The sequence below is a fragment of the Chitinophaga sp. CF118 genome (assembly GCF_900112615.1).
In the GTDB taxonomy this organism is placed as follows: Bacteria; Bacteroidota; Bacteroidia; order Chitinophagales; family Chitinophagaceae; genus Chitinophaga.
Genome location: NZ_FOMK01000004.1, coordinates 403,700 through 461,370, shown reverse-complemented (window position 1 = coordinate 461,370; position 57,671 = coordinate 403,700). Strand labels below are relative to the sequence as shown.

The following is a 57,671-nucleotide window of genomic DNA, read 5'->3' as shown; positions in this document are numbered from 1 at the left end:
ACCGGTGATGAATGGCGCCCGCTGGAACCACTGAAAGAAATCAATAATTCAGGTAGTTCTACCGGACAGGTTGCACTCAGCCGTGACGGACAAACCATGTATTTCGCGTCCAACAGAAATGGCGGACAAGGTAAAATGGATATTTGGTATAGTGAGAAATCAAAGAATGGAAGATGGGGTAAACCCAAAAACTGTGGTCCCTTTATCAATACACCTTTTGACGAAGCATTCCCTACCTACAACGAAAATGGAGTTCTGTATTTCTCAAGTAAAGGTCATCCTGGTATGGGAGGATTTGATCTCTTCCGCGCTACTGGTGAAAAGACAGACTGGACCATCCTGCAAAATCTCCGCGCACCGTTTAACTCCGGTGGAGATGACCTGGGCTTCATCATGAAAGCAAATATGTACGAAGGATATTTCGCATCTAACCGCCCCGGTGGTGGTGGTAGTGATGATGTCTACCGTTTCATGGATACACATTTCGCAGAAAGATTTAACGGTGCTGGTGGTATACAACCTTATACAGATCCTTCACCGGTGCCAGACAAGGAAATCTTAGCGAGCAAAGAACCTGCTAAACCTGCAGAGATCATTCCTGACAGACCAATACCGGAAAAGCCTGTAAAAGAATCTGTTATCGTAGCCAGCAACAAACCTCCGGTTGTGATACCTGTAGCTGCGCCAGTTGTTCCGGTTGCTGCACCATTAGTGGCTGCTCCGGTTTCAGAGCCTGTAGCTAAATCAAAAAAGAAAAAAGCATCTGTTCTTACAGGGGCTACTACAGCTGCTGAACCAGAAGCAGACCCGGTAGTAACCTCTCCATATAAATCACCGGTATCAGCTCCTATCACAGCTCCAGTTATAGTATCTACGGGTACACCACCAGTGTTAACAGGCAGACATCAGACTGGTAAACCAGAACCGCTTATCGATTCTGTTACTGTTCCTGCTGTGGCAGCAAAAACTCCGGTAGCCAAACCAGTTGCTGCGCCAAAGGCAGAGTCACAGCCTTTATCTGATATGGATAATGCTATTCTGGATAAGATGGAGCATCTGAAGTTCTACTATGACTTTAACAGTGCTACACTTACTACTGCTTCAAGAGAAATGCTGGATAGAGTAGCCGTGGTTCTGGGTCAGTATCCTGACTGGAAACTAATGGTTCGTTCTTATACGGATGCCCGCGGTTCAGATGCTTATAATAAAGATCTCTCCGCATTACGTTGTTATGCTGTAATTGACTACCTGATTAAAAAAGGAATCCCTTCCAACAAACTGTACTATCAAAATATCGGTAAAGATCCTGAAGATCCTTGCGGTAAAGGAGTACCATGTACAGAACGTCAATATCAGGCCAGCAGACGTACAATGTTGAGTATCATACATTAATAATAAAGTCAATAGTTTTATAAAGAAGCCCTCCCGGTATTTCCGGGAGGGCTTCCTGTTTAGTGGGGAAAAAAAATACTTTTTAGATAGTACCATACCATATTACACACGACATCTTTATCGTGAGAGCTTGATAGAGTGTTTAAAAGACATGACATATTCTTAACCATATACGTTTAATAAACGTCATTATTCTATGAAACCCGGTCTTATCCTCTGCACACAACCTATGTGGCGATCAGTCTGAAAAGCCTTTAGAACCCGGCTGATCCTTTATTTGCAGTGATAACCGTTAGAGAGCAATGTAGGTCCATATCGTCTAAACAAAACCAGTGATAATGAATGTAAATGTTACCATTCGTAATGTCCTGTCGTGCACCTATGCAAGGCGGTTCTTTTCCCTCATTTTGCTATTATGTGGTTATGGGTCATTGCTGGCCCAGGTAAACCCGACAGTTCCGGCTACTACCAAAAACCACAAGAAACAGGTGATCGGCTACATCACCCAATGGGATGCCTGGAAAAACGTTGACGGCATCGTACCTAAAGGTGGGTACAACCAGTTAAACGTAGACTACTCCCAGTACACAATCCTGAACTTCTCTTTCTTTGGCGTAGCTAAAGACGGATCACTGCACAGTGGTGATTACCGTAATAAGAGCATCTACATGGTAGGTGCAGTACAGGAACCCGCTGCCCTTGTAAATGAAGACATTTACAGCAGCTGGGATATGTACCTGTTGTACGGAGAACTGGATGCTCCTCTGTATTATATCTCAGATGGTAGTTATGCCTACTCTCTGGGATACCGTAATGCAGGAAGCGGCTGGAGCAACGTAAATACTGGTGCTACCGGCGTTTTCCCGTTATCAGTGCCTAAACAGGGCGGTGCTCCGGGTGTAATTGACCTGGCCCACCAGAAAGGTGTAAAAGTAATGGCTTCCATCGGCGGCTGGAGCATGTGTAAACACTATCCGGAAATGGCTGCTGATGCTACTAAACGTGCAACTTTCGTAGCTGGTTGTAAAAAACTGATCAGCATGGGTTTTGATGGTATTGACTTCGACTGGGAATATCCAGGTAATGCTGGTATGAACATCGAACATTACAGCGCTGCTGATTATACCAACTTTGCTATTATGGTAGAAGCTGTAAGAGCTGCAATCGGTTCAGACAAACTGATCACAGCTGCGTTTTCTGCCGTTCCTTCCAAGCTGTCTGGATTCGACTGGGCACGCCTGAACAATTCAATGAACTACTTTAACATGATGACCTACGATTATAACGGTGGTTGGTCAAATAAAGCAGGTCATAATGCTCCCCTTTACGATTATCCGGGTGCTGAATACACAGGTTTCTCTATCGATGCTACTGTGAAAGGTCTGAAAACATTGAACGTGAACATGGCAAAGGTAAACATCGGTGCACCTTTCTATGGCCGTGGTGTGGTTACCAGTGGTACAGCTGCCTTAAATGCAGCAACTGTAAAAACTTCCGTAACATTACAGCCTGATGGTCCGGTATCTACATGTGCCGACTTCACAAACTGGGCTCTGGATCTGTGGGATGGTACGCCTAACTACAGCGCCATCCTGAAAACTACAGCTTCCGGTTGGACTGAATACTGGGATGATGTAGCGAAAGTGCCTTACAAAACTAATGGCAAGTATTTCCTCAGCTATGACAACGAACGTTCTATAGGTGAGAAAGCCAAGTACATTAAAGACAACTCTTTAGCTGGTGTGATCGTTTGGCAGGTATACGGTGATATGTTGAATATGACCAGCAACCAGGTTGCTAGAGGTAAACTGATCTATTGCCCATCTACCACTTCTCCACTGGTAAATAAGCTGAATGCTGTATTTGCTGATGGTACTACTCCCACCAACGTAGCGCCTGTAGTTAATCTTACGGCTCCTACCGCAGGTACATCTTATACTGCTCCCGGAAGCATCACTATCAAAGCAACTGCTACAGACAGCGATGGTTCTGTTGCTAAAGTGGAATTCTATAACGGAACCACTAAATTGGGAGAGTCAACTACTTCTCCTTATAGCTATACCTGGAGTAATGTTGCTGTGGGTACTTATGCACTGAAAGCTATTGCTACTGATAACTTAGGAGCTACTACTACTTCTTCTTCAGTTTCAGTAACTGTTAGTACCACTACTAATAATCCAACCAGTGGTGTAGTTGTTGGTTACTGGCAGAACTGGAATCTGGCTTCTGCTCCATATATCCGCTTAAAAGATGTGGACTCAAGATACAATGTGATCGAAGTTGCTTTTGGTATAACAGCCAGCGACTATGCTACTGTATCTTTCACTCCGGATGGTGCTACTGTTGCCGATTTCAAAGCTGATATCGCAACATTACAGTCACAGGGTAGAAAAGTATTATTATCTATTGGTGGAGAAACCGGTATCGTAGTATTAGATACCGATACCAAGAAACAGGCATTCATTTCCAGTATGAAATCTGTAATGGATGCTTACAACTTCGATGGTTTTGATCTTGATATCGAAGGGGGTACTTCTTTAGTACTGAACAATGGTGATAATAACTTCATGTCGCCAACTACACCTAAAGTTGTGAACCTGATCGCTGCGGTAAAAGATGTAATTGCTTACCGTAAAGCACAGGGTAAAAACGCCCTTCTCACAATGGCTCCTGAAACGTACTACGTTCAGACAGCCTACGGTGCTACTTACTCTCCGTTGGTAGGTGCTTACCTGCCTATTATCTACGGTCTGCGTAATGAACTGTCATGGATTCAGCCACAACTGTACAATACTGGTTCTGTAAACGGACTGGATAATAAAACTTACAGTTCTGCTACTGCAGACTTTATCGTTGCTATGACTGATATGCTGTTACAGGGTTTCCCTGTATCAGGTACCTCTCAAACTTTCCCTGCATTGCGTGAAGATCAGGTAGCATTCGGTTTACCTGCTGCTCCTGCAGCTGCTGGTAGCGGATATACTGCTGTAGCAGAAGTGAAGAAAGCCCTGAATTACCTGCTGAAAGGTACTTCTTACGGTGGATCTTATACCCTGCGTAAAGCTGGTGGTTACCCTGCAATGCGTGGTATTATGACATGGTCCGTTAACTGGGACGCTGTTAATAATAAAGAATTTGCAACCAACTATGCTCCCTTTTTCACTAATACTACTAACCCAGGTAATCAGTCACCTGTAGTAAGTATTACTTCTCCCGCTGCAAGTGCTTCATTTAATGCACCAGCTTCAATTACAATCACTGCTTCTGCTTCAGACGCAGATGGGTCTGTCTCTAAAGTTGAATTCTACAACGGGTCAACTAAACTCGGTGAGTCTTCTACTAGTCCCTATACCTATTCATGGACTAATGTAGCAGCAGGCAGCTATAGTCTTACAGCCAAAGCTACTGATAACGCAGGCGCTGTTACAACATCAGCAACTGTTGCTATCACAGTGAACGGCACAGGTGGTGGTACTTGCGACGGTATCGCCGCCTGGACTGCTGCCAATGTTTACACCAGCGGTATGCAGGTTGTTTACAACAGTAAAGTTTACACTGCACAATGGTGGACGCAGAATGAGCAGCCAGATACACACACAGGTAGTGGTCAGGTATGGTTATATGTAAAAGATTGTGGTGGTACTAACCCCAATAACCAATCTCCTGCAGTAAGCATCACTTCTCCTGCTGCAAGTGCAACATTCACTGCTCCTGCTTCAGTAACCATCACAGCTTCTGCTTCAGATGCTGACGGTTCTATTGCTAAAGTTGAATTCTATAGCGCCAGCGCTAAAATTGGTGAAGCTACTGCATCTCCTTACTCTTATACATGGGGTAGTGTAGCTGCGGGTACTTACTCCCTGACAGCTAAGGCTACAGATAACAACGGTGCAACTACTACCAGCAGTGCAGTAAGTATCACTGTAACAAGTAATACAGGTGGTACCGGTAACTGTGCTGGTGTACCTGCTTACGCAGTATATCCGGCTATCTACAACATAGGTGATAAAGTAGTGTACAATGGCTATCTCTATCAGAGCCTTGCCAATTCGTTGTACAATGTTACTCCAGGTACAGCTGACTGGTGGTGGCAGCCACTGGGCGCCTGCACAAGCAGCGCGATGGTAGCAACTACTGCTAACAACCTGGTTAATCCATCTACAGAGTTACAGACACTGGTTGTATATCCTAACCCGGTTACAGGTTCAACCCTGCAATTACAGGTGAATGCAACTGCTGCTGAAAAGATCTATGTTGAAATCTGGAGCGTAAACGGTAACAGTCCTGTATTACACAAGGAATATGTTGCTGGTGCAAAAGGTCAGCAGGTGATCAGTCTTGATATCAGCCGCGTACCACAGGGTACATGGATTATCAAAACAAGCAATGCAAGAGGCACCCGTAAAGGTAGTGCTAAGATGATTCGCATGTAAAACGTAAGCAATAAACACAATCAATTGCGGACTACGGATTAGAGCAGGTAAAAACGCTTCAATACGTAGTTCGCATTTGATCTTTTATAATTTTCCAGTCTATTAACCACTCTTTATGCAAAAAAACTTTACTCAAACTCTCTTTCTCTCTCAAAAGGTATCTCATCCAGCTATTGCAGGGTATAAGACTGCCATGCTAAATCCAACATTTCCGGGTATAATTCTCTTATGCTAAAAGCAATATTCCGTTCGGATGTACGCATCCAAACGGAATATAAAAAAGAGAACGCTGCCGTGTTTAATGTTTGATATGCAGAGCAGATCTTTTACGCCTTCAAGCCCAAGATCAATGAGAGCCTTTAATTACTTATGCATGCTATTGTTATCTGCAACCGTATCGCGTGTAACCGCACAAATCGCCATTCCTGTTGGATCACACAGGTACGCTAAGATGCCAGAGGGAAAAAAGTATACTCAACTTATACGAATCCATCCCGTATTAGCGTATCTGCTTTACATGCAGGGTCTACTGGCCGGAATGTAGAGGGCGAAAAGCATAATGTGAAATCATTTATTAAATAATAATTTTTACTTGATGATTAGAACTTTAAATCTTAAATCCCTCAAACAAACAAAAATGCAAACAAAAAAATGGATAAGAGCATGCATGCTGTTCGGTGCATTCCTTATCGCGTCACTTTCCTCTTTTGCCCAGTTTAGGGTAATCGGCTATGTGCCTTCCTGGTCAGGTTCACTGGATCAGGTACAATACAGTAAACTGACCCACATCAATTACGCGTTCCTGTTGCCTACCGCTAGCGGTGGTTTGCAGAGCATTGAAAATCCTTCCAAATTACAAAGCCTGGTATCTTCTGCTCATGCAAATGGCGTAAAGGTGCTGATCTCTGTAGGTGGCTGGAATAATGGTGATGACAGCGGATTTGAATCACTGGCGGGTAACAGTACTTATCGTACCAATTTCACTACCAATATCATGAACTTTGTAAGCCAGTACAACCTGGATGGTGCTGATATTGACTGGGAATATCCTGACGCAGGTACTTCCTCCAGCAACTACACCGCATTGATGACACAGCTGGCTACTGCTCTACATGCACAGGGCAAGCTGTTAACAGCAGCGGTAGTAGGTACCGGTGGTGATGGTGTTTCAAGTAGTGTATTCTCTCAGGTAGATTTCCTGAACCTGATGGCATATGATTATAACAACTATGATCACTCTACTTACACATATGCTTCTCAGTCTATCAGCTACTGGAAAAACAAAGGTCTGCCTGCTTCTAAAACAGTATTAGGTGTTCCTTTTTATGGCCGTCCAAGCTGGGAGTCTTATGCAACAATCGTTAACAATGGAGGAAGCCCTTATGCTGATACTTACAACGGTGTAGGCTATAATGGTATCACTACCATGAAAAGCAAAGTTGACCTGGCATACGATCAGGCAGGTGGTATCATGATCTGGGAACTGTCACAGGATCTTCCTAAAGACAATCAGTATTCTTTGCTGTCTGCTATCCATGACGAAGTGGTTGTTAAAGGCGGTGGTACAGGCAATAAACCACCTGTAGTGAACATTACCTCCCCTGCAGCAAATGCTTCATTTAATGCACCCGCTTCTGTTACTATCACTGCTTCTGCTTCAGATCCTGATGGATCTGTTTCTAAAGTTGAATTCTATTATGGGTCAACTAAAATTGGTCAGGCTACTGCAAGTCCTTATTCTTATTCATGGACAAATGTAGCAGCAGGTACTTATAACCTGACTGCTAAGGCTACTGATAATGCTGGTGCTACTACCACATCATCTATCATTGCTATCGTAGTGAATGGCACCGGTGGTGGTACTTGCGACGGTATCGCTGCATGGGCTGCAGCCAATGTTTACACCAGCGGTATGCAGGTTGTTTACAACAGTAAAGTTTACACTGCACAATGGTGGACGCAGAATGAGCAGCCAGATACACACACAGGTAGTGGTCAGGTATGGTTATATGTAAAAGATTGCGGTGGTACTAACCCCAATAACCAATCTCCTGCAGTAAGCATCACTTCTCCTGCTGCAAGTGCAACATTCACTGCACCTGCTTCAGTTACTATCGCTGCTTCTGCTTCAGATGCTGATGGTTCTATTGCTAAAGTAGAATTCTACAATGGTAGCACTAAACTAGGTGAAGCTACTGCATCTCCTTACTCTTATACATGGGGTAGTGTAGCTGCGGGTACTTACTCCCTCACAGCTAAGGCTACAGATAACGGCGGTGCAACTACTACCAGCGGTACAGTAAGCATCACTGTAACAAGTGGTACAGGTGGTACAGGTAACTGTGCTGGTGTACCTGCTTATGCAGTATATCCGGCTATCTACAACATAGGTGATAAAGTAGTGTACAATGGCTACCTCTATCAGAGCCTTGCCAATTCATTGTACAATGTTACTCCAGGTACAGCTGACTGGTGGTGGCAGCCACTGGGCGCCTGCACAAGCAGCGCGATGGTAGCTACTACTGCTAACAACCTGGTTAATCCATCTACAGAGTTACAGACACTGGTTGTATATCCTAACCCGGTTACAGGTTCAACCCTGCAATTACAGGTGAATGCAACTGCTGCTGAAAAAGTATATGTTGAAATCTGGAGCGTGAACGGAACAAGTCCTGTATTACACAAAGAATATACTGCCGGTTCAAAAGGTCAGCAGTTAATAAGTCTTGATATCAGCCGCGTACCACAGGGTACATGGATTATCAAAACAAGTAATGCAAGAGGCACCCGTAAGGGCAGTGCGAAGATTGTACGTATGTAATTTTTATACCTGCCGGGTAGCAATACCTGGCAGGTTTTTCCCTCAAAATAACTATATTTAAAATGCTGCTATGAGTAACCTATACACGCTGCTTTTGTATTGATTATACCATATTTAATATCAACCCTGTCAACCGGCATCTCTTTTTTTCACGTTATTAAAACTTAAAAACGTTAAACTATGAACACAAGAAAAATAATCTTTTTAAAGCTGTTCTTTTTATCACAAAGAGATTTGTGAAAAACTAATTGTCTGCAGCATCTTCTTCCGGCAGGTGAAGCATTGGAAACATTATTTTACCGGAGAAGATCAACAGGCAACATTATACATCCCTCAAAATAATCATGAAATGACAACAAAAAAATGGATAAGCGCATGCATGTTGTTCGGCGCATCTCTTATCGCATCCTCACAATCATTCGCACAGTTCAAAGTGGTAGGCTATATGCCCTCCTGGTCTGGTGATGTAAATACGGTACAATACAGTAAACTCACTCATATCAACTATGCGTTCCTGTTACCAACTGCTAGCGGTGGTTTGCAGAGTATTGAAAATCCAGCTAAGCTGAAAAGCCTCGTTTCGCTGGCTCACGCAAAAGGTGTAAAGGTGATGATATCTGTAGGTGGCTGGAATAATGGTGATGATGGCGCTTTTGAATCACTGGCAGCTAACAGTTCTTACCGCAGTGCATTCACGACTAACATCGTCAACTTTGTAAACCAGTATGGTCTGGATGGTGCTGATATCGACTGGGAATATCCTGATGCAGGTGCATCTGCCAACAACTACGTAACATTGATGACACAGTTATCTTCTGCCTTACATGCGAAGGGTAAACTGTTAACTGCTGCCGTAGTTGGTACCGGTGGAGCTAGTATTCTCAGCTCCGTGTTTTCCCAGGTAGATTTCCTTACGCTGATGGCTTATGATTATAATAATTATGACCATTCCACTTACACGTATGCATCTCAGTCAGTTAATTACTGGAAGGGTAGGGGCTTACCTGCTGCCAAAGCAATATTAGGTGTTCCCTTCTATGGCCGCCCAAGCTGGAGCTCGTATGCAACATTGGTAAACAGTGGCGCAAGTCCTTATGCAGATACGTTTAATGGTAATGGTTACAATGGTATTACTACCATTAAAAAGAAAGTGGATCTGGCATACGATCAGGCAGGTGGTATCATGATATGGGAACTGTCACAGGATCTTCCTTCCAGCAGTCCCTACTCTTTACTTTCTGCTATCCACGAAGAAAAAATTGTCAAAGGCGGCGGTGGAGGTGGTACTTCTAAGCTGATCCAGGCAGAAAGTTATACCTCAATGTCTGGTGTGAAGACAGAAGCCACTACCGATGCAAATGGTGGTTCCAATGTAGGAAGTATAGACACCGGAGACTGGATGGCATACAGTAATGTGAATTTCCCAACAACCGGTAGCTATAAAGTAGAATATCGTGTAGCCAGTTTAAGGGGCGGTGGCAAATTGTCCCTCGACCTGAATGCTGGTACGATTGTACTTGGTTCTCTGAATGTTCCTTCTACAGCTGGCTGGCAAACATGGACCACAATTTCTCATACTGTAACTGTTAATGCAGGTACATATGCACTTGGTATTTATGGACAGACTGGTGGTTTCAACCTGAACTGGATCCGGATCACAAAGGTGGCATCTGCGGCGAGAATGGCAGATAGTAGTGTAACAACGCCTGAACTTATGAGCAAGCCAGAGGATGCTACACCTCACTTGCTCGTTTATCCTAACCCGGTTACTTCTACATTATATATCAAAGGCGATTACGACGTTGAAGGTGCACTCATCAGCATTTACGACTTCAATGGCAACCAGGTATTAAATGTAAAAGGCAGTACGAATAAGATCAGCGTGGAAGCGTTACCAGCAGGTGCTTATGTGCTGGTGTACACAAAAGGAATGAAGAAGATCGCGCAGAAATTTATTAAACAATAACATGAATTTCACCTTACATCTCCCTGGTAAAAATATGTTTCCCGATGCTTCAGCTGCCGGAGATGTGTAAGGTGAAATTTATATGATAAGATGTAACCCAAACCTGAAACCATATTTTTTTTAACCATTTCAAATACAATCCTTATGATGAAAACACTAAAATTGCCTCTATTGTTAACCGCTATGCTAGCCCTCACAGGCAGTGCTGCATCGGCTCAGAACTGGCAGCTGGTCTGGCAGGATGAATTCAACTCCAGCATTGGCCCTGACTGGGTTTTTGAAACCGGCACCGGTTCCGGTGGCTGGGGTAACAATGAACTGCAATACTACCGCCAGGAAAATGCTACTGTCGAAAACGGCCAGTTGGTCATTACCGCTAAAAAAGAAAACTATGGCGGTATGGCTTACACTTCTACAAGAATGAAAACACAGGGCAGAAAATCATGGACGTACGGCAAAATAGAAGCCCGTATAGCCATCCCTGCTTTCTCAGGTTCTTGGCCTGCTTTCTGGATGCTGGGAAGTAATATCAGCTCTGTTGGATGGCCATCCTGCGGAGAGATTGATATCATGGAACACGTAAACAACAATGCAGATGTAAACGGTACGGTACATTGGACTGGCACAGATAATGGCCATGCTTCTTATGGTAGTGCAACACCTGTATCAGTTACAGCGTATCACACTTATTCCATTGAATGGACATCTGCTTATATCAGATGGTTTGTAGATGGTAACCAGTACAATGAAATCAACATCCTGAATAATGTTGGTAGCACAGAAGAATTCCAGAAGGATTTCTTCATCCTGCTGAATTTCGCTATTGGTGGTAACTGGCCTGGGTTCAACATTGACCAGAATGCTTTCCCTGCTAAAATGTACGTAGACTATGTACGTGTTTACCAAGGTGGCGGTGGTACTAACCCTGGTTTTACTAAAACTGTAGAAGCTGAAACTTACAGCTCAAGCGCTGGTGTACAGTTGGAAGGTACTACAGATACCAATGGTGGCCAGAATGTTGGTTACATTGATACAGGCGACTGGATGGCTTATAATTCCATCACAATCCCAACCACTGGAACTTATAAAGTAGAATATCGCGTAGCCAGTCTTAGTGGTGGTGGCAGATTGTCACTCGACTTAAATGCAGGTTCAATTTTACTGGGTTATATGGACATTCCTTCTACCGGTGGCTGGCAGAACTGGACCACTGTTTCTCATACAGTGACCATCAATGCAGGTACCTACAACTTTGGTATCTATGCCCAGGCAGGTGGTTTTAACCTCAACTGGTTCCGTATCACTAAATTATAACCATTAATCATTTAATAGTTTACCCTATGAACACAATGCTAAAATATATTTCAGGTACTACCTTATTACTGATGGCTGCCGTTATCACAAATGGTCAGCAAAAGCAACCTTATCGTTTAGGTTCTACAGCAGGTGTACTGCAGGATATCAGATCACAGGCTAAAGCAGGTGCTAATACCCGTCTGGCCAGTGCAGCTGACCTGAAGATCGCGGAAGGAACTATTCTTACCGGAAAAGTAAATAGCCGTCGTACGGATGGTAAAGGCGAAGAATTGGTAGCAGGTGAAATTGATAATGTACCAGGATCTTCTTTCGTTCTGGAAGTGAAAAATGGTGTGCTGAATGGTAATATCATCATGCGCAAAACTAAGAAGGCTTATAAATACTACTCAGAGAATGGTACTGCCTTTGTAAAAGAAGTGCCTGTTGATTCTCTCATTTGTATAGATTATTCACCAGCACCACCACAGGAGTCTGCCAGAACAGCTTCATCTGCCGCTATTACTGCAGCAGCAGTTACTGACCTGCAGAGTTTGCCGGGTGCTAATGGCGTGGTACTTCTTGACTTTGATGGTCAGTATGTAACCAGTGCTTACTGGAATAACGGTACACCGATTAATGCTGCTGCTTCTACCCTTACTGATGCACAGAAACAGGAAGTATGGGAACTGGTAAGTGAAGACTACCGTCCTTTTGTTCTGAATATCACTACCAGTGAAGCTGTATACAACACCTATCCTGCAAACAGGAGAATGCGTTGCATCTTCACACCAACCAACACTGCAGCTCCCGGATCCGGTGGCGTTGCTTATATCGGTTCTTTCAACTGGGGTAATGAAACACCTTGCTGGGTATTTAACGGTGGTGTAAAAGGTGCAGGTGATGCTGCTTCTCATGAAATTGGCCATACTTTCAGCCTTGGACACGACGGCAGAATCAGCCCATCTGAAGGTTACTATTTGGGTAATGGTCTCTGGGCTCCTATCATGGGTGCAGGTTACTATGTACCTGTTGTACATTGGAGCAAAGGCGAATATGCAAGTGCCAATAACACAGAAGATGACCTGGCAAAGATTGCCGGTTCTAATTTTGGAATTGGTTACAGAACTGATGATTATGGTAACACAATTGCTGCCGCTGCTACATTAAATGTAAGTGTTGCAGGTGCTGTAAGCAGCACAGGTGTAATAGAACGTACCGGTGATGTGGATGTATTCAGGTTTACTACCGGTGGTGGTGCTGTTTCTCTGAATTTTGCCACATCTACCCGTCAGCCCAACCTGGATATTCTGGCTACCTTGTATAACAGCAGCGGTGGAGTAGTAACATCTGCTAATCCTTCCGGATTACCAGCTTCTCTCAGTGCTACGCTGGCAGCAGGTACCTATTATGTAGCTATCACTGGCACCGGTTACGGTAGCCCGGCTACTGATGGTTATTCCAACTACGGATCACTGGGTAGCTATGCTATTACCGGTACTATTGCAGCTTCATCTTCAGGTGTTGCTACCTTTTACAAAGATTGTAACTATGGTGGCTATGCTGTTACCCTGCCTGTAGGTGACTACAATTATGCAGATCTGATTGCACGTGGTATCTCAAATGACGATATTTCTTCCCTTAAGGTTGCAAGTGGTTATCAGGTATACATGTATAAGGATGCCAACTTCTCAGGTGATGCATACGCATTTGGTGGTGATTTCTCCTGCCTGGTTACAGTATATGTAAATAATGAGCCAATTAACCTGAACGATTGGACTTCTTCATTAAAAATACTTCCGGCTTCTTCTGCTGCCCGTACTTCAAATGCGGGTAACACCGTAGAGAAGTTAAATACTGGTGTAAGCACAACTGAAGTGGAAAAATCATCAACTGTACTTTCAGTTGCACCAAATCCTTTTGTAAACGAGGTATTTGTAAAAGGTACCAGCACTGCGAAGGGAGGTTACCTGTATGTGAGCATATATTCCCTGGATGGTAAAACTGTATTACCTGCTAAACGTATCAGCAACGGTGATAAAGTAAACCTGTCGAACCTGGATAAGGGTGTTTATTTAATGAAGATCTTTAATGGCTCAACCACAGAAACTAAGAAAATAGTTAAATACTAATTGTTAAGTTACAAATTACAAAGTGGAGGTCATCCCGGGTTTAGTCCTGGGATGACCTTCTTGCTTTAGGGGCATTATTGCCAACGGCAATATATCAGCATTAAATACATTTCAAATAGTTTTAATTTAATTTTTTATTATAAAATAGTGCACAATAAAAAGAAATGTTACTATTTTATCTGTCGGAAAGATGGAGATTTTGTTTGGAAACCCAGACCCATTAAACTGCAATATAATTTGTATTATAAAAATACAAATTATATAAATGTCGTGATATGAATACACAAGATGCCGAGTTAGTAGTTAGGTTACAACAGGACGAAGTAAGTGCTTTTGATACACTGTATTGGAAATACCACCAGGCGGTGTACCGGAATATTTTCAAGTTTGTAAAGGAACAGATTGTAACAGAAGATATTCTGCAGGAGGTTTTTGCAAAACTGTGGGAAAAAAGGAAGGAAATAAACCCTAGCCAGTCAGTGGCCGGCTGGCTCTTTGTAATCAGTTTTAACCTTTCTGTAGACTATGTACGTAAAAGGCTGCGTGAACAAACCATTCACAAAGAACTGCTGAATCTCGATGTTGATGATAACTACTCACTGGATCGTAAAAATCTCTATGAAGAACAATACCAGTTGTTAGAAAAAGCCATTGCCCAACTCTCTCCCAAAAAGCGGAAAATAGTAACCCTATGTAAACTGGAAGGTAAAACCTATGATGAGGTAGCAGAAGAATTGAAAATATCCCGTAATACTGTAAAGGAACACCTTTCCATAGCTATGGTCAAACTAAATGACTATATTCAAAAAAACAAAGAGCAGAATAAATATATAGTATTATTTCTCCTCTTCCTGAACTATCACGATTAGGACTTGTGATGAAATATGTTCAGGATAAGGAAATTGACACAAGCAAACATCTAATTCATCTATAATACGTCTAGAGTCATCCTTCGTTCATCCTTCGTTTTTAAACGAAGGATGAACGAAGGATGACTCTAGACGTACCCTGAACTGCTTTTACCTGTACTTTACCTCCCGGCAATTTATCCTCCTTTATTGAGTTACTAGTATTAAATCCCCAGTTTTAACCCTTATTTAATATTATATTTAAAAATATATCAATTTTTCTTTTATTACACCCACCCTCTTTTAATATACCCCCGTATTTAGTTTAAATAATCAATCAAAATAGTGCAGAACAGAAAGGAATACCTCAAACATCTGTTGCATAATAGAAATTGGAATCAAGAGGACAGAGATTGGCTGCTGCAATATTTGAATGAAAATGATCTTACAGAATTAAGGGAAATAGCAGGAGATGCCTATAGTGCAGACCTGTTTACAGAGGAGCCGCTTTTGGAAAGAGAGGTATCGGAGCGGCTACTGAAAAGTATTCATGATCGAATAGCCGGCCGCCGGTTATCTGTTGTGAAAACGAACAAGTGGTTACGCCCGTGGAGAGCAGCTGCAGCCGCAGCAGTCATCATACTGGCAGCCGGAATAGGATATATAAGCGTGATAAAGAAACCCGTGAGGCAGTTGGTGGTTGTAGCCGAAAAACATCGAAAAACATTAAAGTTACCAGATGGGTCGCTGGTATACCTGGAGCCTGGATCAACATTGAAGTATTCAGGTAACTACGGAAAACAAGAACGTACTGTGGCGCTTACAGGAGAGGCGTTTTTTGAAGTACAGCATAATGCCGTATATCCTTTCATCGTAGCATCTTCATTGATTAATACTACTGTATTGGGCACTTCCTTCAATATGGAAGCAAGAGGTGCAGGCGAAGCGAAGGTAGTAGTATTAACAGGAATGGTACAGGTACAGGCAAATGATAATGGTAATAAAGAAGGAGAGGAGGTGATCCTGACAGCCAATAAAAGGGTGGTATATAATAGCGTTACACACCAGTTACAAATGTCAGATGCACCCGATGATGCAAAGTTTTACATGCAAAAACAGCAGGGCCGGTTTGTATATGATGGAGCCGACCTCTTAAAAGTAGTAAACGACCTGCAAAGGTATTATAATATTAATGTTACAGTAGACGAAAGGTTACAACATTGTGCTTTTTACGGAGATGTTAATACCATGGATGATCTGGAAAAAGCACTTACACTGATAGCTGTTTCATTGAACGCCAAAATCAGTAAAGACAGTAGTGGAACCGGATATTTAATAAGTGGAGGGAACTGTCAATAAAGTATGAAAACCCAGTAGTAAACCTGGACAAAGTTAGCCAAAATTGATCGCCTAATGAGATGTACTGAATCGCCATGGGTAGTGTGATGATTATGTTTAATCGTCAACCACCTCAGCAGGTTAACCATTTGCTGTAAACTCAATATTGCACACAACCAAACTAAATCAAATGATGATGTATTCTAAACCGATGCCATCTGGTTAACCATTATTCTATTCGGTTAATCCAATAAAAACTATGCCCCGCACCGCGGATGGTGCGCTATTGCCCTGGTTTCAAAAAAACCGGGAACGGATCTCTATTTCCTGAAATGTACAAAACAATTCAAAATCACATGCATAAAAAGGTGACCCTATTTCTTAAACTGATAACGGTGATGCTGCTTGTAACAATAACGCTGCAAGCCTCCGCCGGAACAGGTATACAGGATGCCCTTGATAGAAAGATCTCACTTGAACTGAAAGATGTATTGTTAAAAGAAGCATTGGATAAGATAGGTAATCTGGCTGATGTGTCATTTATATATGCAGGTAATTCAGTGGTTGCCGTGAATAAGGTAACCGTTAATGCACACAATGAAAAAGTAGGTGATCTGTTAAACAAATTATTAAAACCCTATTCACTTTTTTACACCGTTATCTACGATCGCATTGTGATTCGCCAGAGCGATAAAAAGATAAGTGCGATGCTTTCTCCACAGGGTAGCAGAACCATCTCACCCCGTTTTCAGGATGTAAAAGGAGTTATTACTTCAGAGAAAAAAGAATTGCTGCCCGGTGTAGCTGTCATGGTGAAAGGTACCACCAGAGGTACTTCTACAGATGGTAATGGTTTGTTCGAATTGAAAAATATTGCTGCAGATGCAGTACTTATTATTAGTATCACAGGATATGAGCAACAGGAAATAAACCTGGCTAATTATAAAGGAGGATTGCTGAAAATACAAATGAAAGAGAAAGCAACTAAACTCCAGGAAGTAGTAGTAACAGGATTCCAGAATATCGATAAGAATAAATTTTCAGGTGCCGCTACACGTATCAAAGCAGAAGATGCAAAAATAGATGGTATGCCGGATGTGAGCCGCATGCTGGAAGGCCGTGTAGCGGGTGTGGCTATCCAGAACGTTTCAAGCACGTTTGGTACTGCTCCTAAAATCCGGGTACGTGGTGCTACTTCCATTAATGGTGATAATAAACCTTTATGGGTAGTAGATGGTGTGGTGCTGGAAGATGTGGTGAACATCTCCAATGACCAGCTGTCAAGCGGTGATCCTACTACCCTGATGGGTTCTGCTGTAGCTGGTTTGAATTCGAATGATATTGAAAGCTTTGATATCCTGAAGGATGCTGCTGCTACTGCCTTATATGGTGCCAGGGCGATGAACGGTGTAGTGGTAATTACTACTAAGAAAGGCCGTGCAGGTAAAACAGTAGTGTCTTACAGTGGTAACTATAGTACCCAGCTGAAACCAAACTATAACAATTATAATATCATGAATTCTGCTCAGCAGATGTCCGTGCTGGCAGAGCTGGAAAGAAAAGGAAGTCTTACTTCTGATATTCTTTCTGAAGGAGATGTTGGTGTGTATGGCAAAATGTATGAAATGCTGAACGCGGATGAAAGTGGAAACTTTCCATTAGAGAATACGCCGGAGGCTAAACGTAAATTCTTATTAAGATATGCTTCTGCCAATACAGACTGGTTTGATATGCTGTTTAAACCCAGTTTTGTTCAGGAACATTCCCTGAGCCTTTCTTCAGGTACCGATAAATCACAGTCCTATTTTTCCACCAGTTTTTATCATGATAACGGATGGACCATTGCCGACAAAGTAAGTCGCTATACTTTAAACTTTCGCAATAATTATAAAATCTCTGAAAAGGTAGCTGCAGGATTCTCTGTGCTCGGATCTGTTCGTCAGCAAAAAGCTCCGGGGGCACTCACCCGTACCAGCAACCCCGTAGAAGGGCAATATGACCGCGACTTTGATATCAACCCTTTCAGTTATTCTTTAAATACCAGCCGTACACTTACAGCATACGATCAGAATGGTAAACTGGAATATTTCAGAAGAAACTTTGCGCCGTTCAACATCATTAATGAACTGCAGAATAATTACCTGGATCTGAACATGATGGATCTGCGCCTGCAGGGAGATTTTTCCTGGAAACTGGCTAAGAACCTTCGTTATGAATTTGTGGGCGCACTTAGATATGTGAAGTCTTCCCGCGAACACCAGATCACAGAAAACAGTAACATGGCAAATGCTTACCGCTCTGCGGGTAATTCTACTATTGCTGAAAATAATAAATTCCTTTACAGGGATCCGGATAACCCGGATGCATTGCCACAGATAGTATTGCCATACGGCGGATTTTATAACCGTACAGAAGATCAGCTGATCAATTATGATTTCCGTAACAGCCTGAATTATACAAACACTTTTGGAGATAAGCACAGTGTAAATGCAATGATAGGTCAGCAGGTAAAATATGCTGACAGACAGAACGCTTCCAACACCGGGTATGGCTATCAGTATAATAACGGAGGTGTTGCATTCACAGATTATAAGATTCTCAAACAAACAATAGAAAGTAATTTCCCTTATTATGGTATGAGCAGGGATTACGATCGCTTTGCTGCTTTTTATGCCACAGCTACCTATGCTTATAACAGCAAGTATAACCTGAGTGGTACTACCCGTTATGATGGTTCCAACCGCCTGGGCAGATCTGCAGGTGCACGCTGGTTGCCTACCTGGAGCCTGTCTGGTTCCTGGAATATAGACAAGGAACCATTCATTCAGAAATTACCATGGGTAGATTACCTAACGCTGAGAGCAAGTTATGGCTTAACTGCCAGTATGGGCCCTGCTACCAACTCCAATATTGTTTACAAAACAATCAACACCAACAGGCCACACCTGTCTGAAGTAGAATCTGTCATTAAGATTGCGCACCTCCAGAACGATGACCTGACATGGGAAAAGTTGTACACTACGAACGTAGGACTGGATGCCACCTTATTTGACAGACGGCTCAACCTTGCATTAGACCTCTACACCAGGAAAAGTTTTGACCTTATCAGTATCATTAAAACTTCCGGTATCGGTGGGGAAACCTTCAAAGCAGCTAACTATGCTGATATGAATTCTAAAGGAATTGAGCTGATGATAGGCGGCGATGTGATAAAGCGTAAAGAATGGGGATGGAAAGCGAATTTCACTTTTGGATATAATACGAATAAGATCACCAATGCAAAAAATATCCCTCTCATCTTTGATCTTGTGGTAGCAGAGGGAGGAAATAAAGAGGGTTATCCCGTAAGAGGATTATTCTCTCTGCAATACAAAGGCCTGGATCCAAAATCAGGAGCACCGCAGTTTATTAACCAAAATGGAAATCTGAGCAAGGATGTATACCTGCAGGATCAGAATACGTCACACCTGGTATATGAAGGTCCGGTAGATCCTCCTGTGACAGGTGGTTTCTCAAACACATTCCGCTACAAGGCATTATCCCTGAACGTATTTGTAACCTACCAGTGGGGGAATAAAATCAGGATGTATCCTGCCTTTAAAACTTCTTATTCCGACCTGGATGCTATGCCTAAAGAGTTTTATGACCGCTGGATTATGCCTGGTGATGAGACGGTTACTCAAACTCCTTCAATCCTTGACAGACTGGAAGATGTCCTTTTAGGTGGTGCTTATCCTTACAATAACTATAACTATTCAACAGCAAGAGTAGCGAAGGGAGATCTGATCCGTTTAAAAACCGTATCACTCTCTTACATCTTGCCGGCAAGTATACTAAACAGAACGGCATTTAACAGCATCTCTGTCACTGCAGCGGCAATCAATCCGTGGTTGATCTATGCAGACAAACGACTGAGAGGACAGGATCCTGAGTTTTTCAATACGGGTGGTGTTGCGCAGCCTATTCAAAAGCAATTTACTCTTTCATTAAAAGTAGGTATCTAAACGAAGATGGTTATGATGAAATTTTTTATAAAGATATCGGTCATTAGTGTAAGCATATTTACACTGTCAGGGTGTACCAAATACCTTGATCAGTCTCCCGACAGTACCTGGACCGAGTTGGATACACCGGATAAAGTATCCCAACTTTTAGGTACCGCTTATCCGCAGGCAAACTATATTCTTTTTTGTGAGTCGATGTCAGATAATGTAGCTGATAAAGGAGCCGGTGTGATTGAAAGAACCAATCAGGATCCGTTCAGTTTCAGCGATGTGCAGGACACAAAAGAAGACTCTCCTGAAATGTACTGGCAAGCATGCTACACAGCTATCGCTTCCGCCAATAACGCATTGAAAGCCTGTGCAGCAGCAGCAGATACTTCTTTGTATCAGGCACAGAAGGGAGAAGCACTGGTAGCAAGGGCATATGCCCATTTTATGCTTGTCACGTTCTTCTCAAAGTTTTATGATTCCACTACTGCTGCTCAGGATGCCGGTATTCCTTATGTAACAACACCGGAGACGGTTGTTATGAAACAATACGAGCGGAAAACAGTTGCCTATGTATATGAAATGATCGAAAAGGATCTGTTGCAGGGCCTGCCCCTTATCAATGATGTGAAATATAAAGTACCACATTATCATTTTAATACATCCGCAGCATATGCTTTCGCTACAAGATTTTATCTCTTTAAAAAAGATTATCGGAAAGTAGTGGAGTATGCGAATAAGACATTTCCTAATAATGATTTGGCCAGTAATATGCGTCCGTGGAATACTACGTACAGTACTATGACTCCTGCCGAGTTATACGCCACTTATTCAAACGCTTCTGAGAAAGCAAATCTCCTGCTGGTAGAAACACCATCAGCGTATGGCCGCTATGTAGGACGGTACAGATATGGACTCGACTATGCACATGAAACAGCAATCCTTGGTCAGAACGTTACCGGAGGCAATTTTGTATATCCCATATACTACTATGGCACCAGGGACTACTTTGTGCCAAAGCTGACAGAATACTTTGTAAAGTCTTCTGTAAATGCAACTATCGGTGATCCTTATGTGATGGTGCCACTTTTTACTACAGAAGAGGTATTATTCAACAGGGCAGAAGCGAATCTTTATCTGGGAAATACGGATGCCGTACTGGCTGATATGAATCTCTTTGCCAGCAAAAGGATCAAAAGTTATAGTACTGCTGCCCATAGAATCACAACCAGTTCTATCAAAACTTATTATCAGACTTCCTCTCTGGCAAATGCGCTGTTAAATACTATCATGGATTTCAAACGTGCGGAATATCTGCAGGAAGGACAACGCTGGTTTGACCTGCAGCGGTATAAGATAAGTGTAACGCATTACACCGTTTTTGGAGAGGAACTGACACTGGGCGCAGATGATAAGCGCCGCGTATTACAGATCCCTGCATCTGCACTAACGTCCGGTATAACGTTGAACCCACGTTGATAAATCTTAAAAAGAAACTAGCAATATGAAACTTATAAACGCATTCTTTTTCCTGCTCTCGGTAGCGATGCTGGGTGCCTGCTCTAAAAAGGACGATCTCAGTGGTGTGCAGAATATCCCGGGCCTGGGTGGCGATACCTGGGTCCCGGGATCTTTGGATGCCTGGTTGCATGATACGATTACAGTGCCCTATAACATAGATGTAAAATACAAGTGGGATCAGTTCGAATTCGATGTAACTAAAACACTGGTTCCGCCAAAGGAAGAAGTAGTGATACCTGCTGTACGTGCAATCAAAAAAGTATGGATAGATAATTACATCAATGCTGCAGGGTCTCTCTTTTTCAAAAGGTATAGCCCGAAATTCTTCGTCTTGTCGGGTAGTGCCAGCTGGAATGATAACCAAACCATTACGCTTGGTACTGCAGAAGGTGGACGTAAAGTAGTGATGTATCTGCTGAATGAATTCCGTACCAAAGATATGGATGGTTACTCCCTCCGGGACACCGCCAATGTAAAACAGATCTTCCATGTAATAGAGCATGAATTTGGTCATATTCTTCACCAGACGATCATGTATCCTGTTGAGTTTAAAAAGATCTGCGCAGGCTTTTATACAGGCAACTGGAATAACATACAGGATACAGCTGCTTTGCATGCGGGTTTTGTTACCCCTTATGCAATGTCTAGTGAAAACGAAGACTTTGTAGAAATGATTTCTACCATGCTGACCGAAGGACGTGGAGGATTTGATAAGATAGTGAATAGTGTACCCGACGGCGTAAGTGAAGATGGTGTTACTAAAGTCCAGGCCCAGGCCAAACTCAGACAAAAGGAAGCGATGGTAGTGAGCTACTTTAAGTCGGCCTATAACATCGATTTCTACGGACTGCAGCGTAGTACCAGAAAATCTATAGACGATCTTTTTTATTAAACCAACTGATGAATACCCGGGAGGGCTACAAAATAATCCTTATGAGTAAAAATCTATTATTATATATTTTACTGATCACGGCAACATTTTCTTCCTGTACGAGAAAAGATGATTTTGTTTTTGATCAGTCTCCGGACGAAAGGATCAATAAAATACTGGCAGAATATAGTTCCGCTTTAACAGGATCGGAATATGGCTGGAGAGGATTTGTATACCCTTCAGGGATTCCCGGAACACCTTTTGGATTTTATTTCAAGTTCGATACTGCAAACCGGGTACAGATGTTTTCGGATTTTGATTCGCTTTCTGCCGTAACAGTAAAAGAAAGCAGTTATCGCCTTAAAGCATTGCAACAACCTTCACTATTGTTTGATACCTATTCTTATATACATGTACTATGTGATCCCGACGCCAGCAATAATGGTGGTACATATGGCGTGGGATTATATTCAGATTTTGAATTTGCCATTGATGGCATTTACGGTGATACAATCAAACTTACAGGACGTTTGCATGGTAGTAAAGCCGTGCTCGTCAAAGCTACCTCACAGGAGGCACAGGATTATTACGAGAAAAAACGGAACTGGGAGTTCAATAATATTTCCCGGTTCCTTACTTACTTTAAACAGCTTACAGCTGGCGGAAGTACATACGATATGTATGTAGACAAAACTTTCCGCAGGATCCAATTTGTATGGCCCACTACAGATGGTACAAAGACCTTTAATACAGCGTATTACCATACCAGTAATGGTATTGCGCTAACCACTCCATTTAGTGACGGCAAACAGAATATCAGTGCCTTTGAAAATATTACCTGGGATGCTCCGGGTCAGGCACTGAAGTTTAAAGTAAATAACGCAGATGCCACCATCAACGGCGTTATAAAACCCCTTGTAGTAGATAATACCGCCGGAAAAAGATGGTGGAACTATGTAGCTGATATTGGCTCTTACTGGGTTTCCCTGGATGGCTTCCATGTAGATGGTGTGGATGATGCATATGGCATAAAGAATACTCCTGGTTTCCAGTTCATGTTTTATTACCCAAACTGGAACACCAACCTTGATGCCGGTGCTGTATTTACATCGAGCGCTTTCGGACCAGGCCTCACCGCCCGGTTTAATACCAATGGCACCGTTGTTTTTACAAATACGGCGACGATAGGAACTACACCTGCCAGTGCCACTACTGCAGTAACAAATATTACTAACAAATACACTGAACCTACGGGTTTCTATTTCGTGCAGACCGGCGAGTTATCCTATGATATGGTAAACGCTAAAGATGCACGTAGCTGGATCACCTGGTTACGCTGATGCACATCCATTTTTGAACCCTTAGTATAAATAAGACCCATATGAGAACTAAGACCGTTTCTGGACTATTGAAAACTACGTTATACCTGCTCTTCATGCTTTTATCAGCATCGGGAGCGTATGCGCAAACAGATATCACCATTGGCTCTGCTACAGGCAGCAATGGTAATTTCGACTATCCATGTCCTATACAGGACTATTATGAAGGACACCGTGCGCAATACCTTTATAAAGCCTCAGAGCTGATTGCTAAAGGTATGCAACCTGGTTTTATCAATGCGGTAAAATTCAATGCAATCACATTGAATGATGCTGATCTTGCGGATCAATTTGCTATAAAAATTGTAGGTACTACTGTAGCATCTCTCTCCGATGCCAGTTGGGAACCGGTAGGGAACAACGCTTTTGGCCCTGTCGACTACACGCCGGTGCTGGGTCTGAACGTTTTCACTCTTACACCAGGCTTTTTCTGGAATGGTACAGATAACATTCTGATAGAAGTTTGTGGTGGTGCAGATGACTGGTCTGGTAACCCCAGCTTCCCATATACATCAGGATTGTCTTTTAACGGGTCTCATACTTTCCGGCAGGATGCGGGATTTAGTCTTTGTGGAACTACACAGGTTTCCAATACCGGTGATATGACCACCAGGCCGGATATCATCTTTAACTGGACACCCGCACTTGCATGTACAGGCACACCTGTTGGAGGTACTACAGTATCAAATGTTTCCGCTGTGTGTCTCAATGAAAGCTTCACACTTTCTCTTACCGGCAATACAGTTGCTTCAGGTCTTACTTATCAATGGCAATCTTCTCCCAATAATACTACCTGGACGAATATCCCGGGCGCAACTACAGGTGTACTGACAACTACGCAGACAGCATCTACTTATTACCGGTGCGTAGTTACATGTACAGCCAGTGCTGCATCAGCAAACTCTTCGAGCGCACAGATTACAAGTCCTACATTGATATCAGGTACTTTCACCATTAATAAAGCATTGCCTACCGGCAGTGGTAACTTCGCTTCGTTCAATGATGCTTACAACTATATAAAATGCGGCATCAACGGACCGGTAGTCTTTAACGTAGTGACAGGTTCAGGGCCGTATAATGAGCAACTGAACATGATCCCTGTTCCCGGTGCTTCCGCTACCAATACAGTTACTTTTAATGGTAATGCAAACACACTTTCTTTCCTCTCTACTAATGGTAATGAACGGGAAGTGATCAAACTGAATGGTGCGGATTATATTATTTTCAATGGACTTGTGATCAATGCACTGGGTACTTCAACTGCTGAATATGGCTTTGCAGTGCAGTTGCTGAATGATGCAGACTTTAATACAATTAATAATTGTACTATCATATGTAATACTACTTCTACTTCTACAAATTATGCAGGTATCGTAGTTAGCCCTTCTGCTAATTCCGCTACGAACAGCGGTACGGGGAAATGTGATAATAATACCTTTAGTAATAATACCATTATTGGTGGTTACTATGGTATTACCCTGGTGGGTAATACTACCGATGCTCCAAATGGAGGCAATAAAATCATCAATAATAAAATCAGCGATTATTATAACTACGGGATCTATATACTGGGTTCTTTCAATACAACCATTGAGAAAAATACTTTTAGCAGACCCACCCGCGCAAGCGTGGCTGATTTCTACGGTATTTATATGACGGGTCTCAGCACCAAAGTAGTTATCAATGCCAACCGTTTTACAGATCCTTTTGGTGGTGCCCTGGCAAGTACCAGTACTTTCTATGGTATCTACACTTCCAGTGTGGATGCAATCCCGGGATTAGAAAACGTGATAAGCAATAACCTGATGTACAATCTGTCAGGAAGCGGTAGTATATACGCGATTTACAATAGCAGCTCTGATAACATCTGGTATTATCATAATACGCTTTCACTCGATGGGACAGCCTCTCCGGGAACGTCATATTCTACAAGAGGTTTTTATCAGACTTTAGATGCTGGAGGGGTTAATTTTATCGATAATATTATAACAATTACCCGCGGCGGACAGAATGCAAAACATTGCCTTTATTTCAATACTGCCAGCAGTCAGATCACTTCAAATTATAATGATCTTTTTATTAGTCCTGCGGCAGCGAATGCCTTCACCGGGTATTACACAACTAATCAGGCTACGCTGGCTAACTGGAAAGCAAATGCATTGCAAGATGCTAATTCCATTTCCGGTAATCCTATTTACAAGGATATAACTCTTGGCGATTATTCGCCTACCAGTGCAGCGATCAATGACAGAGGTACACCGATCGGCATCCTGGAAGATATCAATAGTGCTGCACGTAGTACTGCTACGCCGGATATGGGCGCTTATGAATTTACACCTCCGGTATGTACTTCGCCTCCTACAGCAGGTTCTGCAACAGTGAATATTACCCCGGTATGTATAGATATGCCCGTATCATTGAATCTGGCTGGTAATTCAATAGGCCTTACCCAAACTTATCAGTGGCAGTACTCAACAACGGCTACTGGTACTTATACAAACCTGGGCGCTCCTATCAATTATCCGGATACCAGTATAAGATCAATAGGAACGCTTTACTACCGTGCAGCAGTCACCTGCGGTACCAATACCACCTATTCAGATCCGGTATTGTTAACCGTGAATCCTGCATTGCCTGGAGGTACATATACGATTGATAAAACGGCTCCGGCAAGTGCTGTGAACTTCGTGAGCTTTAATGCTGCGAAGGCTGCTATGGCATGTGGTATCAGCGGTCCGGTGATCTTTAATGTTGTACCTGGACGTACCACTTATGAAGAGCAACTGGTGCTTGATTCTATAAGAGGTGTATCAGCGATTAATACGATTACCTTCCTGGGTAATGGTAATACTATTCACTTCACATCGTCTAACACAGATGAACGTGCGGTAATAAAACTGAGACAGGCAGATCATACTACTTTCGATAGCCTCACCATTGATGCAACCGGCACCGGTACTTACGGGTATGGTGTGCAACTGGTTAACTATGCAGACAGTAATACAATCCGCAAGTGTAATATCATCACCAATAATACTTCTACTTCGTCTCTCTATGCAGGTATTGTAATTAATGCGGTAAATAATGATGCGACTACAACAGGTAAAACCCGTTGTACAGGTAATATTTTCAGTAACAATACTGTTACTGGTGGTTACTATGGTGTAACACTGGTGGGCGGTAACTCTGACCCGGTTATTGGTAACCGTTTTATAAGTAATGCAATCCAGGAATCTTACAGTTATGGATTCTATCTGAACAATACTTATAACACATTGCTCAGTGGCAACCTGATCACCCGTCCAACCCGCACTAGTTCATCATTTAGTTACTATGCGATCTATGCTAGCAGCGATAATGGACTGTTAAATATAACGGAGAACAGAATTACAAATCCTTATGGAGCTATGTTGTCAACAACCAATTCCTTCTACGGGATCTACTTTAATTTTACAAATGCACCTACTGGAGCAACAAATGTAATCTCCAATAATATCTTCTATAATATTACAGGACAGGGCTCTGCGACTGCACTTTACAACGCAGGATCTGCCAATGCTGCTTATTATCATAACACGATCCTGATGGATAATACAGGAGGTTCGTCTTCCTATACTACCAGAGGTTTCTATCAAACATCCGCTACCAGTGAACTGAAGTTTATCAATAATATTGTTGTTATTACTGCTTCTGGTACCAACGCTAAACATGCTATCTATCTGAGTGACCCAACAACAGAGATAGTTGCTGATAACAATGATTATTATGTGAAAGGTGGTGGTAGTAATAACTTTATTGGGTATAACGGTACAGGATATATTACGCTTACCGACTGGCAGATAACTACCGCTATGGATGCTGCTTCTGTAAGCACAGATCCGGTATTTGCTGATGTGGCGAATGGTAACCTTGCACCGGTAGTCTTCTCAATAGATAATATTGGTCAGCCGGTAGGTATTACTACAGATATCCTGCATAAAACGAGAAGTGCAACTAAACCGGATATAGGTGCTTATGAAATAGATATACAGCTTTGTACTACTCCACTCAATGCAGGTACGGCTGTAGTAACTCCTAATACAGGCATTTGCGTGGGTACGCCAATTGTTCTGGATCTCACAGGTAACACACCTGGTGGCAGACTTACCTATCAATGGCAGGCCGCTATTTCAGCCAATGGTCCGTGGATCAATATCACTGATACCATGTATGTATCCAGATATAAAACAGAACTTGGAATGACCAACTTCTACCGCTGCCGCATTGTGTGCAGTGGTACAGATACGGCCTATTCTACTGTAACATCTGTAAGCATGAATACGCCGTTGATGAAAGGCCTGTATACTATCGATCCTGCAGGGTCAGGTTCCAGGAACTTCACTTCATTTGTAGCAGCAGTAGCTGCTATGGAGTGTGGTATTGCTGGTGAGGTGATCTTTGAAGCAGTACCCGGTACATATACCGAACAGGTGCGCATGCATAAAATAGGAGGTGCCTCAGATACCAGTCGCGTTACCTTCCGCAGCCAGAATGGGAATCCTGCTTCAGTAACATTGACATACGCACCAACTGCTGCTAATAACTATGTGCTGAAACTGGATAGTGCAAGTTTTGTTACTTATAAAAACCTGACCATCGCCGCTACGGGTACTACTAATGCAAGAGTAGTTGAACTGACAGGTGTAACAGCTTACGACAGCCTGTTGTACAATAAGATCAACATGCCTGCTACCACTACTAACAGTACAAACATAGCAGGGGTGTACGCCAATGCCTTTAACGGGAAAAAGAACACTATCATCGGTAACACCTTTACCAATGGTGCCAGCGGTATCTGGTTCTCTGGTCCATCTAACACTATGCTGGCACCAGGACTGGTGATAGATAGCAATACAGTGAATGGTGCTTATGTAAATGGTATTTATGTTCTCAACGCAGCTAATGCAGTAATTACCAGGAACACAATTAACCGCACCACGGCAGGAAGCACACCTAACTATGGTATCTACGCCAGCTATTGTGATACAGCTTACCGTATCTCACAGAATAAGGTGAATATCAGTAATTCTAATTCCAGTACATACGGTATCTACGTTGATAACAGTAATGGTACACAGGGGATCTCCGGATCAATTGTTGCAAATAAAGTACTGGCCCTCACCGGCAACACCGGTATCTTGTATGGATTATATATTACCAGTTGCAGTAATCATAAAACTGTCAATAACGTAGTGAGTATAGCCACTTCGGCTGCCAGTTCTTATGCATTGTATAGTATAGGTAACAGTAATGCTAATTACTTTAATAACTCAATACATAGTACTGCTACATCTACTACCAATAACGTAGCTGGTTATTTCAGCAATACATCTGCTGCCACCAGCAATATTAAAATACGCAATAACATTTTCTCACATGCAGGTGGAGGATATGCCTTACTCGCAGCGAACCCTCTTTACCTCAACAGTGATTATAATACATTTTATACTTCTGGTACAAACCTCTTCAGATCTACATCTGCGGCTGCTAACTATGCTACATTAGCCGACTGGAGAACAGCTACAGATCTTGATCTCAGCTCTATCGTATACAAACCGGCCTTTGTAAGTAATGCTAACCTGGAGCCGGATGTAAATAACGCAGATGTATGGGCTATTCATGGACGTGGTGTACAGGTAACAGGTAACGATCGTGATTTCAATGATCAATACCGTCCTGTTACACTGGCAGAAGGTGTTCCTGATATGGGAGCATATGAATTCCTGCCAGCTGTAGAACCACCATTATTACAGCCAATACCATTGGCACCTGCAGCCGGTACTACCCAACGCATTATGTTTGGTACAGATACCGTAGCTAAAATTACATGGTCACCTGCAACAGCAGTACCGACAGGTATCACCTTAAAGAGATATTCCGGTATCAAACCGCCAAAACTGGCAGCAGGAAGAGAATTCATGTACTTCTATACTGATGTGGATGCAACCGGTTCAGGTGCCTACAAATTTGATCTGCAGCAATTCTATGTGGATTCATGGCAAGGTACTATGGATAAGGAAAAGAATATCCGCCTGGGTAGAACAGATACAGATTCTGTATGGCTGGTGAATGATAGCAGTAAGGTGGATGTAACCGCCAATATTATATCAGATAGCTCTTTACAATATCTGGACAGATTTACAGGATTGAAAGGTAATATTCCTGATGTACCGGTAATACCGGCTATGCCAGACAGCTCCAACAGGGGTACCCGTTTCTGGGTAGGTTATGGACATCATCAGTTCTTTACTACCACTAACACACAGAGCATGGTGTTATACCTGAGTGCAACTCAGTTATCACATGTTACAGTAAAAATAAATGGTACCAGCTGGAAGAAAGAATACACAGTAGCAGCGAGAAGTGTACTGGTGAGTGATCTTATCCCAAGAGCAGGATTGAGTGATGCCCGTTTGCTTGTAGAAGGTCTTTCAGATAGAGGTATCAGCATTGAGAGTGATGCACCTATAGTAGCGTATGCGCATATTTATGGAAGTACTTCTTCCGGTGCTACCATGTTATTGCCTGTAGGTACTTACGGTTATGAATATTATGCATTGATGTCCCGTCAGTACTACAGCACCAATACTTATGCATGGTTCTATGTAGTGGCAGATAATGATAATACAGTGGTAGAGATCACGCCTTCAGTACCTACATTAGGTGGTCGCCCTGCAGGAGTACCTTTCACGGTTACACTGAACAAGGGTGAGATTTACCAGGTATTAGGAGCTTTAAAAACGGGTAGTGAAGGTTATGATCTGTCAGGAAGTAAGATCCGCTCCATCTCTAATTCTGCAGGCAAATGTTATCCTGTGGGAGTGTTCTCCGGTAGCAGCCGTACAGGTATTGGTTGTGATGGATCTGCAGGTGGCAACGGAGATAATAGTATTCAGCAGAACTTCCCTTCACAGGCATGGGGACAACATTATCTCACCGCGCCAACTTCTACTGATGATGATCCTACAGTGGCGATGACGAATATTTTCCGTGTGATGGTGAAGGATACATCAACAGCAGTATTCCTGAATGGTGTACGACTGAGAGGATTAATAAATGGCCGTTACTATCAATATCAGAGTGATATTGCCGATTATATAGAAGCTGATAAACCTATTACAGTAGCTCAGTTTATGGCTTCTTCCCTCGGTACTTGTCCTAACACAAATGGTTATGGGGATCCTGAAATGTTTTATCTCAGCCCGATAGAACAGGGAGTTAATACTGTAGGTCTTTACCGTAATAATGTAGAAGTGATCGTTACGAATTACCTCACACTAATTACGCCTACAGCTGCATTGTCTTCTATATTGATAGATGGTGTTAACACATACGATTATAGTTATGATCACCCGAATAAGCCTGGTTACACGGTAGTGGTAAAACGTTGGCCAGCCGCTAAAGCCCAATGTATTGTAACAAGTGATTCTGCCTTTACAGCTATCACTTATGGATTGGGTAGTGCAGAAAGCTACGGGTACAATGCGGGTACACTGGTAAGGAATCTGAATATGAAGACGAGCTTCAATAATACTTACGATTCAAGTGGTACTCCAAGTAAATATACCTGCGCTAAAACGCCGTTCCGCTTTACTGCGATGTTGCCGATAATACCTAAAACGCTGACATGGCAATTAAGCAAGGTAAGTAACCTGATACCTGCTGCAGATGTGACCCAGACTAATCCGGTGCCGGTGGATTCATTAGAAGCGAACGGAAAGAAATATTACAAATTCACTCTGTCCGGCGACTATATGTTCACCACACCAGGAATGTACTACATCCCTGTGCTGATGGGTCACCCCGATATAGAAAGTTGTAATAATACTGCCGAAGTGATGCTGGAAATAAAAGTGATCAGTGCCCCTGTGGTAGACTTCAGCATAGATTACTCTGGTTGTATCAGTGATGTTGCCGTGCTGGATGGTGTTGTTGTAACAGAAAATAATGCAGCGATCAATGTCTGGAAATGGAATTTTGCAGATGGTACTACTGGCGCTACACAAAGTGTAACCAAAAAATATCCGGCCGCAGGCACCTATATGGAAGAATTGCACATTATCACTTCTGAAGGTTGTATCGGTGATACAGCAAAAGAAGTTGTTGTGAATGATCCTGGTGCTGCAACACTGGTAAAAGATACCATCACTGTTTGTTCCGGTACCGATGTCACTTTCAATGTACAGAATCCTGAAGCAGGCGTAGTATACAACTGGTATAATGCCGCTACCGGAGGAGTACTGTTAGGTACAGGAACCAGCTATACTGTACCATCAGTAAGCAGCAAAGGCATCTATTATGTAGAAACATTAAAAGCCGGTTGCCCTGGCAGTAGCCGCACACCTGCAGTATTACTCGTACTGCCGCAACTGGTAGCTCCTGTAGTAACTGCAGACTCGATAGGTGTGAACGCTATCAGGTTCAGATGGGATGCTATCACTGGTGCAACAGGTTATGAAGTGTCGCTGGATAATGGCGCTACCTGGATTGAGCCTTCTTCCGGATCACTTGGATTAGAACATATTGTTAGCGGGTTAAGACCTGTACAATCTGTTACACTGATTGTAAAAGCAAAAGGTTGTATCGATAAGATCTCTGATCCGGTAACTGCTGTAACCCTTCACGATGGTATCTATATCCCGAATGCTTTCTCTCCGAATGGTGATGGTCTCAATGATGTATTGCAGATATATGGTGCCATCATCAAAGAAGTACACTTTATGGTCTTCAACCAGTGGGGTGAAAAAGTATTCGAATCTAATACTCAGTCATTAGGATGGGATGGCTCCTTTAAGAGCAAAGGACAACCCTCTGGTGTATACATCTATGTATGTAAACTGAAACTGCTGGATGGTACTGAGATAGAAAGAAAAGGATCCGTTAACCTGATTCGGTAAGCTAAAAACTGCACACAATGATCCCTGTTAAAAATATATTTGCTTGCTTGTGCTCTCCGCCATCTGGCGGGGGCACTAGCAGCAAATCCCTCTCAATAACGATTGCATTAATACTCATCACTGGTATTGCAACATATGCCCAGAACCTGTCTAATAAAGGGAAGGATTTCTGGGTGAGCTACGGCCATCATGAGTTCATGGAACCCGGACAGCCCAACAGTCAGGAAATGATTCTTTATCTGAGTGCGGAACAACCCGCACAGGTAACGGTTACATTGGACGGTACTACCTGGACAAGGAGCTACACCATTCCCGCAAATACAGTAATTGCATCAGATCTCATTCCTAAGTCGGGAGCCTTTGATGCACGACTATATTCTGTACCTCCTCTTTTTGGTGGTACCGGTGGAGAAGGCCTCTTCACAAAAAAAGGAATACATATCACGAGTGATGTACCTATCGTAGCATATGCACACATTTATGGAAGTGCTTCTTCCGGTGCTACTACGCTCATGCCTACAGAAACATGGGGATATTATTATGTATCACTTAATAGTGAGCAGAGTTATGCCAGTGACTGTTTTTCGTGGATGTATGTAGTAGCCGATCATGATAATACTCAGATTCAAATAACTCCCTCCGTATTAACCCGTAATGGCCGCCCCGCAGGAGTTCCATTTACGGTAACACTGAATAAAGGGCAGGTGTACCAGGTGGTAGGTGCTACTACAGGTGCTACCGGTCTGGAACTAACTGGTACAACTGTTCGTTCCATTGCTAACAGTGCAGACACCTGTTTTCCTGTAGCGGTTTTTTCAGGAAGTAGTCGCACTGTTATTGGCTGCATACCTGGACAGGGTAGTAGTGGTGATAATAATATGCAGCAGGTATTCCCTTCCCAGGCATGGGGGAAACGTTATTTAACGGCACCTACTTCAGTAGATAATACGCCTGCCAGCCTGATGACCAACATTTATAAAGTAGTAGTCAAAGATCCGACAACTGTAGTGAAGCGAAACGGTACAGTAATTCCATTAGCTTCATTGATAGGAAATTCCTATTACAGGTTTGTTAGTAATACAGCCGATTATATAGAGGCAGATAAACCCATTCTGGTAGCACAGTTCATGTCTTCTTCAGGTGCGTGCCCCAATACCGGTGGAAACGGAGACCCCGAAATGATATACCTCAGCCCTGTGGAACAGTCTATTAAAAAAATAGGCTTTTACCGTAATACTGTAGAAAGTATCACTGTGAATTATCTCACTATGATCATTCCCAAAGGTGGTATTCCATCCCTTAATATTGATGGGGTTTTAGGTGCAGGAGCACTTACATACAGTTACCCACATCCTAACCTTCCGGGTTATACGGTAGGAATCAAAAAATGGATAGCATCCAAAGCACAGTGTCTGGTACAGAGTGATTCCGGATTCACCGCAATAACGTATGGACTGGGTAGTGTGGAAAGTTATGGTTACAATGCAGGTACACTCATTAACAACCTGAATGTAATGGGCGTAATTCATAATGAACAGGATACTTCTTCTACCAAAAATGCTTTCACCTGTACACAGACTCCAGTAGAACTCTCTGTACTGCTGGCTTATCAGCCCACGAAAATGGTGTGGGTCATCAATCCGCTGGGTGCAGCTATTACGCCTAATGCAGATGTAACAGTAAACGCACCGGTAAGTACAGGACAGGAAATGGTAAACGGTGTACCTTATTATAAATACACCTTACCTGGTACCTACCAGTTCAGCAATACAGGCACTTACGATATTACTATCATCAATACGCATCCCAGTATTGAAAAATGCGACCATACAGAATCTGTAAAGATCTCTGTGACGGTACAACGAAAACCAAAAGCAGATTTTACTTTCACTCATACAGGTTGTGCGCTGGATTCCGTTTATTTTAAAGGCAGTTCAAGTGGTAATGGGTATGATATAAACAGATGGAAATGGACCTTCCCTGGTGCTGCGAAAGACAGCGGACAGGATGTGCACAGAAAGTTTGCTACAGGACAGCAGAACATACAGCTCAGGGTGATTTCCAAAGAAGGGTGTATAGCAGATACCATTATCCCTATTACCATCTTTGCACCACCAGTTGCTAACTTCAGTACTTCTGTAAATGCACTGTGCGAAGGTAGTAGTGTATCTGTAACAGATCAGTCTACCTTTGGTGGTACTGCCCCCATCAATGCATGGCACTGGAATTTCAATAATGGCAGCATCGTCAATGCAACAACAGCTGCTGCTCAAACAACACAATACAATGGCTTTGGTACTTATACAATAAAGCATGTTGTAAAGGTGAGTGACTTATGTATCAGCGATACCGTAAGTAAAGATGTGGTGGTATATGCCAAACCCCTGTTAGGATTTACTTATCCTAACAGCTGTCTGGATGTGAATGGGATTGTACAGTTCAACAGCACCACCACTGTCCCCGATGCGCAGACGCTGAATACCTATGCGTGGGACTTTGGAGATGCTTCGGCTACACCTGCTAATCCCAATACTTCTGCACTGGAAGATCCACTGCATACTTATACAAAATTCGGAACGTATAATATCAAATACACTGTAACAACAGATAAAGGTTGTTCAAAAGATACAACTGTAACAGCCACATTTAAACTAAAACCACAACTTGCATACACAACATTGTCTGCTGTATGTGAGAACGATAAAAGTATTATTTCCGTTGCAAAGGCCAGTGTTATCAATGGTGTTACTGGTACCGGTAAATACAAAGGACGGGGTACAAGTGCCAATGGTATTTTTAACCCTGCTGTGGCTGGCGTTGGTACTCATACGTTATGGTATACATTTACAACCGGCACAGGATGTATTGATTCTATCTCCAGTACTATTACCGTACATCCTAAACCAGCAGCGAGTTTCAATGCTACTGATAATGTGTGCCTGGGAGAACAGGTTACGATTACTGATCAATCAGCCGTTCCCACTGGTAACATCACTTCCTGGAAATGGCTGCTGGGAGATGGTACCAATGAAACACATACAAACAACACTCCATTTAATAAAACCTATACTATCTGGAATACCTACACTGTCAAACTGGTAGCGGTTAGCGACAATAATTGTGTTAGCGATACCGCTATCAGGACAGTGTCTGTACATCCGTTGCCTGTGGCAGATTTTGCAATGCCTGCTGCTATATGTATGCCGGAAGGGAAAGCTGTCTTTACCAATCGTACCACTGTAGCAGATAAGTCTACTTTGGCTTATGAGTGGAGCTTTGGTGATAATACTGCTACCAGCGCAGATGGGTCTCCTGTTCATTACTATAAGACCAAAGGTCCTTTCACCGTGACGCTGGAAACAACCTCCCTCTATGGTTGCACCAGCAGTAAGTCACAAACATTGGATGCCTTTTTCAATCAACCTGTAGCAGGTTTTACCGTAGCACCGGATACTTTGTGTGAGGGAGCTGATAATAATTTTACAGATCAGAGTACAGATGCCGGTAACAATATCAAAACTTGGAGCTGGTATTTTGGCGATGGTAGCACTGCAACTGATCCTAACCCCGTGAAAAGGTACAATATGCCCGGTGAGTATAATGTACAGCTCACGGTGATCAATGGTGCAGGATGTGTGTCTGCTCCGTTTACAGGAAAAGTAGTGGTGTATTTACAACCAGTGATAGATGCAGGACCTTCCTTTATTGTACCACAGGGAACAGAAGTATTCTTCAAGCCAACTGCAAACGATTCTACTGTACTTACTTTCCAGTGGTCACCTCCGGATGGGCTTTCTTCTACCTCTGTACTTAGTCCTAAACTACTGGCAATGCATGACCAGGTTTACACGCTGACTGCTACTGGTCTTGGACAATGTACGGCTACTGATGTGCTCACAGTGAAAGTATTCAAACCGGTAAAAGTGCCGAATGTGTTTTCTCCTAATGGTGATCAGATCAATGATCGCTGGGAGATCCCAAATCTGTCAGATTATCCGGGGTGTACAGTAGAAGTATTTAACCGCTACGGACAGAGAGTGTTCAACTCTTTAGGATATGAAACACCTTGGGATGGAAGGTCTAATGGTAAGTTATTACCATTGGCTACTTATTACTACATCATTAAACTGAAAAACGGATTTGCTCCATTATCAGGTAGCATTACCATACTACAATAATCCATGTAAATATTTACCGCAATGAGAACTATCATAACAATCATCCTGCTCTGGCCGCTTTTGCTGACAACAGGTAATACAGCAAAAGCGCAGGCCGACCCGCACTTCTCTCAGTACTATGTGTATCCTTCCTGGCTGAACCCGGCTCTTACAGGTGCATTTGACGGCAACTACCGGTTGGCCGCTATCTACCGTAACCAGTGGGGAAATATCAGTAATCCTTTCGCTACATATGGAGTAGCTGCAGACTTTACAACCAGTAAACAATTCAACTTCGGTGTCAGCGTATTGAATCAGAGCGCCGGTGATGGTGGATATAATTACACCACTGGTTATGGTAGTGCTTCTTATACAGGTGTACGCTTTGGTGAAAATGAAAGACACCGTATAGTATTCGGGTTGCAGTTTGGATTTATCCAGCGTAAGTTCGACGCATCCAAGCTCACCTTCGGTGATCAGTGGAATCCCGTTACGGGCTACAATCCTGGTACTCCCAGCGCTGATGGTTTCAGCAGAACTTCTGCTACATCATTTGATGCAGGTGCAGGTGTATTGTATTATGATGCAGAACCCGGTAAAAAGTATAACATCTTTGGTGGCTTTGCGGTATCGCATCTTACACGTCCTACAGACCAGTTCAGTGCTACCGGCGATGCCCGCTTCCCTATGCGTTTTACAGGACATGCCGGTGTGAAGATTGCCGTAACAGATGTCATCAGCATCACGCCTAACCTGTTGTACATGCGACAGGGTAATGCAGAAGAAAAAATGTTTGGCGCATATGGTCAGATGTTTATTACTCCTACTACTGATTTTCTGTTGGGCCTCAATTACAGGGTCAAAGATGCGATTACCACACATGCAGGTTTCACCTACAAAAGTTTTACGCTTGGTGCCAGCTATGATGTGAATACTTCACAGCTGAGTAAAATGGTAAAAGGATCTAACAGCTTTGAGATCTCGCTCACCTTTATTGGCAGAAAAATCTTTAAAACGCCGGAAGTGGAATTTGTTTGTCCAAGGCTGTAAAATGATCAACCATCCTTCACGAATCAAAAGAGTATCATGAAAAATATCTTTCTTACAATAGTATTGTTTTCATTGGTGGTAGCAGGTAAAGCACAGTTTGCCTACGATTATCTTAAAGCGGCAGACTATTACTACAAGAACGCGGATTATAGTTCTGCGGCACAGTATTATGAAAAATATCTCGCAGGTAACAGGTCTATAGTTAGTCATACAGTATATAAACCTTACACTACGCAGGCATCCACAAAGAAAACACAGGTGGCTGTAAGTAATGAACAGCAGGCTATTTACAGACTGGCGGAAAGCTACCGTCTGTTGAATGATTATGGCAAGTCCGTTCCCTGGTATGAAGAAGCGTTGGAGTTTGATAAAACCCGTTTCCCGCTGGCTCCTTATTATTATGCAGTTGCTTTGCGTGCCCTTGCAAGATATGATGTAGCAGAAAAAGCATTTGACTATTTCCTGCAATCGTATATGACAGAGGATGTTTATCGTGAATCAGCGACACGGGAATTGCAGAATCTGCGCTTTATTTTGCAGCAGCTGCGCCGTCCTGATCTGTCATTATATAGTGTAGAAAAGGGACCTGCTGTATTGAATCCACAGGGCGCTAACTATGCACCTGTATGGTTAGGAGATAGCCTGTTGCTGTTTACCTCCACAAGACCTGATAACAGTGGTAGTAAGAAACATGTATTTACCAATCGCATTTACGGTGCTGCTTATACGAATGGTCAGCCGGATACGGTAACCCGCATTTCAGTACCCCAGCCTAAAGATGCTGAACAAGGTGTGATCAGCATTACACAGGATGGCAATGTATTGTTCCTCACACGCTGGTTGACGCAAAACGGTAAGAAAACATCTGCTATCTATAGCAGCAGAAAAAATGATGGCAAATGGAGTGAACCGGCTCTGCTCGATACAGTTGTTAATACACCCGGTTACAGTGCGCAGCAACCTTTTGTATCTCCGGATGGCAAACGTTTATTTTATGCGAGTGACAGGCCCGGCGGACAAGGCGGTTTTGACCTTTGGTCTGCAGAGCTTACCGCAGAGGGATCACCATTTTCTGTAAAGAATCTGGGTCCAGTATTAAACACTTCCCGCAATGAACAGGCACCTTACTTTCATACTGCATCCGGCGTACTCGTTTTTTCAACGGATGGCAGGGTAGGTATGGGAGGATTTGATTTCTTCTATAGTAAAGACAGCGCCAATAGTTGGCAGGAGCCTGTTAATTTCGGCTATCCTGTGAACTCTGTAAAAGATGATCTGTACTTCAATAGCAAAGGCAACAAAGAGAATATCCTTGAAACAGTATGGTTGTCTTCCGATCGTGATGCTAGCTGTTGCCTGGAATTATTCGCCCTGAAAAAATCTATACCGGTACCTCCGCCACCGCCACCAACACCGCCAGTAGTAGTAATGGTAACACCTCCACCGCCAGATGTACCAACTGTGTTGGATAATGTTTACTACGATTTCAGCCAGTCTTATCTGCAACCTGCATCTTACCCTGCATTAGATAAGTTGGCAGCCATGCTGCAGCAAAATCCTGACCTGATAATTGAATTAAGTGCACATACAGATAGTAAAGGTAAGGAAGAGCTGAATCAGCGGTTATCAGAAGCCCGTGCAAAGAGTTGTGTAGACTACCTGGTGAGCAAAGGTATTGATGCAGCCCGTTTACAATACAAAGGTTATGCAGCTTCTCGTCCAATCGCGCCTAACCAGAAAGCTGATGGATCTGATAATCCTGAAGGCAGGGCCATGAACCGCAGAACGGAGTTTAAGGTTGTTGGCAAAAAGTAAAAATATGCTTATGAAAAGAACATATCTGCTCTTGTTGTTGTTAATTATAGTACGGGCAACCAGTGCTCAGCAACAACCGCATTACACGCAATATATCCTTAATACTTTCATCATTAATCCCGCAGTAGCAGGTATTGAAAACTATTGGGATGTAAAGGCCAGTCACAGGCGTCAGTGGGCGGGATTGAAGGGTGCACCCGTTACTTCTTATTTAACGATTCACGGTCCGCTTAGAAAAAGTGATTATCCTTCGGCTAGCTTAACAGGCTTAACACCTCCTGGTGAAAACCCAAGAGGGAAAGCTTATTGGCAGCAGTATGAAACGCCTCCTTCTCATCCAGGTGCAGGATTAACCATTCTGAATGATAAAACCGGTCCACTAAACAGGTTTTCCATCACGGGTACATATGCACATCATATAGGGCTTACGCCGCGTACCAGTATTAGTGCAGGTGTTTCATTTGGCGTGCAGTCGGTTTCGCTTGATGCATCTATGCTGGAATTTCAGCAACCGGGAGATCCTGTGATTGCATCCAGCACATTGCTCAATAGATGGAAACCAGAACTGAATGCAGGATTGATGCTGTACAATGCGAATTATTACATCAGTGCTTCAGCACAGAATATTATTCCGCAACAGCTGAGCTTTGATGATGGTAAAGTAGTAGGTGATTCTCTTTACAGGGGAAAACTGGTACCGCATCTGTTCTTCTCTGCAGGGTATCGTACATGGATCAATGATGATATCAGCGTGCTGCCTTCGGTGATGGTAAGAATGGTCACTGCTGCCCCGGTAAGTTTTGATTTGAATGCCAAGTTCCTGTATCATGACAGAATGTGGGTTGGTACTTCTTACCGCATTCAGGATGGATTCGCAGCTATGCTCGGTGTGAATATCAACTCTACCATCAATATCGGGTATGCCTATGATTATACTACTTCTTCATTAAACATAGTAAGTCACGGTACACATGAAATATTAATAGGTTTCCTGATCGGTAATCGCTTTGGTGACCTATGTCCTAGAAATAACTTTTAAACTTTAACCCTTCTTGCCGTTAGAAGCGGAGGAAGACATTTTTAACTTAAATCCAAACTTTTATTTATGAAAAAACTTTCAGGTTACTTTTTCGTTGCATGTATGTTTTCTGTTGTACTCGGTATCACTTCCTGCGGTAAAGACGGCGATGCTGGTCCTAAAGGTGCAACCGGTGAAACAGGTCCTAAAGGTGACAAGGGCGATAAAGGCGATCAGGGAGATGCAGGTGTTATTTATTCCGGTTGGCTGGATGCATCCTACGGATTTGATTCAACCGGAGGTGTTTATTTTACTGATATCGCAGCTGATAAAGTAACCGCAGAGGTACTGAATACAGGCATGGTAAAAGTATATATGAACTTTGGCACTTCTGCCAGTCCGGTTGTTGTTTCAGTACCTTATGCTGAAGAAACCGGTGTATATATTAAAGAATATCTGCTGGAAGGACTGATAGAACTGGTAAGTAACGTAGACGCCAGTACTGTAGAAGATACCAATGGTAATCACAGAAGACAGGTAAGATATGTGATCGTTCCGGGAGGCACAGCTGCACGTGCTGCTAAAGCAATCGACTGGAATGATTATGCAAAGGTAAAAGCCTACATGGGCTGGAAGGACTAGTTTACTAATGACCATCTCCATCAAAACCACAAGTAATAGGGCTGCTTTATCGAAGGCAGCCAATTTTTAACACTTGCCGGGTATTTAAAAAATAATAATACTATGAAAAGATATTGTGAACTGACAGATGAAGAGTTAATAAAATTATACAGGTCCGGGAATGACAGTGCATTCTCTGTTTTGGTATCCCGACATAAGACCAGGATCTTTACTACTATCATGCTGCTTGTAAAAGACAGATACCTGGCAGAGGATATCTTCCAGGATGTGTTTATAAAAATAATCAATGCCTTAAATGAAGGCCATTACCTGGACAATAGCCGGTTTATAGCCTGGGCCGTCAGGATAGCCCACAACTGTTGTATCAGTCATTTCAGGAAGAAAAACGCATGGCCTGCTTTTTCAGTGGTGTACAAAGATGATCTTGCAAATAGTGGATATCATCAGGAAGAAAGCCAGGAACAACGCATTATTATAAAAGAAACACATGCTGCTGTTCAGGCAGTATTGGACCAGTTGCCTGAAGCTCAGCGGGAAGCATTGATTCTTCGTTATTATGCAGATCTCAGCTTTAAAGAAATTGCACAGACAGTAAATGTAGGCATTAACACTGCATTAGGAAGAGTGCGTTATGCCATTATGAATATGCGTAAAATAATGGAAAGGGAAGAAGCGCTGGAAGCAGTATAACTGTTTATATATTTGATGCAACCGTTTCTGTTACTGGTAAACACGGCAGTTCAATATAAAAAACTGTTCCTTTTTCCTGTTCACTTTTAAACCATAGTTTGCCCTTGTGGATCTCTACGATCTTGCGGGAGATGGAAAGCCCAAGACCAAAAGATTTCTCACCGGAAGTACCTGTTCTACCTGCCTCCGTATGCATTTCAAATACCTTCTCTTTCAGGGTATCAGGAATACCAATACCGTTATCTTTTATCATGATGGTATAGGTGTTGGTATTTCTTGTAACATGTATGCTGATCGCAGATTTGTCCGGGCTGAATTTAATAGCATTGTCAATCAGGTTTGTAAACAATTGCCATATTTTATCCCGGTCTAGCATGGCCAGGCCCGGTGGGAATTTTCCTACTTTAATGCGTTGCTTCTTCTTCAATGCTTTGAATTGGAGAAGGTCAATACATTCTGTTAGTAATACAGGAATGTCTGTCAGTTCTGTTCTCAGGTCTTTCAGTTCACCTTTATTCTTACTTTCCAGTAACTGGTTTATGATTCCAAATGCCTGTCCGGAAGCGGTCTGGATCATCCTGTACATGCTCTTATCCGGCGTAGGTGCGTGTTCATCTTCCAGTAATAAACCGGCTATAGCACTGATATTACCAACGGGATTTTTAAGATCATGCACAATTACTTTCAACAGGGCTGCATTTTCCTGATCTCTGTCTTCTACTGCCCGCAGGGCAGCTGTAAGCCGTTCATTCTGTACCGCAACCAGTTGAAGGTTATGTTTTGAGCGGTTCCAGTTTTTCCAGATCAGAAATGCTATAGTAATCACTGAACCCAGGAACAGGACGCAGATAAAAAGAAGCACTGATTTGAAACGATCATCGCTTTTCAGTGCAATGATTTCATGTTGCCTTGCCACATTCTCCAGTTCACTGTTAACATCCAGTTCATGTAATGCATGGTTTTGTGCATCCATGGAATCCTTTGCGGTAGTATATGCTTTCAGATATTTATAGCCACTGTCAGTATTGTTTATCTTATCATAATAGCGCTCCTGCATCTTCAGCCATCTCATGTTAAGATCATTATCAGACATCATGTTTGCATCTATATAATCTTTTACCGTCAATAGTATTGCTTTACATTCAGTCGGGCGGTTCATTTTTAAATAAAGAGCTGCCAGCTTCAATTGCATAAATTGTGCATCCAGGTTTTCATAGCCAGGTTGCAGATTGATATTGATACTTTCTTTTAGCAGGGCCTCAGCTGTTGAATAATCTTCCAGCCGGTAATTCGCATAGGCCAGGTTACCGTAAATGACTCCTTTGGCAGTTCCGATAAAACGCCGGTGACTTGAATCACCATTGAACCGGTTCTCATTATTCCTGATATAATTTAATGCCTGGTTATAGTAATGATAGGCACTATCAAATATATGGGCGCGGTCGTAGCTGAGAGCAATATTATCAGTATTGCCTTGTAAGGAAGAGAAAACCAGGAAATCGTTCTTATCTGCAGTATGAAGAATTTCAACACATTTTTTGAAATAGGAAACAGCCTCCAGATATTTTCCCTGTCTGTAACACACCATTCCTAATTGCCCCAGATAATCACTTACAAACAAAGAATCGCCACTTTTTTCTCCGATTTGTTTTGCCTGGTAATAGTACTGGAAAGCCTCTGCAAATCTTTTCTGTGCCTGGAGAATATCACCTTTCTGAAGAATAGCGTTTTCGTATAACTTCTTGTAGGCATTATCCTTGGAATGATCTTTCAGGATAAGAAGGATACTATCTACATACACCATGGCAATGGCATAGTCTTTATCGTAGAAATAGCGCCTTTTAAAAGCGTACTTTCTGTATACGTCTCCAATGCCTGGATTGGGATAATTGTTATAAACTGAATCAATAAATTTTATTGGCCGGCCTTTTTCAGCAAGGGTAAATAAACTGTCAGCATGCTTCAGAACAGAATCAAAATAAACAGGGTGATCAATATTTTTTACTCTCTGTTGACACGCGTATAGTGTTACTGTTACATATGTAAAAAAGATGCACTTAAATAGGTGCCAATAAAATTTATTATTCTTTGTCAGAATAATCATTAATTATAAAACGTTAAATTGCGCAATGCACTTTTAGGTTAATATACTCTCACATGACATTTCATGGAGGTTAACTGAGGTGTAAGTTAAGCGTTTTTCTTACTTTTTACCCTAAAAATGCATAATTATATTAATATACGAAATTGAGTCATATTAAGTTTACAAGATAATGTGAATTTATTAATAAATCGACTGCTGCGGCCCTTGTGCAGTAGGATCATTTTTGCCCGAATCTCCCCGAAAAAAACTAATTTCATCGTTTGGGCAGTGCGATACTGCCAGGATACATATGCCCATTACAGGAGATCCGGAATAGTAATTGTTAGTGACCCATAACCCGTAATTAGCCCAGTATCCCCAGTTGTGCCCATTGTCTGAATTCCATTCTTTATGAAAAGGATATGCCTGCTTGTTTGTTTTTGTCTTTGCCTCCAGCATCTGCTGGCACAAATACCCCATACCGTTTCCGGTGTAATAAAAGACACAACCGGGCAGGAGATCATAGCAGCCAATATCTGGCTCACAGCAGGAAAAGATTCGCTGCATGCTGCCAGTGATGAAACCGGTAGATTCACCTTTTCTAATGTAAACCAGTCTGTTTTCTCCCTGCGCGTCAGTGTGCTTGGATATGAAACCTGGTCAAAATCATTTGATTTCAAAAATGCCGGGCCACGTATTGAATTGCCACCTGTTATACTGCTGATGAAAACCAGCAACTTACAGGAGGTTGTCGTAAAAGGCAGGCAGGCCCCGGTTGTCGTAAAAGAAGATACCCTGGAATATAGGGCCAGTCAATACCGCCTCCGGGAAAATGCCGTAGCAGAAGATCTGTTGAAAAGATTACCTGGTGTGGATGTAGATAAGGATGGGAATGTAACAATGATGGGCAAAAAGATCACCAAACTCAGAATTAATGGGAAAGATTACCTGGTAGACGATATTAAAACCCTGACCCGTATATTACCTGTTGATATGATTGAAAAAGTGCAACTGATAGATGATTATGGTTATATGGCCCGGGCAACCGGCCGGAAGTCCGGAGAACCCCAGCAGGTACTGAATATTCAAACTAAAGCAGAACTGAATAAAGGGATCCAGATGCAGACAATTGTTGGCGCAGGTAATGATGGACGATATAACGGAGCTATACTCGCCAATTTCTTTAACGGTGAAAACCAGCTATCTGTTTCGGGTAACACCAATAATACAAGTGCGCTGTCTGGGAGTGCCGTGAACAGTAATGCTACTATTAATTACAGGGAGCAGACCAGTAAAGGATTATCTCTCAACGGTAGCCTTATGGGCGCACATACTGCCAGCAACATACAATCCCTAAGTAATGTAACCACCGTTACCAATGAAGGCACTCTTTACATTGCCAATAATAGCAGCAATTACAGTAACAATAATAATTATGCTTTTTATGGCGGGGCAGAGTATAAACCTGATAATGGCGATATCCTGAATGTAAACGTGAATATGAGCATGAATACCGCTGGAAATGAGAGTACTGTTTCATCCCTGCAAACAGGCTATCAGCAAAAGGATCAGGTGACGCAAAATATAATTGACAACCGCATTCCGGTAGTGGGTGGTGGCGTGTTTGCCAGTCATCGCTTTAATAAGAAAGGAAGGGCATTATCTCTCAGCTTTTATATGAGTTACACAGGGAATAAAAATGATCAGGATGGTATCAATAACATATTATATTACAACGCAGACAGTACTGTAGCAAAGGACTCACTACTGCATCAGCTGCTGACAAAGAATAATAATGATCTGATCACCTCTTCACAGGTGTCCTGGATAGAACCGATTGATTCTACCTCCAGCCTGGAACTACGTTACCTGATCAACTATACGAAGTCCGACAATACACAGATAACGGACTGGCTAAGTCTGGAAGGCAAATATGAGCGGATCGAGTCGCTGAGCAATACGTTTAAGTATAGTATGTCTCAGCAGCAGCTGGAATTAAACTACCGTAAAAGCATAGGGAGGTTTGATTATACCCTGGGAGCCCGGTTAATGCCCTCCGGCTTATCTGGCAAGGGCACAAATGGACAGGCGCCAACAAAACTACATAGCAATCCGCTGGCTCCTGTTTTACGCATTCAGTACAAATTACCCCGGTCACAATTTATATCCCTGTTTTATAATGGCGTCGTTATCTTCCCTGCTTTTCAGCAACTGCAACCAGTACCGGATCTTACCAACGCGCAGTTTCCGATAGTAGGTAATCCACTGTTAAAACCGGGATTCACCCACTCTGTATTTCTGAACTACCGTAGTTTAAACACTGCCAGCTCACATACTTTATTCCTGCATCTGGCTGCCAACTATACAAAAGATAAAGTGGTGACCAATACAGTAACAGTGCAGGACAGCTTTAACACAGTAAAGCAGGAAACGCGTTATCTGAATACAGATGGAGATTATAATTACCGCTTTGTATATGGTTGGTCTAAACGGTTACGGGATGGCAAATATAATTTTTACCTGGATGGAACAGCAGCTTACAATAACAATATCCTGTATGTTCAGGATGTGAAGAATATTGCAAAGAATCTAACATTTTCACAATCCGCCAGAAGTAACATGTTATTGAATTGGATTGAGTTAATGACAGGAGTAACTTATGCCTATAACAGGAATGTATATATCCCCAGTGATAATAATATCACCAACCTTACTACATGGACAATCAACGTTGTAGGAAAGGTCTATTTCCTGAAAACTTTTGCTATTGGTATAGATGCCAACAAACAACTGAATAGTGGCTACAGCGGATCTTTAAGCAGCAATCCGTTAATGGCGAATGCTTTCCTGGAAAAGATGTTCTTTAAAAAGAGCCTTACCTGCAGGGCGCAGGTATTTAATTTGTTAAATGAAAATGCCCGCTTATCCCAGTTTATTAGTGGGAACTCTGTTACTGAAAGCAGGGATAATCTGCTCAGCCGTTATTTCATGTTATCATTACAACTTGATTTGAAAAAGTTCAAAAGCGGTAAATAAAAAGAGGCTGACCCACATTTTGTGAAGCCAGCCTCTTTTATTTATGGTGAGGTGCTATTATTTCTTTTCGAGCAGTTTGAAGAACTGGTCAAGCTGTGGCAGGATCACTATACGTGTACGGCGGTTAGCAGCACGTCCTTCCGGAGTATCGTTGCTTGTTACAGGAATGTATTCGCTACGTCCGGCAGCAGTGATACGTGCAGGAGCGATTGCGTAGTCATTCTGCAGTACCCGGGTAACAGCAGTTGCTCTCTTCACACTCAGGTCCCAGTTATCCAGCAACACACCTTTCTTATATGGAACGGAATCTGTATGACCTTCTACCAGGAACTCGATATCGGGTTGGTTGTTCAGCACTTTGGCCACCTTCCCTAACACTTCTTTTGCGCGGGCAGTTATATCATAACTACCACTTTCAAACAACAGTTTGTCGGAGATATCGATATATACCACACCTTTTTCCACTTTGATGTTGATGTCCTTGTCATCCAGGTTCCCAATTGCACCTTTCAGGTTCATTACCAGCGCCATGTTCAGGGAATCTTTTCTCGCTATGGCTGATTGCAGATCCTGTATATAAGCATCTTTTGCACCAATATTATCCAATGATTTCTTAATACTTTCAGCCTGTGAGCCAGTGATTACAGACAGATCTTTCAGCTGATTTAATAATATACTGTTGTTTTGTTTCAGGCCTTCTACACGTTCATCGCTCACACTGTTTCTATGCCGGTATGCTTCTGTAGAATCGCGCATAGTACGTTGGCAATCCTCTAATTTGCTCTGCAACTGGGCATACTGCCCTGTTAGTGCAGCATATTGGGCTTGCGAGGCTTTAAACTTCTTTGTACTGACGCAGGAGAACAATAAGACAGGAATAGACAATGATAATAATATGGCTTTAAGTTTCATATGTATTGTATTTTTTGTAATGACTCTTGTTTCATTACCTGTACAATTCAAATTAATCCAAAACCACGCCATTTTGTAGCGGGCAGTGCTGTAATTATGTTAAAGTTATTGACTAATAATAAATTCGCATTTCTTTATATTGTATTCGCATCACTGCTATCCATAGAATGTTTCATTTATTTTAGGTAATTATTCAACCACGTTTGAGCGGTCTCATAATCTGTAAAACATCATGAAGAAAATTTCTTTACGTTTCCTGTTAGCTATTCTTTTGCTTTCACCTGTAATGATGAAAGCACAATTAAAGTCTGCAGCTACTCCACTAGCCACCTTGCAACAACAATTTGTAGATCTGCGGTTCGGCATGTTTATCCATTTTAACATTCCTACTTTTATGGATCAGGATTGGCCTGATCCGGAAGCGCCGGCATCTATATTTAATCCCGCTAAACTGGACTGTAATCAATGGGCCGCAACTGCCAAAGCTGCAAATATGTCTTATGGTTGTCTTACCACAAAACATCATAGCGGTTTTTGTATCTGGGATACAAAAACAACAGATTACAATGTGATGAATAGTCCGCTGAAGAGAGATGTTGTAAAAGAATATACTACTGCATTCCGGGCAAAAGGATTGAAAGTAATGTTGTATTATTCAATTCTTGATACACATCATAAACTGCGTCCACACAGTATTACACAAAAACATATTGAGATGGTCAAAGCACAGCTCACAGAGCTGCTTACTAAGTATGGTGAAATCACTGCTTTAATCATAGACGGATGGGATGCTCCCTGGTCCAGGATCTCTTATGATGATGTACCTTTCGAGGAGGTCTATCGCCTTGTAAAATCACTGCAGCCCAACTGCCTGCTGATGGACCTGAATGCAGCGAAGTATCCTGCGGAGGGTTTATTTTATACTGACATTAAATCTTATGAACAAGGTGCTGGCCAGCATATTTCTAAAGAAAGCAATAAGCTGCCTGCATTATCCTGTCTGCCTATTAACACAGCCTGGTTCTGGAAAACAAACTTTCCAACTACACCTGTAAAGGATCCCGCAAAACTGGTAAATGATAACCTTGTAGAGTTAAATAAAGTGTGGTGCAATTTCATATTGAATGTTGCCCCTAACCGCGATGGTTTGATCGATGATAATGCAGTAGCTGCACTAGAACAGATCGGTAAGCTGTGGAAGCCACAAGGACAATTACCGGTATTGCCAGCAGGAGAAACACCAATCATATCTTCTAACCTGGCAAAACATCAGCCAAGCAATTCCAGCTGGAGTGATGATATGAACATCATGGACTTCGCTAATGATGATGATTTCAAAAGCAGCTGGCAGTCTAATAAAACAGTGAAGCAACCCTGGTATGAAATAGACTTTGATAAAGACAAGAGCTTTAACATGGTCACTATCTTGGAAGATGGTAATAATATTAAGAAATACCATTTGGAGTATAATGAAAATGGCATATGGAAACCATTAGCCGCCAGTAAGAGTGAAGGACGATTGAAAATACACCGTTTCGACAGGGTATGGGGGAATAAAGTACGGATCTCAGTAGATGAGTGTAGTGCAGCTCCAGCTATTGCAGAAGTAGGAGTGTATGATGAGAGGAGGTAAATATTAGTAGTCTTATTTGTATAGGAGCGGATTATCGGGTAAAAGACCGGGTAATCCGCTTTTTTGTGAAAGGTTAAAAAAGTTAAAATAACCACAAAATTAATTCCCTACTAATTAAGTGGACTTTGTATATTTGCACCACTGTGATCATACTATTACCTAAATCAGCATGTGGACCAGCATATTGTAAACAGAAAACCATTAATGTAAAATAATCCATCAATACTTCTGCCACCAACTTTAGTATGGGAAATACATCTGTATTGCCCGTGGGATTCCTTTTTTAATTTAAATCAACTTAGAATGCAAAAACATGGAAGGCGTGTAAGGAATCTCTGTGCGCCGTACTTATTAATGTGGCTTATCCTATTCCTGTCTGTTGCTTCATACGCACAGGATACTCCAATAAAGAAAGGGAAGGTAACAGATGACAAAGGACAGGCTTTACCCGGAGTGAGTGTACAGATTAAAGGTACATCAAAAGGGACGTCTACCGCGGCAGATGGTAGTTTTCAGATAGCCGTTCCTGATAAGAATGCTGTACTGATATTTTCCTATGTAGGCTATGAAAAACAGGAACTGCCTGCCGGTAATCAGGAGAGCTTTCAGGTAAAGCTGGGATCGTCACAGAGTGCATTAAATGAAGTGGTGGTAGTTGGTTATGGAACACAAAAGAAAGGAGATATCCTTGGGGCAGTAACCACACTAGATGTTACACACCTGATAGAAAGACCATTGGGCAGGGTAGAACAGGCACTGATAGGACAGATGCCCGGTGTACAGGTAAGGCAGCAAACAGGAATGCCGGGACAGGGGCTTAGTATCCTGGTGCGTGGTTCCGGATCTATCACGGCAGGTACAGAACCATTATATGTAGTAGATGGTTTTCCACTGGATGTAGCTACTGCAAATGGTAGTGGTGGTTTTAACAACAATCCTTTAAATAGTATCAGTCCAAACGATATTGAAAGTGTACAGGTTTTGAAAGATGCTGCTGCCGGGGCTATCTATGGTTCACGTGCAGCCAATGGTGTGGTGATCATCACCACGAAAAGAGGACTGTCCGGTAAAGTGAAGGTGAGTTTGAATGCTACATCGGGTATTAGTAAAGTGGCTAAGAAATTAGATATCCTGAGTGCGGATGAATGGGTGAAAATGGCAACAGAAGTAGCTAATACCAACTGGGTTAACTCCGGAACAGGAAGAACGGCAGACCAGACAAATGCGCAACGCAGGGCTATTTTAGGATTGGCAGATGGGGTATATAATACTTCTTACATGGCAGATGAAAGATGGTCGCAACCCGGTCATCCTGGTCTGACATACGTTGACTGGCAGGATGAAATATTCAGAAAAGCACCCTTTCAGAATTATGAAATCTCTGCCAGTGGAGGAACTGAAAGTGTACACTACTTCTTCTCAGGTAACTATCTCGACCAGAAAGGTACTGTGCTAAACTCAGAGTATAAGAACTATGGTGCCCGCGCTAATATAGAAGCTATTGCCAGCAAGAAACTGAAATTCGGGATTAATATTGCTCCGAGTTACTCCGTAACCAATGCTCCCGATGCAGAAGGAAAAGATAACCAGATCATGAAGGCCGCTCAGATGACTCCCGTAGTAGAATCAACAGCCGGCGTACTCACCGGAGCTGGAAACTTTCCTACCTATACCTGGGCCAGTGCGAGATTGATTAGTCCGGTGGCGTATCTGAATCGTTCTATCAGTCTTGTAAAAGGTACGCGCTTATTAAACTCCATCTATGCAGAATACCAGATCATACCAGGACTGTTTCTGAAATCTACAGTGAACTATGATGAAGCTAACCAGACGGCTAAACGTTATGTGCCGGACTATGTGGCTGTGGGCGCAGCTACAGAAAGAATTACCAATCCGGGTAAGAATGCTTCAGGCTCATATAGCGGATTTAAGAAACAGAATTTTGTGAATGAAAATACATTGAGTTATAGCAAAACAATTGCTACCAATCATAATATTTCTGCTGTGGCAGGGGTATCATACAATGATGTACATTACGAAACCTTTGCTATTAATACAGCCGGTGGTTTTGCCAACAGCATTATCACTACATTGAATAATGCGATCCCTAATTCCGCTGGTGTGACTGTTACTGGTAACACAACGGAAAGTAATAACACTCTGTTCTCTTACTATGGAAGAGTACAATATGATTTTAAAAGCAAATACCTGCTGTCTGCCAGCATAAGAAAAGATGCATCTTCTAAATTCGGCGAAAATAACCGCTGGGGTACTTTTCCTTCTGCATCCATCGGATGGCGTATTTCACAGGAACCATTCCTGAAACAGATACACTTTATTGATGACCTGAAGCTGAGATTGAGTTGGGGTAAATCCGGCAATAATAATATCGGTGATTACAACTCTATTCCTTTACTGTCTAATTCTAATTACAGCTTTGGTGGTAATACACCTACAGTCGCTAATGGTCAGGTAGTGGCCGGTCTGGCTAATCCGGCATTGCGCTGGGAAACTTCCAATACCTACAATGCAGGTTTGGATGCTAGTATCCTGCGCAACAGGGTAAACATAACTGTTGATGTATATCAGAAGAAAAATACAGACCTGTTACTGAACCTTCCTATCTTATCTGCCAGCGGTTTCAGCACCAGCTTACAGAACATTGGATCCGTACAGAACAGGGGGCTTGAAATCGGTTTGAATACTGTGACTATCACCAGGAAAGATTTTCAGTGGACTACTAATATCAACATTGCTTTCAATAACAATAAAGTATTATCACTGGGTGAAGGTGATGCACCTGTATATATTCCTTCTGCTTATAGTGGTAGCAATCCACCATATGTGCTACAAAAAGGATTGCCAATGTTCAGCTATTATATTACTAAAACACAGGGGATCTTAACAGATGCTGATATTGCAGATCCTACCGTAGCTAAGTTGGCGAAACAGACAGTAGGAGATACCAAATATTATGATGCTAAAAAAGATGGCGTGATCAATGCAGACGATCGCGTAGTATATGGACAGCCAACACCAAAATATACCTGGGGACTGACAAACAATTTCAGATATAAAGATTTTGATCTCGGTGTACAGGTATATGGTCAGCATGGTGGTTCTATCCTGTCTTACTTCGGAAGAGCGATTGATTTTTCCGGTAGCACTACCGCCAATGTACTGGGGATCTGGCGGGATAGATGGACAACCGAAAATCAGAATTACAACGCTCCCCGTGGCAAATTTGGATCTACCTACACCGTCCCTTATGTTACATCCGACTGGGTATATTCTACCGACTTCTGGAGAGTGCAGAACATTACCCTGGGATACAATCTGAAAGGACTGATTAAAACAAAAACGATCAGTGCGGCAAGGGCTTCTATCTCTCTGCAAAACTGGTTTAGTGGCGATAAATATAAAGGTGGTGTAAATCCGGAAGCGCAGAATACCAATAACAGTGGCAATGGCAGCTATTCCCTGCCTGGTGATTACGGTGCAATGCCATTGAGTAAGACGGTGACTTTTGGCGTAAACTTTACCTTCTAATTTTAAAGTATCATTCAATGAAAAGAGCAGCATATCTATTATTACTTTTTGCTACAACTGTATTCAGCAGTTGTACTAAACAGCTGGATCAGTATCCTGTATCAAATACAACTACCGATAATTTTTATACCAACAGCAATGATTTCCTGCAAGCGATCAATGGTGTATACAGCAAACTAAAGGATTACCCCAGTCAGTCTCTCTGGCTGAGCGAAATGCGTAGCGATAACATTGCCGCAGTATCTGATGGTAACCGCGACTGGCAGGGTATCAATGACTTTTCTCCCAACTTAACCACCACCGGGTTCATAGTAACTGCATGGAGTAATAACTTCAATGGTATCTTCAATGCAAATTCCGTATTGGATGCATTAACGAATAAAGGAAGTGTGCTAACAGATTCCCTGCGTACAAGGATCAGCGCTGAAGCACGTTATCTGCGTGCCTTCTACTATTTTCAATCACTACGCCTATACGGGAAATTGCCAGTTGTAGACAAACCGCTGACCGCAACAGAGGTTGCAGCAGTACCCAGAAGTTCAGTGGAAGAAGTTTATACCTTTATCATCTCAGATCTGGAATATGCAGCTGCTAATCTGCCATCTTCCTATACCGGTGCCGATGTTGGCCGTGCTACGTCTTATGCTGCTAAAGGGATTCTCGGACTGGTATATCTCACCCGTTCCGGACCTACTTATAGCGTAGAAGGTCCGGGCCGTGACAGTAACGAATATGATAAAGCACTTGCACTGTTCAATGAGATCATCAGCAGTAATCAATATCAGTTTCTCGCGGACTATGCTTCCATCTTCTCGTATACTAATGAGAACAACAAAGAAGTGATCTTTGATATTCAGTTCATGAGCAGTTCCAATGGCGCCGGTTTCCCCAGCTTTCTCGTGCCAGTGGCTTACTGGACAGGGCAGGGCATCTCCAATGCCTATGGGAATGGTTATGGTGCCAGCAACTTCAATATCTCAAAGAATCTGCTTGCTTCTTATGATGCTACAGATATCCGCAAGGCTTTTAATATCCAGTTAAGCTATTCTAATCCTTTCGTGAAAAAGTATATCGATTATTCTAAACGTGGTACAAGTGGAACCGACTGGCCAATAAATTATATCGTGCTAAGATACACTGATATACTGCTGATGAAGGCAGAATGTATCTTACATGGTCAGGGTACACACAGTGATGCGGTTGATATTGTGAACAAGGTACGTAACAGAGCAGGCCTTGCTCCGGTAGCTGATGTTACATTGGAAAGCTTGTTTGAAGAACGCCGTAAAGAATTCTTAGGAGAAGGATTACGCTGGAATGACCTGGTTCGTTCCGGTAATGCTATTACGACTATCAACAACTGGGTGGCCAGCGATGGTATTACTACGATAGGTAAAGCGGAAAACAACTTTGTAATTTATCCCGTGCCGGCTGTGGAGATCTCGGCAAAGGCGGGATTGTATGTACAGAATCCTGGTTATTACTAGGATGTTTTAACAACTGCAGATTCACGCAAACAGTAATTTCCAGGAAATAAAAACAGTAAAATAACAGTTATTTCTCTCCGATTTTATTGATCTTTAATACTCTGAATAGTATTGAAACAGGAACTGAACAAGGTCCGATAAGGCTCATCCTACGTTCATCCTACGTTAAAAACGTAGGATGAACGTAGGATGAGCCTGTTTATCCTTTCTCTGATACCGGGTTGTCGTCTTTTTAGTTAGAATCTGAGAACTATTCCTCTTCCAGCAAAAATGTTCCTATACAAATCATAGCTACATCTTCCACAAGTCCCACTATAGGGTCAGGAGTGCCCGTTCTTTTTCCGAACTGTTTACGGGCATAAAATGTGATGTAGGCGCCGGTAAATGCCGCCGCTGCCCCTAATAAGGCTCCAAACCAGGGATTTCTGTGTTTACGCCTGCTTAGCACTGCACCACTGATAGCACCCGAAATTCCCCGTCCTATGAGGCCTTCTTTTTGAATACGATCACCAGTACCAGGTAGTTTATCAACATATAATTCTGAGGCCGCCATAAAAGTAAGTGCCTTGCTATTGGGGAATAACAGCGCAGGTGCCAATGAGGTCCTTGAACCAGCAATTGCACTCACACCGGCAATGATGGCATAGTCTTTATTGGAGTTTTTCATTTAATGCAGTTTATAGAGATTAGACTGATAAAATCATACCAGTTTTAAAATCATAGTTCTAACCATGATTCCGGAGGGAATGTGTGGCAATTTCTGGACAATCCTCCTTTTTCATAAACATTTTTTTAATCATGTATTGAGATAATGTCTTACTTTTCACGACTACGGTGATGATGTTTTTTTCTGCACTTATAGAAGAAGTAAAATAATATCGATAATAAGAGATAGTGGGTTTGATTTATTTTAGAAGTGGGAAGTTCGGGGTGTGTTCGGGGTGCGTTCGGGGAGAGTCTGGGTCTGTATCGCCCTTGAGTCGCTCTTGGCTCACACCAAGGTCGCACTCTGGTCGCTCTTGAATCGCTTCCTGGAGCGAATAAAGAGCGACCAGAGTGCGACCTTGGTGTGAGCCAAGAGCGACTCAAGGGCGTTCTACTTACAGAGACACTACGGAGACACTATAGAGACACTACATAGTCCTGTCTTAATTTAATCGGTACACTCAGTTCAAAAAGTCTAATCAATTCCTGATCTTCAGATATCTAGCACCCACCCACTATTAATTTGCAAAACAAGCTGAAATGGAATAGAGGAATCCCTTGCCTCAGCTTAAAAGATTTGAATTTTTGTTGCATTGAAAGGGAACCTTTCTGCTTATTGTATTAAACGGAAAAATGATAGTGCTACTATTTCAACAGATAGTTTGAATGCTTCAAAACTTAAGGAATGGTGGTTGGTGATGTAATTTCCTCATTGCTCAATTCCCCCCGTCTTCTCCAAAAATATATTGCCAGTAACAGAGTTATCACCGGCAACACTGCGCCAAATTCATCATAAAAATACTTAGTCTTCCCCGTATCCACTGTCAGTGGAGTAAAGAACGCTTGTATAAACAGATTATGACTCGCATGCAATAACACTCCTGTCCATAAACTCCCGGACTTCAAACGGAACCATGTGAAAATAAAGCTGGAACTTATCACCATGACAGCAAAGCAACTCAGCCCGTACCAGGCAGGAGTACCACTGTTATAATCTGCAAATACAAGAATAGGAACATGCCATACGGCCCAGATTACACCAGAGATTAAGGAAGTTTGAGTGTAACCGGTTAACTTGAATAGTTCGGGTGTAAGAAATCCCCGCCATCCTATTTCTTCTCCGGCAGCATTAGCCATACTTTTTACAATACTGAACATGGCTATAAGTACAAAATACAGTGTGATGGTAACACCGGCAGGTAAATACTTAAAACCGAAGGATTCTGTCAGATTATTGACCGTTTCTTTATTATAAAATCCTCCCCAGCCGGTCAGCCAGATAATCAGGTAAGCAACTGTTGCATAAAAAAGGGGTAGGAGGTAACTCCAGAGCTGGTACTTTGGATTGCCCCATTGCCAGGCAAGACCGGAGATCTTTCTTTTGAGGATCACACAGGTAAGGAATGCGGAAAGTCCCGGACACCACATAAGACCGGTTGTAAATGATCCGCGCCCCGCGGATAATTTACCTGCGTGTATAATTAACGCATAGAATATGGAACTGAAAGCAAATGTGAAGAGGAGGAATAACAAGATAGCTTTGCGGGATTCTTTCATGGGTAATTATTTATAAAAACAAGATACGGAAATTCCTATATTTAGGCCATGCTCACCGAACAAGAAGCGATAAGTATACAAGAGACTTTAAAACAACAGGTAATTACATCTGATCACCTGCCTGCAACGATAAAATTGATCGCGGGAGTGGATGTTGAATACGACAAAGATAGTGATACCATTGCTGGCGCCATCGTTCTATTGGATTACCATACTCTGGAAACTGTTGAAGTAGCTACTCACTGTATGCAGGTGCCATTTCCATATATACCTGGACTATTTTCCTTCCGGGAGATGCCGGTATTACTCGAAGCCTGGAAGAAACTGACCACCTTCCCGGATCTGATTGTCTGTGATGGACATGGCATAGCGCATCCCCGCCGTTTCGGTCTTGCCTGCCATTTGGGAGTAACAT

The 57,671-nt window shown here is 42.5% G+C and carries 28 protein-coding genes (2 of these 28 running past the window's edge); 24 read left to right on the top strand and 4 right to left on the bottom strand.

Annotation, left to right across the window (positions count from 1 at the left end; genetic code table 11):
* From BM176_RS18100 to BM176_RS18010, 19 genes are all read left to right on the top strand, one after another.
* A protein-coding gene (locus tag BM176_RS18100) for an OmpA family protein (RefSeq protein ID WP_090105611.1) crosses the window boundary here: on the top strand, nucleotides 1-1,392 show its 3' portion. The gene continues 849 nt to the left of window position 1, outside the view; only the last 1,392 of its 2,241 coding nucleotides appear in the window; its start codon lies beyond the left edge, outside the window; it ends in the stop codon at nucleotides 1,390-1,392.
* 338 nt (nucleotides 1,393-1,730) lie between these two features.
* A complete protein-coding gene (locus BM176_RS18095; protein WP_090105609.1) occupies nucleotides 1,731-5,825 on the top strand; it encodes a glycosyl hydrolase family 18 protein in 4,095 nt (1,364 codons plus the stop codon).
* A gap of 637 nt (nucleotides 5,826-6,462) precedes the next feature.
* Nucleotides 6,463-8,646, top strand: a complete 2,184-nt coding sequence (locus BM176_RS18090) for a glycosyl hydrolase family 18 protein (protein WP_143097850.1) — start codon at nucleotides 6,463-6,465, stop codon at nucleotides 8,644-8,646.
* 349 nt (nucleotides 8,647-8,995) lie between these two features.
* On the top strand, nucleotides 8,996-10,612 hold the full coding sequence (locus BM176_RS18085; protein ID WP_090106124.1) for a glycosyl hydrolase family 18 protein: 1,617 nt from the start codon (nucleotides 8,996-8,998) through the stop codon (nucleotides 10,610-10,612).
* Between the two features lie 144 nt (nucleotides 10,613-10,756).
* On the top strand, nucleotides 10,757-11,926 hold the full coding sequence (locus tag BM176_RS18080; protein WP_090105605.1) for a carbohydrate-binding protein: 1,170 nt from the start codon (nucleotides 10,757-10,759) through the stop codon (nucleotides 11,924-11,926).
* 26 nt (nucleotides 11,927-11,952) lie between these two features.
* Nucleotides 11,953-14,037, top strand: a complete 2,085-nt coding sequence (locus BM176_RS18075; protein ID WP_143097849.1) for a T9SS type A sorting domain-containing protein — start codon at nucleotides 11,953-11,955, stop codon at nucleotides 14,035-14,037.
* 275 nt (nucleotides 14,038-14,312) lie between these two features.
* Entirely contained in the window at nucleotides 14,313-14,906 is a 594-nt protein-coding gene (locus BM176_RS18070) for an RNA polymerase sigma factor (protein WP_090105601.1), read from the top strand.
* A 324-nt stretch (nucleotides 14,907-15,230) separates the two neighbouring features.
* Nucleotides 15,231-16,244: a FecR family protein gene (locus BM176_RS18065; protein WP_090105600.1), complete on the top strand. Its 1,014-nt coding sequence runs from the start codon at nucleotides 15,231-15,233 to the stop codon at nucleotides 16,242-16,244.
* Between the two features lie 335 nt (nucleotides 16,245-16,579).
* Nucleotides 16,580-20,227: a SusC/RagA family TonB-linked outer membrane protein gene (locus tag BM176_RS18060; RefSeq protein ID WP_090105598.1), complete on the top strand. Its 3,648-nt coding sequence runs from the start codon at nucleotides 16,580-16,582 to the stop codon at nucleotides 20,225-20,227.
* 12 nt (nucleotides 20,228-20,239) lie between these two features.
* Nucleotides 20,240-21,694, top strand: coding sequence for a RagB/SusD family nutrient uptake outer membrane protein (locus tag BM176_RS18055; RefSeq protein ID WP_090106123.1), 1,455 nt, complete (start codon nucleotides 20,240-20,242; stop codon nucleotides 21,692-21,694).
* A gap of 25 nt (nucleotides 21,695-21,719) precedes the next feature.
* Nucleotides 21,720-22,628 (top strand): zinc-binding metallopeptidase, encoded by a 909-nt coding sequence (locus tag BM176_RS18050; protein WP_090105596.1) that lies wholly within the window; start codon nucleotides 21,720-21,722, stop codon nucleotides 22,626-22,628.
* A gap of 41 nt (nucleotides 22,629-22,669) precedes the next feature.
* A complete protein-coding gene (locus BM176_RS18045) occupies nucleotides 22,670-23,947 on the top strand; it encodes a DUF4302 domain-containing protein (protein ID WP_177230445.1) in 1,278 nt (425 codons plus the stop codon).
* Nucleotides 23,948-23,988: 41 nt separating this feature from the next.
* Entirely contained in the window at nucleotides 23,989-32,922 is an 8,934-nt protein-coding gene (locus BM176_RS18040; protein WP_143097848.1) for an Ig-like domain-containing protein, read from the top strand.
* 17 nt (nucleotides 32,923-32,939) lie between these two features.
* The gene (locus tag BM176_RS18035) at nucleotides 32,940-37,100 is read left to right on the top strand and encodes a PKD domain-containing protein (protein ID WP_090105590.1); all 4,161 of its coding nucleotides are present in this window, start codon (nucleotides 32,940-32,942) and stop codon (nucleotides 37,098-37,100) included.
* 21 nt (nucleotides 37,101-37,121) lie between these two features.
* A complete protein-coding gene (locus BM176_RS18030) occupies nucleotides 37,122-38,129 on the top strand; it encodes a PorP/SprF family type IX secretion system membrane protein (RefSeq protein ID WP_090105588.1) in 1,008 nt (335 codons plus the stop codon).
* A gap of 36 nt (nucleotides 38,130-38,165) precedes the next feature.
* Nucleotides 38,166-39,944, top strand: a complete 1,779-nt coding sequence (locus BM176_RS18025; protein WP_090105586.1) for an OmpA family protein — start codon at nucleotides 38,166-38,168, stop codon at nucleotides 39,942-39,944.
* Between the two features lie 10 nt (nucleotides 39,945-39,954).
* Entirely contained in the window at nucleotides 39,955-40,983 is a 1,029-nt protein-coding gene (locus BM176_RS18020; protein ID WP_090106122.1) for a PorP/SprF family type IX secretion system membrane protein, read from the top strand.
* Nucleotides 40,984-41,049: 66 nt separating this feature from the next.
* Entirely contained in the window at nucleotides 41,050-41,604 is a 555-nt protein-coding gene (locus tag BM176_RS18015; protein WP_090105584.1) for a collagen-like triple helix repeat-containing protein, read from the top strand.
* A 102-nt stretch (nucleotides 41,605-41,706) separates the two neighbouring features.
* A complete protein-coding gene (locus BM176_RS18010) occupies nucleotides 41,707-42,294 on the top strand; it encodes an RNA polymerase sigma factor (protein ID WP_090105582.1) in 588 nt (195 codons plus the stop codon).
* Between the two features lie 4 nt (nucleotides 42,295-42,298).
* Here BM176_RS18010 and BM176_RS18005 read toward each other — a convergent pair whose 3' ends face one another.
* A complete protein-coding gene (locus BM176_RS18005; RefSeq protein WP_090105579.1) occupies nucleotides 42,299-44,398 on the bottom strand; it encodes a tetratricopeptide repeat-containing sensor histidine kinase in 2,100 nt (699 codons plus the stop codon).
* A gap of 390 nt (nucleotides 44,399-44,788) precedes the next feature.
* Here BM176_RS18005 and BM176_RS18000 point away from each other — a divergent pair, with 390 nt between their 5' ends.
* A complete protein-coding gene (locus BM176_RS18000) occupies nucleotides 44,789-47,413 on the top strand; it encodes an outer membrane beta-barrel protein (RefSeq protein ID WP_090105577.1) in 2,625 nt (874 codons plus the stop codon).
* Nucleotides 47,414-47,470: 57 nt separating this feature from the next.
* On the opposite strand, the gene BM176_RS17995 is transcribed toward BM176_RS18000, so the two are convergent.
* Nucleotides 47,471-48,325 carry an OmpA/MotB family protein gene (locus tag BM176_RS17995; protein ID WP_090106121.1) on the bottom strand — a complete coding sequence of 285 codons (855 nt, stop codon included), beginning with the start codon at nucleotides 48,323-48,325 and terminating at the stop codon, nucleotides 47,471-47,473.
* A 232-nt stretch (nucleotides 48,326-48,557) separates the two neighbouring features.
* Between BM176_RS17995 and BM176_RS17990 the strand changes: the two genes are divergently transcribed.
* The 3 genes from BM176_RS17990 to BM176_RS17980 all read left to right on the top strand — a co-directional run bounded on the left by BM176_RS17990 (nucleotide 48,558) and on the right by BM176_RS17980 (nucleotide 54,994).
* Nucleotides 48,558-49,958 carry an alpha-L-fucosidase gene (locus tag BM176_RS17990; protein WP_090105575.1) on the top strand — a complete coding sequence of 467 codons (1,401 nt, stop codon included), beginning with the start codon at nucleotides 48,558-48,560 and terminating at the stop codon, nucleotides 49,956-49,958.
* A gap of 303 nt (nucleotides 49,959-50,261) precedes the next feature.
* Nucleotides 50,262-53,507 (top strand): SusC/RagA family TonB-linked outer membrane protein, encoded by a 3,246-nt coding sequence (locus BM176_RS17985; protein WP_090105573.1) that lies wholly within the window; start codon nucleotides 50,262-50,264, stop codon nucleotides 53,505-53,507.
* A gap of 17 nt (nucleotides 53,508-53,524) precedes the next feature.
* The gene (locus tag BM176_RS17980; protein ID WP_090105571.1) at nucleotides 53,525-54,994 is read left to right on the top strand and encodes a RagB/SusD family nutrient uptake outer membrane protein; all 1,470 of its coding nucleotides are present in this window, start codon (nucleotides 53,525-53,527) and stop codon (nucleotides 54,992-54,994) included.
* Between the two features lie 250 nt (nucleotides 54,995-55,244).
* On the opposite strand, the gene BM176_RS17975 is transcribed toward BM176_RS17980, so the two are convergent.
* Both BM176_RS17975 and BM176_RS17970 read right to left on the bottom strand, forming a co-directional pair.
* A complete protein-coding gene (locus BM176_RS17975) occupies nucleotides 55,245-55,661 on the bottom strand; it encodes a hypothetical protein (protein WP_090105569.1) in 417 nt (138 codons plus the stop codon).
* A gap of 716 nt (nucleotides 55,662-56,377) precedes the next feature.
* A complete protein-coding gene (locus tag BM176_RS17970; protein ID WP_090105567.1) occupies nucleotides 56,378-57,256 on the bottom strand; it encodes a CPBP family intramembrane glutamic endopeptidase in 879 nt (292 codons plus the stop codon).
* A gap of 48 nt (nucleotides 57,257-57,304) precedes the next feature.
* Here BM176_RS17970 and nfi point away from each other — a divergent pair, with 48 nt between their 5' ends.
* On the top strand, nucleotides 57,305-57,671 hold the 5' portion of the coding sequence (nfi, locus tag BM176_RS17965) for a deoxyribonuclease V (protein ID WP_090105565.1). It continues 305 nt past the right edge of the window; only the first 367 of its 672 coding nucleotides appear in the window; its start codon is at nucleotides 57,305-57,307; the stop codon falls past the right edge of the window.

Excerpts from the sequence above, each read along its gene's own strand:
- BM176_RS18095 (WP_090105609.1), top strand. The coding sequence starts at position 1,731 with ATGAATGTAAATGTTACCATTCGTAATGTCCTGTCGTGCACCTATGCA.
- BM176_RS18090 (WP_143097850.1), top strand. The coding sequence starts at position 6,463 with ATGCAAACAAAAAAATGGATAAGAGCATGCATGCTGTTCGGTGCATTC.
- BM176_RS18085 (WP_090106124.1), top strand. The coding sequence starts at position 8,996 with ATGACAACAAAAAAATGGATAAGCGCATGCATGTTGTTCGGCGCATCT.
- BM176_RS18080 (WP_090105605.1), top strand. The coding sequence starts at position 10,757 with ATGATGAAAACACTAAAATTGCCTCTATTGTTAACCGCTATGCTAGCC.
- BM176_RS18075 (WP_143097849.1), top strand. The coding sequence starts at position 11,953 with ATGAACACAATGCTAAAATATATTTCAGGTACTACCTTATTACTGATG.
- BM176_RS18070 (WP_090105601.1), top strand. The coding sequence starts at position 14,313 with ATGAATACACAAGATGCCGAGTTAGTAGTTAGGTTACAACAGGACGAA.
- BM176_RS18060 (WP_090105598.1), top strand. The coding sequence starts at position 16,580 with ATGCATAAAAAGGTGACCCTATTTCTTAAACTGATAACGGTGATGCTG.
- BM176_RS18055 (WP_090106123.1), top strand. The coding sequence starts at position 20,240 with ATGATGAAATTTTTTATAAAGATATCGGTCATTAGTGTAAGCATATTT.
- BM176_RS18050 (WP_090105596.1), top strand. The coding sequence starts at position 21,720 with ATGAAACTTATAAACGCATTCTTTTTCCTGCTCTCGGTAGCGATGCTG.
- BM176_RS18045 (WP_177230445.1), top strand. The coding sequence starts at position 22,670 with ATGAGTAAAAATCTATTATTATATATTTTACTGATCACGGCAACATTT.
- BM176_RS18040 (WP_143097848.1), top strand. The coding sequence starts at position 23,989 with ATGAGAACTAAGACCGTTTCTGGACTATTGAAAACTACGTTATACCTG.
- BM176_RS18035 (WP_090105590.1), top strand. The coding sequence starts at position 32,940 with ATGATCCCTGTTAAAAATATATTTGCTTGCTTGTGCTCTCCGCCATCT.
- BM176_RS18030 (WP_090105588.1), top strand. The coding sequence starts at position 37,122 with ATGAGAACTATCATAACAATCATCCTGCTCTGGCCGCTTTTGCTGACA.
- BM176_RS18025 (WP_090105586.1), top strand. The coding sequence starts at position 38,166 with ATGAAAAATATCTTTCTTACAATAGTATTGTTTTCATTGGTGGTAGCA.
- BM176_RS18020 (WP_090106122.1), top strand. The coding sequence starts at position 39,955 with ATGAAAAGAACATATCTGCTCTTGTTGTTGTTAATTATAGTACGGGCA.
- BM176_RS18015 (WP_090105584.1), top strand. The coding sequence starts at position 41,050 with ATGAAAAAACTTTCAGGTTACTTTTTCGTTGCATGTATGTTTTCTGTT.
- BM176_RS18010 (WP_090105582.1), top strand. The coding sequence starts at position 41,707 with ATGAAAAGATATTGTGAACTGACAGATGAAGAGTTAATAAAATTATAC.
- BM176_RS18005 (WP_090105579.1), bottom strand. The coding sequence starts at position 44,398 with ATGATTATTCTGACAAAGAATAATAAATTTTATTGGCACCTATTTAAG.
- BM176_RS18000 (WP_090105577.1), top strand. The coding sequence starts at position 44,789 with ATGAAAAGGATATGCCTGCTTGTTTGTTTTTGTCTTTGCCTCCAGCAT.
- BM176_RS17995 (WP_090106121.1), bottom strand. The coding sequence starts at position 48,325 with ATGAAACTTAAAGCCATATTATTATCATTGTCTATTCCTGTCTTATTG.
- BM176_RS17990 (WP_090105575.1), top strand. The coding sequence starts at position 48,558 with ATGAAGAAAATTTCTTTACGTTTCCTGTTAGCTATTCTTTTGCTTTCA.
- BM176_RS17985 (WP_090105573.1), top strand. The coding sequence starts at position 50,262 with ATGCAAAAACATGGAAGGCGTGTAAGGAATCTCTGTGCGCCGTACTTA.
- BM176_RS17980 (WP_090105571.1), top strand. The coding sequence starts at position 53,525 with ATGAAAAGAGCAGCATATCTATTATTACTTTTTGCTACAACTGTATTC.
- BM176_RS17975 (WP_090105569.1), bottom strand. The coding sequence starts at position 55,661 with ATGAAAAACTCCAATAAAGACTATGCCATCATTGCCGGTGTGAGTGCA.
- BM176_RS17970 (WP_090105567.1), bottom strand. The coding sequence starts at position 57,256 with ATGAAAGAATCCCGCAAAGCTATCTTGTTATTCCTCCTCTTCACATTT.